Here is a 57,671-nt window from a genome sequence, read left to right as displayed (position 1 = left end):
CGGTCACGTCGCGGGCGTCGGCTTCGACCTGTACGTGCGGCTGGTCGGCGAGGCGGTGGAGGCATACCGGGCCATCGCCGACGGCCGTCCGGTCACCACCGAGGAGGCCACGAAGGAGGTGCGCATCGACCTGCCGGTGGACGCGCACATCCCACCGGATTACGTGACCAGCGACCGGCTCAGGCTCGAGGCGTACCGGAAACTGGCGGCGGCGGCTGACACCGACGCGATCGCCGCGGTCATCGACGAGCTCGTCGACCGCTACGGCCCGCTCCCGGAGGAGGTCCAGCGGCTGGTGTCGGTCGCCCGACTGCGCCTGCTGTGCCGCGAGTACGGCATCGAGGAGGTTTCGGTCGCCGGGACGCAGCTCAAGATCGCGCCCATGCAGCTCCCCGACTCGAAGCAGCTGCGGCTCAAGCGGATCTACCCGAGCGCCCAGTACCGGGCCACCACCGGGATGGTGCAGATGCCGTTGCCGCGCACCGGTTCCGGCGGGATCGGCGCCGACCGGGTGCGGGACGTGGAGCTGCTGCAGTACATCGCGGACTTCCTGCTCGCGATGGACGGCAAGGCCGCGGGCGCCGTCGACGTGAGTGCGTGACGCGATGACGGTGGTGCTGCTCGACCCGCGTCGGCCCGATGTGGTGCCCGCCAAGGCCGTGCCGCTGCTGCGGGGGCCGGTGGAGTACGCGGAGGACGTGCCCGCCGAGGTGCGTGAGGTGCTCCGGCTGCCGCACCAGCCCGGCGCCCTGGTGCTGGTGGCGATGGACCGCGACAGCGCCGCGGTGCGGCACCGGACCGGTTCCGGCGAAGCGGTGGTGGCCGTCGAACCGTCGCCGGGGGAGGGGCTGCTCGAGGCGGTCGAGGTGATGGACCGACTGTGGGGATTCGGCGGCTGGGAGGTCACCCAGACCCACGACTCGCTGCGCCGCTACCTGCTCGAGGAGACCTACGAGCTGCTCGACGCCGTCCAGGAGGAGGACCCGGAAGGGGTCCGGGAGGAACTCGGGGACCTGCTGCTGCAGGTGCTCTTCCACTCGCGTATCGCCGAGGCGGCGGGCCAGTTCACCGTCGACGACGTCGCACGCACCCTGGTCACCAAACTGGCAAGGCGCAGCCCGCACCTGACCAATGGCCACACCGGACCGATCGACGTGGCAGACCAGGAGGCCGCGTGGGAGGTGGCCAAGGCCGCGGAGAAGGCCAGGGCGTCGTGCATCGACGGCATCGCCATGGCGCAGCCCGCGCTCGCGCTGGCGGAGAAGGTGATCGAGCGGGCGACGAAGGCTGGGCTGCCGGCGGACTTGGTGCCCGAGGAGCTTCGTGTGGTGCGGTTGGGCGATAGCGCCGAGGACCGGGTGCGCAAGACGGTGTTGACGTTCGTGGCGCGGATCCGGGCGACGGAAGTTGCCGCGCACGCGGACGGGATCGAGCCGGGGCGGCTCGACACGGACGCGTGGGCGCGATACTGGATCGCAGAGTAGCTTTCCACCGCACAATGTGGGGGTGTCGATGTACGACTACTGCGTCATCGGCGGGGGCATCGTCGGAGTCGCCACCGCCCGGGAGATCCTGCGCCGGCGGCCGGGTGTCCGCCTGCTCCTGCTGGAGAAGGCCGACAGGCTCGGCGCCGCGCAGACCGGGCACAACAGCGGCGTCATCCACTCGGGCATCTACTACCAGCCGGGCAGCCTCAAGGCGGAGCTGAGCAGGCGTGGGGCTCAGTTGACGAAGGAGTTCGCCGCCGAGCACGGCATCGCCTTCGACGTGCGCGGCAAGCTCTTGGTCGCGACCGACGCCGTCGAACACGCGCGAATGCGGGCGCTGTACGAGCGTTCCCAGGCCAACGGGCTGGACGTGGAGGTGCTCGACGGTGCCGAACTGCGGCGTACCGAACCGGCGGTCACCGGCGTCGGCGCGTTGTTCGTGCCCACCACCGGAATTGTCGACTACCGCAGGGTCACCGAGGTCCTGGCGGACATCGTCCGAGCATCTGGCGGCGAGGTCCGCCTCGGTGCCGAGGTTGTCGGCATCGCCGAGTCGGGGGATCGAGTGGTGGTGGACAGCCCGGCGGGTTCGTGGTCGGCCCGGCGCCTGGTGGTGTGCGCGGGCCTGCAGGCGGATCGGATGGCCCGGCTCGCCGGGATCCGCACGGACTTTCAGATCGTGCCCTTCCGGGGCGAGTACTACCAGCTTCCGGCGCACCGCTCGAAGCTGGTGCATCACCTGATCTACCCGATTCCCGATCCCGACCTGCCGTTTCTCGGTGTGCACCTGAGTCCGACGGTCGAGGGCCGGCTCACGGTGGGCCCGAACGCTGTGCTCGGGATGGCCCGCGAGGGGTATCGGAAATTCAGCTTCGACGGAGGGGACGTCTGGGAGTACGCGAGGTTCCCCGGCACCTACCGGGTCGCACGCGCGAACGTTCGTACCGGCCTCGGCGAGCTGCGCGATTCGCTGTTCAAGCGCGGGTACCTCGCCCGGTGCCGAAAGTACTGTCCCGAGCTGACCCTGGCCGATCTGCTGCCGCGCGAGGCGGGGATCAGGGCGCAGGCAGTGCAGCGCGACGGGACGCTGGTGCACGACTTCCTGATCGAGCAGACACCTCGCTCGGTGCACGTGCTCAACGCGCCGTCGCCGGCCGCGACCTCGGCGCTCCCGATCGCGGAACTCATTGCAGGGCAACTGTTGTCGGACAACAGCTAACCATCCTCGACACCAATGCAACGGCGGCGGGCCGTCTCCGGCCTCCGGAAACGTCTACGGTGACGCCACACTTCGCCGAACAGAAACGCGCTGCGACACCGATGATCAGACAGAGGGCGAACAACTCCCAGAGTGCGAACAGGCCGAGATGCTCGAGTGCGATGCGGGTGGCACGGATCTCCCGCCATTCGGTCACGCCAGTACGGCGTCAGCGCCCTCGAACACCTCCGCCGCGCGCGTCGTGTAGTTCAAGGTGGGGAACAGCGCTCGCGAATTGTCCATCGCCCTGGGGTCGTACACGTTCACCGTCGTCGCACCCTGCAGTTGAATCTGCTCCGCCACGTTCAGTGCTGGGGAGTTACGGGCATCGTCGGAATCGGGTTTGAATGCGGCACCGAGGACAGAGCCCCCGTATGGTTGGCTGACCAATCGTGCCGTGTCGCGTATTGAACGACCGACCCGAAGCCTGCAGCGAATGGATACACGTCGCATTCAGGTACGCGCCCTTAGCGCCCTGACGAGGCGCCGCGCCCCCGGTGCGAGGGGCGAGGATTTGATCGCGGCCTCTCCTGCCCTCGCAGCTCGGCGAGTGAGGCTGCGCGTCACGACTCCCTGGCACACCGTGGTCTCTCCGGTCTTTGCCCGCCTTTTGTACTCGTCCTCACCGCGACCCAGATCGATCCGCCTCACCCCCAGACTTGGGGCAGCAATCACCAACTCGCGCAGTAACATCCAGCCTGGAGCCAGTTGTGCGAACGTCGGGTCGTAGACCGGAAACCACCAGTGCAGCACCCTGTCAGATCGCAAGCCGAAATGCGCTGCGATCAGATGCGGCCCCGCGTACAACGTCGACAGCACTCCGCCGAAGTTGGGGTCGCGCGTGTGCAGCAGCCGTGACATCAGATCGACCCGCGCAGGCTTCCCGAAGTAGTCGCGCGCGCCCGTCGCCGCGTACTGTCCCCGCTTGAGTTCGATCAAGCGAGCCAGCGCCGCCGGGTCCGGGTCGTCCGCTGTGAACGTCACCCGCCCGTAGGTGCGCTCGGTCCTGGCCAGGTGCCGCCGCGCCTGTCCCATATTCTCCCTGCCCCCCCGCGAGGCGCGCCCTAGGTAGTCGTCCAGCCCACCCGACACATCGAGATACGGCGAAGTGCGGCAACTCTCGATCCATGGGGCGAAGTCAGCCAACCCGGTGACCAGGTGATCGAAGGTGAACGTCTTCACCCCGCCCGTCAACAGCCCCCGAACCGGAAAGCTCGCCCCTCCCACCAACAAAGGACCCTGGAAATCGGCAGCGGGCCATCCCACGGGCGCCAACGTCGATCGGTGTCGGTGCACAGGCAACAAGCCGCTGACCTCCCCGTCGAGACCCTTCATCACCGCGACGTGCACGGTCCGGCCGGTGGCGTGCACCGCCCCGGCGAAACCCGGATGAAAGTACGGGCTGTCTAGTTCTGCGACCGCGTTCCGAATGCGGTGCCACGCCTCGAAATCGACCCGCTCGTACGGAACCAGACCGATTGTCCCGACCCGCAGCTCCCGCCGGTGGGTCATCCACCGGCCAAACTGGTGAGGCGCTGGGAGGGACGGACCAACGCGATGAACGCGGCTCGCGAGCACGGGCGCCCGGCCAGAGCCCGGACTCCTTCACCTGCGGTCACAGCGAGTGCATAGGCAATTGTTGCAAGGAGCCGACGCCTGCGTCGAAACAAGCGAATCTTGTTGACAGCGATCAGGCCGGCCAGTGCGGGGCTGAATCCGGAGGCGGCGCCGAGGTGTTCGACCACGGCGGCAGGCTCGTACCAGAGCGCCCAGCCCTGGTCCGCGGCCCGGAGGATGAAGTCGGTCTCCTCGCTGTAGAGGAGGAACGACTCATCCCATTCACCGGTGGTGCGCAGCGCCTCGACAGACATCAGGAGGGCGGCCCCCGTGGCCCAGGCGGCGGGGCCGGGTGTGGCGTGCGGTTCCGGGGCTTTGATCAGTTCTCCGAATCGTCCGGCCCGGCTGCCGCCGACCACCGCCTCCACGACGGCCCGATGGACTGCGGGCATCCTGCGCAGAGTCGGTTGCAGGGTTCCGTCGGGGTTGACGAGCCGCGGGGCTGCGATACCGTAGCCAGGACGCTGCACGGCATCAGCAAGTGCGGCGAGGGCTCCGGGGCGCAGTCGGCAGTCCGGGTTCAGGACGCAGACTGCGTCCAGCGCATCGAGATCGAGGACGGCAACACCAGCGTTGAATCCGGCGGCGTAGCCCGCGTTGCGCCCCATCCGGACCGTGGTCACTCGAGATGCTTCGGCGACAGCCACCGAATTGTCGACGGAGGCGTTGTCGACGACCACCGTCGCGGCGAGTTCGACCCCGCGTTGCCCCTGGACGAGCGAGTTCAGGCAGCCCGGCAGTACGTCGGCACTGTCGTAGGTGACGATCACGATACCGATTCGGGGCTCAGTCATGGACTCTCACAACCGTCCGAGATCTGGTTGGCCGCACATTCGCTGAGCTTAGTCCTCGTTTCGAGGATTGCGACAGGGTATTTTCGAAGCCCTGGTCGCGCATGTGCCGGCCGCTCCGAGGCCCGCGCCACGCACCGCAACGAAGACCGTGTCGACGACCAGCGGCGATGTCGAGTTGAAGATCGGCGAAGCTGCGTTCGGGGTCGTTCTTCCTGTCCCTGCTCGAACGTCGCCACCGGATGGGCAAGGCCCCTGGATCAGGGAGGTGGACGTGCCGGGGCGCGCACGCGGTCTCCCAGGCTCTGGTGGTGGCGGCCGGGGTGTCGATCGACGGGACCCGTGAGGCTCTCGGCACCGCAGTCGGGGACAGTGGGTCGTTCGAGTTCTGGCGGGAGTTCCTGATCGGACTGCGTGGCCGCGGCCTGCTGGGGTGCGCCTGGTCGTCTCCGACGCCCGTGCGGTTTTGAAAGATGCTGTGGTGCAAAAGTTTACCTGGTCGGCCTGGCAACGCCGCCGCGTGCATTTCATGCGCAAACCGGCAGGCCGTGGTGCACTCGAAGCACGTTCTGTCCTCACGCCAGCTACCCCTACCGGCGCGAGATCTGGCTCAAACGTGTTGCGGGATGGGATCGATCGGTCGCCTGCGCCCCCGAAGCTCGTCTCGCCGTCAACAACCTGTTTGCGCGACTGCCTTCAGGTACCCCGCGGTCTGGTACACGTACTCGGAGACCCATCTCGGAGCGGATATGTCGCCCGGGCTCGCCACCATGGTCAGGTCTCCGTCGAAGCAGCGTTGCAGGATGAACCTGGCGCGGGAAATGTGCGGCGTGAAGGTCACGACGATGAGGTGGCGCCAGCCGTACTGCTCGGCTCGGCGGCGCAGTTCGCGAGCCTCGCCTCGGGTTGTGGGTGGATCCGGAACGAAGCAGTCCAAGTCGATCCCAGGGGGTGGCACCTTGCAGGCGTGCGTCAACCAGCGGTTGTCTTCCCCCACCGGATTCGATACAACCACGTGGGGCGCCCAGCCTTCCAGCCCAAGCCCGATGCCGAACGGGTATCGGCTCGTGTCGGCCCCGCCCAAGATGAAGATCGCGTCGGCGGGTCGCAGCGGATCGATCTGCGGTCGGACGTAGACGGGCACGCCGCCTGCCATGGCTGTGCAGAGCAGAAGGCAGACCGCCGCTGCAGTTCTTCGCAGGCTGCGGCGCCGGCGCCCGCTCACCAATGTCATGGCGCGTCGCAGAACGCGGCCACGAACGCGTGGTATGTGGCTGGCGCAGCCGACTTCGGCGGGGGCTCGTGCTCGCCCCGGGCGTGGGTCATTGCCCGTCCGAGCGGAGCTCCACACCACAGGTGAGACCGCTCGACGGTGCGCAGATCGATCGCATCGACCGTTCGCAGCCGGTGCGGCCGGACCCGAACTGCGTCGCGCCCGGCGACCGTCGGCGGCTCGTCGAGGCGGACCTGCCGGCGGCGTGTGGCGGATGGGACGTACGAGCCCCATGAGAAGGTGACCAGCAGCGAGCCGAATCGCTCGTCGCGGGCGAGCGCAGACAGCGTCTGGTCTGGTGGCCGGCAGAATTCGCGGCTGGCCGCGTCGTCGACCATCTCGCACGCGAACGGGACAACGACGTCCGCTCGGGGTATGGCCGAATGTGACTGCACGACAACACAGGTTACTCGCTGCTATCTCCTGACGTCACTACATGTGACGTTCCCGGTACCACTCGACTGTCGTGGCGAGGCCGTCGTCCAAGGAGGTTCGCGCCTGCCATCCCAATAGCTCCCGCGTACGCTGAACATCAGCGAGTAGCGAGGTTTCCCGCGGCCTGTCGGGGACCTCTCCGAACTGTGGCTGAGTCGTTCCGTCGACCAGTCGAACGATCCGCTCCACAATCGAGTGAACCGAGACCAGTTCGCCGGATCCGACATCGAGGGATTCCCCCGCGATGTCGTCGGTCGATGCCGCCCCGATGAAGGCTTCCACGACATCGTCGACGTACACCCAATCGAACTCGTGAACACCGCTGGTCAGCTGGGGGACAGCGCCGCGCAGAAGAGACCGAGTCACGTACGGGATGAGTTTCTCGTAGTCGCCCTGTCCAGGCCCGTACACCATCGAAGGTCTGAGATTCACCACCGGAATTCCATAGCAGGCGTGAAACATGCGTGCATATATCGAAATTGCCGCCTTTGAGGCTGCATACGGAGACGTTGGAATCTGGTCGGGCTTGGGCTCTGTTGCCGACCCAGACAGGACCACGCGAGGTCCGCCGATTTCGCACGCCGAAGTCAACAGGTTGACCGTCGACAACAGGTTGTTTCGTGTTGTCGACGGGAACAGGGCCAACTCTCTCGATCCATTGACCTCGCCTGCCAGGTGAAATACGAGATCGGGTCGAACTTCCTCCATCAACTGGTGTGCAGCCGGATACTCGGCGAGGTCGGTCTGCCACCAGCAGGCGCTGTCGCTTGCGCGGTCGTGCCGAGACACGCCGTGTACTTCGGCGCCCAGTTCCTGCAGTCTGGCGCACAGGTGGGATCCAATGAATCCGGCGGCCCCGGTAACGAGCACGCGCTGAGGCGCAAGAGTCGATTGCATGTCGATGCCACCTCAGGTCTATGGCGTGACCACGCTATCAGCTCTGGCCGGTCCTCGGCATGGGGAACATTCGGGACCAAGGCAGAACAACTCGCTAATCGTCCCTTTCGATACCGTCAGCCTTTACGCTCGGTAACTGTGACCGGTCAGCGGATCCGACTCGCCGTCCTCGGGATCAACTATGCACCCGAGTCGACCGGAATTGCGCCGTACACGGCCGGACTCGCGACCGGTCTCGCCGCTCGCGGACACGATGTCCAGGTATTGACCGGGTATCCGCATTATCCGCAGTGGCGGCGCGCGGACGGATACCCGGGCCTGCGGTCCGAGGAGTATCAAGGAACCGTACGGGTCCGCCGGTTCAACCACTCCGTGCCGGCGCGAAACTCCGCCCGAGGTCGTGCCGCGATGGAACTGAGCTTCGGTCTGCAGCTCATTACCGCCGGATGGAATCGGCCTGAGGTGGTGGTTTGTGTGAGCCCCCCGCTTCTCGCCGCTGCGATGGCCACCACTCGCGCACGGTTGACGCGGCGACGGCCGGCAGTCGGATTGCTCATCCATGACGTGTACAGCCGGGCGGTCGTCGAGACGGAGGCGATGTCGGGTGCCCCAGCACGTGCCGTTCGTGCCCTCGAGTCGGCTACCGCACGGGGCGCAGACAGCGTCGTGGTCATTCACAGCGGGTTCACAACTGACCTGGTTGAAAGGCTGGGCGTCGATCGGAGTCGGATTCGCGTGATCCGCAACTGGACCCATATCGCACCGGCGGATCCCCTCGCGAGTGCCGCCTTCCGCACCGCGCGTGGCTGGGGTGACGACGACATCGTGGTACTGCACGCTGGCAACATGGGCGCAAAGCAGGGACTGGAGAACGTGATCGAGGCAGCCCGAATGGCCGGCGACCACCAACGCCGGGTCCGGTTCGTCCTGCTCGGAGATGGCAACCAGCGCGCCAGGCTCCGGGATCAGGCGGTCGGCATCGCGGCACTCGAATTCCTGCCTCCGGTTCCCGAACGCGAGTTCCCGGCTGCCCTCGGCGCTGCGGACGTACTACTGGTCAACGAGCGGCCCGGGGTCGCGCAGATGGCGGTGCCCAGCAAGCTGACCTCGTACTTCACCTCGGGCGTACCCGTACTCGCCGCGACCGATGCCACCGGGTTCACCGCGCACGAGGTCGCCGCTTCGGGCGCGGGGATCTGCGTGCCGGCAGGCCGGCCGGAGCTACTGCTCCGCGAGGCTGTGCGCCTGGGCACCGATCAGGCGGTGGCTCGGCGGCTCGCCGAAGCCGGCCGTCGCTACGTTGCATCCACCCTTTCCGAGGGCACGGCGCTGGACCGATACGAGGAATGGGTCCGGGATCTTGCGGGGGCCCGGCGGGTCCGAATGGGGGAGGGGCACAGATGACCCGGCGTGCGCTCATCACCGGAATCACCGGTCAGGACGGCTCCTACCTGGCGGAGTTACTGCTGAACAAGGGCTACGAGGTGCACGGAATCATTCGTCGTGCCTCGACCTTCAACACCACCCGGATAGACCACCTGTACGTCGACCCGCACACGCCCGGCGCTCGGTTGTTCCTGCACTTCGGGGACCTGGTGGACGGCGCTCGGCTGATCACACTGCTGTCCCGGATCGCGCCCGACGAGGTGTACAACCTGGCGGCACAGTCACACGTTCGGGTCAGCTTCGACGAACCCGAGTACACGGCCGACACCGCGGGTCTGGGCACTGTCCGGCTGCTCGAGGCCGTCCGGCACCTCGACCTGAACTGTCGCTTCTACCAGGCATCCAGTTCGGAGATGTTCGGGTCGTCACCGCCACCGCAGAACGAAGACACCCCGTTTCATCCGCGGTCGCCGTACGGCGTGTCGAAGCTGTTCTCGTACTGGACTGCTCGCAACTACCGGGAGGCCTACGGGCTCTTCACCGTCAACGGCATCCTGTTCAACCACGAGTCGCCGCGGCGCGGCGAAACCTTCGTCACGCGCAAGATCACCCGCGCGGTGGCCCGCATTCATGCCGGTCTCGACCGGCACCTGTACCTCGGGAACGTCGACGTGGTGCGGGACTGGGGCTACGCGCCCGAGTACGTCGAGGGCATGTGGCGGATGATGCACGCCGACGCCCCTGACGACTACGTGCTCGCGACCGGATTTGGCTGTTCGGTGCGTGAGTTCCTCGCATTGGCGTTTGCGCACGTCGGCCTCGACTGGGAGGAGTACGTTCGATTCGACGACCGCTACCTGCGCCCAACGGAGATCGACGCGGTGATCGGCAACTCGTCGAAGGCCCAGTCGGAGCTGGGCTGGAAGGCTCAGGTGCTGGCCCCGGAACTGACAAAGATCATGGTGGCGGCCGATATCCGGGCACTCGAACTCGGCGGTACCCCCTGCATCGACCGGCCTACGCTGCCAGGCTGGGGTGTCGAATCGCGGTGAACCGGAATCCTCAGGTTGGGTGGGCGCCCTGCTGCGCGCGGTACCACTCGTATGTCGCCTGCACGCCCTGGTCGAGCGGGGTGCTCGCCTTCCAGCCAAGCCTGCTCAGCCGCTGCACATCGAGGACCTTGCGTGGCGTGCCATCCGGTTTGTCGGTGTCCCATCGAATCTCGCCGCGATAGCCGACGACCCCGGCGACCAAGTGCGCCAACTCGGCGATCGTCAGGTCTGATCCGGTACCCACATTGATCGGCTGGTCCTCGTCGTAGTTGTCGAGCAGGAAATGGCAGGCCTGCGCCAGGTCGTCCACGTGCAAGAACTCTCGCCTGGCTTTTCCTGTGCCCCAACAGGTCACATGATCAGAGTCTTCGCGTGCAGCCTCGTGAAACCGGCGGATCAGGGCGGGGAGGACGTGACTGTTGTGGAGGTGGAAGTTGTCACCTGGGCCGTAGAGGCTGGCCGGCATCGCGGAGATGTACCGCAGCCCGTGCTGTCTGCGGATGGCCGCAATCTGCGCGATACCGGCGATCTTGGCGATCGCGTAGCCCTCGTTGGTCTCCTCGAGTGCGCCCGTCAACAGCGCATCCTCGCGGATCGGTTGATCGGCATACTTGGGGTAGATGCAACTCGAGCCGAGGAACAGGAACCGCTCGACTCCCGCGGCCACAGCGCAGTCGAGAAGGTTGACCTGGATTCGTAGGTTGTCGGACAGGTACTCCGTCGGCCGATTCGCGTTCGCGGCGATGCCGCCCACCTTGGCGGCCGCAGCAATCACCACGTCCGGTCGCGTCTCGGTGAAGAATGCCGTCGTTGCCACCTGATCACGAAGGTCCAACTCCGTCGACGTCCGCCCGACCAGGTTGTGGAATCCGCAGCCTGCGAAGTGCCGCCACAACGCCGATCCGACGAGCCCCCGGTGACCTGCAATGTAGAGGCGGGCATCTCTCGGTATCGGTTGAAGTGCCATGAATCCATTGTCCCGCCCGCCCCCGCTCGTCAACCCTAGAATCGAGTGATGACCTCCGGCGGTCGACGGGCAGTCCTGATCCGTGCTGCCCGTATTTGGGCCTGTCCGCTGTGGTGGGCCGTCAAACGCTCGGGAATGTCGGCGACTGTCGCTCTGGACGTCGACCGGTGGCTCGACTGCATCGGCAGCCAGGCCCTGTTGGAACTCGACCGCTACGCACGATTCGCCTACCTGGCCGGCGCACTGCCCGAGTTCCGCACCCTCGTCCACTACCGACTCCGTCCAGCCCACCCGGTGCTGCGTTTCGTTCTCCGCACGCTGTACCGGCCGGAGTCGACGCTCACGCTCGACGCCGAGCGGATCGGCCCCGGACTGTTCATCCAGCACGGCGTCGGAACCATCGTCACCGCCGAGTCCATCGGTGAATACTGCTGGATCAACCAACAGGTCACCATCGGGCACGACGCGAGGGGTCGGCCCACGCTCGGCGACCACGTCAGAGTCGGGGCAGGGGCCGTGGTACTGGGTCCGATCACGTTGCACGACAACGCGACCGTGGGCGCGAACGCCACGGTGATTCATGACGTCGCGGCCGGCGTCACCGTCGTCGCCCCGCTCGCTCGGCCACTCGCCGGCAGTCAGGACGAGTAGCCTCCCTCATTGGCTTGCAGGCGCACGGGGTCGCCGGCGAACCAGGGTCGGTACCCACAACAGGTCCGGAAGTACCTGAGCAGCAAGAACTCCCAGCGCCGCTGCACACACCACCCCGACGGCGCCGAACGGTCCGGCGACCACGACGCCGACGCCGAGGCTCGCCGTCGCCATCGCCGCGATCCAGCACGCCTGCCACCTAGCCTCGTTGGGCCTGGTCAGCAGTACGCTCGCGGGGAGGTGCATGGACTGGGCCACCAGGAGGACGCCGAATGCGAGGGCAAGCGCGGCGGACACCTCGATCCGCCCGCCCGAAAGGATCGACGCCACCCACGGCGCGAGTGTCGTCATGCCGACCGCGGCAATCGTGGCGAAGGCCGTAAACGCCGCCGTGAGCCGCCACCAGATTCGGACCGTTGTCTCCGCTGCGCCGCGTCGCTTCACGAAGACCGGCCAGTAGGCCATGCCGGCGGTCGAGAGCACCGACCAGCCGACCCCGTACATCTGAGCCATCAGTGCATACTCGGACAGCTCCGCGGGCGTGGACAGGTGCGAGAGCAGGATCCGACCGGTCTGCAGCCCGACCGGCAGCCCGACCCCCACAAGAAAGAGCCACAGGCTGCCCTCGAGCAGTCGTGTGTGGGCAGAGGAGTCGCTCACCGGCGCGAACGCCGACCAACCCAGGCCGGACAGGCGCAGCGCCGCCGCCGTGCCGATCAGGTGCCCAGCGAGCACCCCGCCCAACGCCGACAGCGCGTACCAGATACCGTCGACGCCGCACGCATACAGCAGCAGCGTCAACATCAGGGAGAATGCGGCACTGCTCATCAACACAAGCGTTGCCAGTTGATTGCGGTCGATTCCGATCAGGATGCGTACGCCCAGTCCCGCCGGAATCGTGAGCGCGAACAAGACAACGGCGACGGTGATCGCCCACCGGTCGTCGGGGCCGCTCGAGAACCCGATGAGCGATCCCCAGCCGTCGACAGCCATCACGGCGAGCGCGACTAAGACCAGCGCCGCGGCCACCACGAACAACACCCGATAGGCCCGACGGATGACGTCGACTTCGTGCGCGTCCCGGCCCGCACCGAGCAGCGATGCGCTGGCGTTGAGGACGACCGCCCCGATCCCGAGGTCGGCGAAGGGGAACAACAGGGTCACCGTGGCGACGAGGGACACCAGGCCGAACACGGCCTCCCCGGTTTCCCGCACAATGACGGCGGTGTTCACCAGGCCGAGGGCCGCCACGACCGGGGTACCGACGATGCGGTACACGGTGCCGCGAACCAGCGCGCGCTTCTCCTCGGGCGCGAGCTGGCTGGCCGGCACTGGTTGCACGGTCACGGGCTTTGTGCCGTCGCCGGGCGCCGTTCCGCTGGCCGGACCGCCGCTCGCGCCCGCAACGTGAGGACCCGCGCCGTGTTCATGGCCGCGTAGCCGAGCGCCCAGGGGCCGGGCCGGCCGTGGCGCAGCGCCGCCGAGATCGAATGTCGCACACCCCTGACTGATCGAGCCGACACAGCGGCGCTGACCGGGCTGGTGCAGAGGTAGTCTCCCCGCACTCGCGGCGATTCGCCGCTCAGATATTGCAGGCCCCAGCCGATGTACGCATCGGTGCGGTCGACAGTGCTGCGCGAGAGCGACTCGCCGTCTACGTGGTAGGTGCTGAGCACATCGGGGAGCTGGACGAAGTGCACGCCGGGCATGGCCGCCTGAACCCGGATCAACCAGCTCGGCTCGTCGTGCGGCGCGCCGGTGTCGGCGTCCCACCGCACCCTGCGAGCGACCTCGGTGGGGAAGCAGAGCGTCGATGTCTGTAGGACCGCGCCGCCGAACGTCAGGTCCGTGAAACGGAAGAGGTACTCCGCCACCGACTGGCCGGGTTCGATGATCCGTCGTGGCCACGTCCGCCGCCGGTCACCGGGACCCTCGACATCCATCCGGCACGAGGCAATCCATTGGTCTCCGGCGCAGGCCGCGACCGCGTCAAGTTGCCGGCGCAGCTTGTCGGGGCGCCACTCGTCGTCGTCGTCCAGTAGCGCGATCACCCTGCCGGTCGCTGCGTTGATACCCAATTGTCGGCACCGTGCCGGGCCTGCGCCCACGCCCGGCCTGAGCTGCACGATCCGCTCATCCGCCGGCAGCGACAGCGGGGCATCGGTGTCCGCCACCACGAGAATTTCTGCGGGGCGGTACGTCTGATCGAGGACGGACCGCACGGCGCGGGCGAGTGATGCCCGCCCCACCGTTGGGATCACGACACTGACCCGCGGTGTCACGGCCGGCCGGGTCATGGTGGACCGGTGTCCCCGACGACGGGACGGACGAAGTGGGCCGCCGAGTAGAACAACGCGATGCATGCGTAGACAGGGAGCGTGTTGTACGTCCACGGCGAGTACACCAGGTCCCAGATGCCCTGCACGGCAATGGTCACCACCAGGGGAGCCCACGCTCCGTACCGCTCGAGGTTCCACACCAGGCCGCAGCAGGCGACCAGCAGCCACAGTGGGAGCAGAGCCGCCAGTACGCCGCCCTCGACCCAAGACCCGAGCACGATCGAGTGCATAGCCGAATAGTCGCGGGGCGGCAGGCGCCAGTAGAGCTCGAAGGGGAAGGTGGGCGCGAAGCCCATCCGGACGGCGAGATGTTCCGCCGCGGTGTACAGATCCGGCGTCAGCTTCTGCGCGCTGCCCCAACCGAGCAGGGGGCGTTCGAGGATGGCGGTGATCGACATCGGCGGCTCGGTTCGAGCGGCGAGCAGCAGTGGCAGATGGGTCGCCTGCTGCTCGAGGGTCTTGTGTTGCAAAGCCGGTCCGAACACTCCCGCGCGGGCGACGATCGGCATTGCGTAGGCAATGGCGATGCCGAATACTGCGATCCCGCCGAACTGCCAACCGCGCGGGATCCGGGATCCGACGATCTGCCGGGTCAGCACGATCGCGGCCGAAACGAGGCAGATCGCCGCATGCGAACGGAAGTTGAGGCCGAGGCTGGCCAGCCCGAGCAGCATGAGTGTTGCAGGGAAGGCGAACCTCGGTAGGCGCGCCTTCCTCGCCATTCCGTACAGGATGAGAATCGTCACGGACTGCGCGATGCCGTACTTCCAGAGGTCCAGGAAGCTCCCGGTCCGGGTCAGCTCGATCCCGCGGATCAGAAAGAAGACCACGCTACCCGCAGCAACCCCTGCGAGGGCCGTGGCGATCGACGCCACCGCCCGGCCGGTGATGACCGTCAGCCCGACGAGATACAGAGAAAATGCCGCTGGCGCAATGGCATTCGGCCACAGCATGCTGACCCCGTTGACCAAGCCGGACACAATGTAGGAGATCCACCCCAGTGCGGCGAGTACCAGCGGTACCAACTCGATCCCGCGATGCTTCATCAGCAGAAATCCGGGCACCAGCAGTAGGCACACCACCGACAACCCGGTGACTGTGAAATTGGCGATCGGTACGAAAGATATGGCGCCGGCGGCGAATACGGCGACCTGTGCCAGTACGGCCCGCCGCGCGCGCTGTAATTCCGCGAACGTCCGGGCCGGTGCGAATCCGATACCGGCCATGAGTCATCCCCTTCACGGCTATGCCGGGGCGTGACTCAAACACTAGTGGCTCCCGACACACGGCGGGCGTAATCTCATAGCCGTTGTCTGCTGAACCAGTCGGTCACCGACCGGGGGAGGTACGCATGGCCAGCACGCGATCGACTCGGTCGTTGGCTGCTCGGCGCGGCCGTCCCTACGACAAGGGTCGTGGATTTCTCGCACAGTGCCTTTGGGTGGCGACATCCACTCTGCTGTTCACGCAGGTGTGGTGTCCCAACCGACTGCGGTGCGCCGCCCTGCGCTGGTTCGGCGCCGAGGTCGGTAAGGGTGTCCTGATCAAGCACCGGGTGAATGTCCAATGGCCGTGGAAGCTGTCGATCGGCAACGATTCCTGGATCGGGACCGGGGCCGACCTCTACAACATCGATCGCATAGTCATCGGCTCCGACGTGTGCATCTCCCAGTACGCCTACCTGTGCACGGGTAGCCATGACCGCAGGTCGCCGACCTTCGAGTTCGACAATGCGCCCATCGTCATCGAGGACGGCGCGTGGCTGTGCGCCAGGTCGATGGTCCTGCGTGGCGTCACTGTCGGCGCGAACTCGGTGGTCGGCGCGATGTCGGTGGTGTCGTCCGATATTCCGCCCGGGTGCTCCGTTCGGCCCCCCCAACCGAGTGTCGCGCCGGGCTGAGTCTCGTGCGAATCCTGCAGGTGGTGACGCTGATCAGCCCAGACGGGGCGTACGGCGGGCCCGCCCGCGTCGCGCTGAACCAGAGTGCGGAGCTGATTCGCCGTGGACACGAGACGATCATCGCGGCAGGCACTCGCGGGTATCCGGTCGTGCCGACCATGCTCGGCGAGGTCCCGGTTCGGCTGTTCCGCGCCCGCACTCTAGTCCCCGGCACCGGGTTCGCGGGCGTCGGTGCGCCCGGGCTTGGACGCTGGTTCCGCAGGCACCGCGCCGAGTTTGACGTGGTCCACATCCACCTCGGCCGCGACCTCGTGGTGCTGCCGCTGGCGGTGGCAGCGCGGCGTTACGGGGCCCCTTACGCACTGCAGACTCACGGCATGGTCGCGCCGTCCGGACATCCGCTCGCCGGCCCGTTGGACGCGGTGTGGACACACAAAGTGCTCCGCGGTGCCGGAACCGTGTTCTACCTGACTCCGACAGAGCGTGAACAACTCGTCGCCGTCGGGGGAGGATCGCTGCGACTGATGGAGCTCGGCAACGGGGTGCCGCACTCGACCCCGAACGCCGTCGACTCCGGCACGCCGGAGGTGCTCTTCGCCGCCCGCATGCATCCGCGAAAGCGTCCGACTGCGTTTGTCGAGATGGCACGACTCCTGCTGGACAGCGGTGTCGATGCGCGATTCACACTGGTCGGGCCCGACGAGGGTGAGGGAACAGCACTGCGCAGGTCGATCGGGGCTGACCCGCGGATCGTCTGGGAGGGCGCGCTCGAGTCGGCCGCAGTCCCATGTCGGATGGCCGCGGCCAGTGTGTACGTCCTTCCGTCTGTCCGCGAGCCGTATCCGATGTCGGTGCTCGAGGCGATGTCCGTCGGGGTTCCCGTGGTCGTCTCGAACGACTGCGGGCTGGCACCAACCGTCAGCCGGACCGGCAGCGGAATCGTCAGCGATCCCACGGCCCCCGCGCTGGCAGCCGCGGTCGGGGCCCTGCTCGGGGACCGCTCCTGGGCCGTGGAGATGGGGCGGCGAGGCCGATCGACGGTGCACCGCGAGTTCGGCATGGACGTCATCGCCGACCGGCTGTTGGCCACGTACACCGACCTGGTCGAGGGTTCGTCGTGACTCGCCGGCGCCGCGCCCTCCCGATCGTGTCGGCCGCTGCAGCAGTGATCCTGGTCGCAGCCCTGGCGACGGCCTCGGCGATCGCGCGAAGGAGCAACGAGGAGGCAGCACCTCCGCGCTCGCTGCGGATCGCAGTCGTCGGAGATGACTACACCGCCGGACGTCAGAACCGGGTGGTGTGGCCCACCCTGTTGGCCCAGCGCACCGGGTGGTCCGTGTCGAACTTCGCGCTTCCCGGCGCCGGCTACCTGGCGGACGGCGCGGGCGGGTACGCGTTCACCTATCAGGTGGACCGGGCCCGAGGCGCCGACCCCGATTTCATCCTGGTGGTCGGCGGCCTGAAGGACACTGGATTCCCCGAGGTGGCCCCGATCAACGCGGGTGCCATCGCCGCGATTCACAAGATCGTTCTCGGCGGCGAGAGACCCCTCTTGATCGGACCGACGTGGTACGAGACCCCGGTGCCGGAGGCGGTGAGCCGGGTGTCCGACGCGGTCCAGAGCGCCGCGAAGTCGACCGGCGTCCCCTACCTCGACGCCCTCGATCCTCCGTGGCTGTCGCCTCGCTTGATGCAGGCCGACCTCGCGTACCCCACGGACGAGGGCCAGTCGCTGCTCGCGGACAGGGTCGCGGCATGGGTCCGAACCGAGGTCGTCCGATGACGAGGCGACGGTGGCCGGACGTTGCCCTGATCGCGCTCGCCGCGGCGGTGCTGATCGGCCTGGCGGTGGTCGTCGCCTCCCCCGACACCGCGACGCCGACGCCGACGCCGGCGGCGGCGCCGGTGACCGGGCAGATCGACCGACCGCACCCCGATCCCGGGGCACCGCCGACCGTCCTGTTCATCGGTGACTCCTACACCGGCGGAAGCGGACCACTGGCGGAGATGTCCTATGCCTGCTTGGCGGCGGCCCGAATGCGGTGGCACTGCGACCTGTCGGCTGTGCCGGGGACCGGATACATCAGCGGCGGCCCCCCGAATCGTTTCGTCGTCAACGAGTACACCGGGGACTCGACGTCTTTCTCCGAACGCGTCCCCAAGCTCGCGGCCGGATACCAGCCCGACATCGTCGTCCTCGACGGTGGCCGGAACGACCTCTTCGCGCCCGGCGAGGACGTTTTCAAGGCAATGGCCTTCACCATCGGCGAGGCCCGCAGAGCTTGGCCCGCCGCGAAGATGGTGTTCCTCAGACCCCGGCTCCTCTCTAGCCCTCGCGACGATCTGGGATTCGACGACGGCTTCATGGCGCGCCTCGAATCCGACCCGGCGGCCGACGGTGTCCTCTTTCTCGACCCCATCGCGGACGCGCCGTTCGCCGACGGCGATACCTCCGCCCTGCTCGCCTCGGACGGGAAGCACCCTGATCCCCGCGGCGACGCGGAACTCGGCACGGCCCTGGTGGCGTCCCTGATCGCCCACGGCGTGGACCCCGCACCATGAGCGCCGTATTGCTCGACTACGGACGGGTCCTCCGGGAGCGATGGCGTTGGGTGGTGTGGGGGGCGCTCCTGGCTGTGGGGGCCGCCGTGGTCGTCCTGCTGCTGGCGCCTCCGCTCTACCGGTCGACGGCGACCGTCTTCATCCGGACACCCGGGGACGTCAGCCGTGCGGTCGACGGCGGTGACTCGTACGCCCAGCACCGTGCCGGAAACTACGTCGAGCTGGCCGACAGCACCGACCTCGCAGCACGGGTGGTGGGGGATCTCGGCATCGATCTGGCGCCCGAGACTCTCGCCGGGCGGACCACGGCGACCAACAGGCCGGGCACCGTGCTGATCGATGTCGCCGTCGACGCCCCGACGGCAGGAGAGGCCCAGCGGACCCTCACCGTGTTCCTGCCCGAGTATGCGGCGGCAGTACACGCGCTCGAAACTGTGACCGGTTCAGTGGTGCCCCGCGCGGAACTCGTCGTCGTCAACGACCCGAGTCTGCCCACCCGGGTCAGCTTCTGGGGAACGCCGCCGCTGGCGGTGTTGCTCGGGGCGTGCCTGGTCGGGATGCTCCTCGGGGCGACCGGTGCGGTGCTGCGTTCGATCTTCGACCGCTCGGTCCGTGATCCGCGCGACGCCGCCCGTATCACCGGCAGGCCGGTGCTCGGCACGATCGGCGATTGGCACGCCGGGACGACCATCGAGAATGCCCGTCTCATTCGGCGTCGCCTGCTCTCGGTGATGGGCGATCCCGACCGAGGCGTCATCGCGGTCGCCGAGCCCGCAGCCAGGTCGGCGACTGCCGCGGCAGCCGTCGTGCTGGCCGACGCGCTGCGTGTCCAGGGCGACTCTGTGATCCTGGTCGATCTCGATCAGGACTCCTGGGAGTTGACGAAACTCTTTGGTGTTCAAGGGCTTCCGGGCATCACAGACGTCCTTCTCGGCCATGCCGTTGTGCTGGAGGCAGTGCAGGCCTCGGGGAACGGACCACTGCTGGGGGCCGGCAGCGCAACCGACTATCCGAGGGACCCGATCGACCTGAACGCGGTACTCGACATCGTGGTGGAGCTCCGCGAGCACTACGACTGGGTGGTGCTCGCCTGCCCGTCGGCCGTGGTGGCAGACGCGATCGTCGGCGCGGTGGGCACGATTGTTCTGGTCGTTCGGCACGGTGTGACCACGGAGGACGAATTGCTCGACACGTCCGCGTCCCTGCCGGCGGCGACGACGGTGGCCGTGATTGTCGACCAGGTGCCCGAGCCGAGTGCCGTCAAGGTGTTTCGGTCCGGGGAAAGGACGAGTGCAAGATGAATGTGAGAACCTTCCTCGCCGCGGTCCGGCTGCACTGGAAGTTGTTTCTGACTGTCCTGCTCGCGTGCGTCGTCGTCGGTGTGGGCGGCGCGCTACTCGCACCGGGAAAGTACGCCTCGACCACCCAACTGCTGGTGTCGATCCAGGGGTCCGCGACGGCCACCGCGTACGAGAACGATCAGGTGGTGTGGGGGCGCGTCAATTCCTACGTCGAACTGCTGACCACCGAGGCTGTGAACCAGCGTGTCGTCGACAAATTGGGGCTGTCGCAGTCGGCGCGGGAACTCGCTGACAATGTCAGCGCCACGATCGTGCCGCCGAGGACCACGGTCATCGACCTCGCCGTGGCAGACGCGTCACCGGACCAGGCGCGACTGCTTGCCAACACGCTTGCCGGCGAGTTCATCGCGTACACCGGCGCACTCGAGACACCCACCGGTATGGACGGCCAGAAGGTGCACACCACCGTCGTCACCTCGGCGAGCACGCCGCACCGGCGGCTTCCTGGACCACTGACGTTCGGAGCCCTCGGCGCGCTGGTGGGCTTGGTGCTGGGCGCGGTCGCCGTGTGGGTGCGGTCCCGGATGGACCCCGTCGTGCGGACCGCGGAGCGAGCTGCCGCGGTCTCCGGGCTGCCGGTGCTCGGATCGGTCTCGTCTGCGCAGGTGGCGGATGCGGAGTCTCTCGACGGGTATCGCCGGCTGCGCACGCGACTACTGTCCGGATGGTCGGGCGAGGTCGCCGATCCTGCCCTGGTGTGGGTGGTGACCTGTGCGGCTGCGGAAACGAGCACTGTGCGACTGGCGTCGAACCTGGGCAGCGCCCTGGCGTCGAGCGGAGGCCGGGTGATCATCGTCGACACCGACCCGACGGGAGAGATCGGCGATTGGGAGGTCGAATCCCACCCGGGGTTGTTCGATGTGCTAGCGGGGTCGGCGTCGGTGGACCAGGCGATCCGTTCCCGGTTCGACCGGCTACCGGACGTCCTGGCCGCGGGCTTCTGGGAGGGGGATCCCGCCGACCGTTTGGCGACGAGCACCATGCGGACGCTGGTACACCGCCTCCGCACGGACTACACGCACGTGGTCATCGCGGCGCCGCCCGTGCTGTCGACGGTTGCCGCCTCCACCGTGAGTGAGTACGCCGACGGCGTTCTGCTCGTCGTGGTCCTGGGGGCCACCCGGCGACGGGACCTCGTGCGCGCCGCTGAGGACCTGCGGATGACGGGTGCGCCTGTTGCCGGGATCGTGATCTGTACGGAGCAGGGGGAAGCGCCGGAGCCCGATGTTGAGTCGACGGGCCGATCAGGTCCGGACGTAGCCGACGAAACCCGTCCGTGGGTGATCTCAGATCGGTAATCTGAGAGCACTCGAAGCTTCCGAGGTCGGCCGTGCAGCGGCGACGGCCATCTCGGAGCGCACGGATGAGGCATTCTCATACGATGGCGAGGGGGGACGAAGGACGTGGACCTCTTCGACGTCGTGAAGGCCTGCTTCAGGCGCTGGTATGTCGTACTTCCGCTGCTACTCGTAACCGCGTGGTTCAGCTACCAGTCCTACAGTTCGGTCACGCCCGTCTACTACTCGAATACAGTAATAGGCCTCGCGCAGCCTAGTTCTCGGGTGGAACACGTTGACGCAGGGGTCCCGCTACCGCGAAACGGGCTCCTCGACATCGGCGGAGCACAACTGATCACCAATATGGCGGCGCTCGGATTGGAACAGCAGTCGGTAGTCGACCGGGTCGTGGCGGCCGGCGGCCTGCCCCATTACGTCGCCAAGATGTTCCCGGTGCCCAGCACCCTCCCGCAGCCGCCACTCATTCTGATCGAGGTCACCGACGCGGACCCGGACGCAGTCTCCAGGACGCTCGGACTCGTGATCGCGCAGACTGAGATCACCCTCAGGACGTTGCAGGAACAGGCCCGAGTGCCAAACGACCAGATGGTCGCAATGTTCGTGGTGTTACCGCCGACAGCCCCAGTCGCAGGCATGCCGAGCCGATTGAAGTCGACACTAGCGATCTTTATTGTCGGCGCCGGGCTGTCGGTTCTGGTGACCGTGCTAATCGACGTCTTGTTGACACGCCGCAGATCACGCGCCCAGCAGCGACGGCAGCCACAGTCCGAGGCCGCCACGCGACCCGATTCCGATCAACTGCCCGACGGAGTTCCCCGGCCGATCGACGCCACTCCGGCACCCAAGGGTTCCACGGAAGCCACATGACGACCAAGCCGCTCGGCGCGGCATCCAGCTCGACCGACGGCCCGCGACCCGTCGACGCAGGCGAACCCCGCGAACGGACACCATGGCTGCTCGGGTTCCTCTGCCTGTTGATTCCAATTCTGCCGAGCTTTTCGGTTCTGCCGGGACCTCTGAAAAGCAATGGCTCGCCAGCAAAATTGATTGCGGTTCTGTTGTTCGGCCTGGTCATGCTCGGCTTCGTGTTTGTCCGGCGAACCGCGTCAAGCCGATCAATTCGCCCTGGTGTCGTCATCATGCTGCTCTACCTACTGCTCCAACTCGCGATCTACGGAGTCGGACTCCATCGTGTCGACAACGCGGTCGTTCAAGGCAGCATGACCCGCGCGCTGATAAATCTGGTCGCGAACGTCGGCGTGGCACTATACATCATCGTGCGGGTCCGGACCGCGCGGGGGCGCAACTTTGTTCTTGGCTGCCTCGCAACAGGACTCGCCTTCGCCTGTCTGGTCGGACTTCTGCAATCCGTGGCGAATATCGACTTGCGGTTCCTCTTCCAGCCACCTGGATTCGTGACCAACTCGGATGAGCTCGAGATGGGCGAGCGCTGGGGCGCAAAGCGCGTCGTGGGCACCTCGCAACACGCTATCGAGTTCTCAGTACTAGCCGCAGTAGCGGTGCCCTTGGCCATATATTTTGCCCGCAATGCGGCGAAACGGCAGGTCCGGTGGGCTGCCGTGGCGGCATGCGGGTTGGCGTTGGTGTCGATGCCGGCGGCGGTCTCGAGAACGGGCATTATTGCACTCGCCACGGCTTTCCTTGTGTACATGTGGAATTTCAACGTCCGTCAGCTCGCTATTGGGCTCGCGGTCGGATGTACGGTTCTCGCCGTATACATCGCGACATTTCCTGACATCGCAATTGCGTTGTGGAACACTACCGTCGCATCGGAGACGGACCCGAGTGTACTCTCCAGGACTTCAGACTACGCCATGGTGTCGCAGACCTTTCGTGAGCATCCGGTGTTCGGCCTCGGCCTCGGTGCCACGCCACCAACCGTGTACGGGTATCTGGACAATGAATTTCTACAGGCAGTTGTGCAGGGCGGTATCGTCGGCGTCGCGGCGATAATGGTGCTGGCGGCCGGAGGCATCTTCGGCATTGCTGCCGCACTGCGAGGCGCCACAACTACACGAGAACGAGAGCAGGCATACTCACTTGGATCGATCTTCATCGCTATTATCGTCTGCGCTTCCACTTTCGACCTTTTTAACTTCCAGCAAGTAACCCGCATACTTTTTGTCATCTTCGGTCTGCTGTGGTCCAATTTTGCCGTCCCATTGCAAGAATCCGAAACGGCACCGGCGGATTCCCATTCTGATCATTAGTGTGAGTCACATATCCAGGCTGGCATTATTCGAAGATGGATCCGCGTTCAATGACTGGCGTATGTGTCGTCCCAGTTGCTTGTACTTCATGGGTCGAATCTCGGCCGGCGCCAGCTGTGCGCGCACTCCCTTCTTCAGTACGGAAATGATCCATTGCCGCCGGGCCTTGATTCTGATTCGGCGCTCCAAATCGCGATTGCGAGCCAGCCCGGACAAGGTCCAAAGCCGGTCCAGCCAAGCCTCGTCGTTCTTGGCGAAGAGCGCCGTCAAAGTTCCTTCATTCTGGACTCTCACGGACAATTCTGAGTCGACCCAAGCCGCGTCGGATCGCGCGAGTATCCGAAGCCATAATTCGATGTCAGCCGAGTATCGCAGTTCGGAACTAAACCCCCCAACCTCCATAAGTGTCGACCGTCGGACCATTACAGAGGTTGGCTCGCCAATCCAGTTGCCGTTCGATCCTTTGTTCACGTACTTCCGGATGATGTTCGTTCCGTCATTGACGTACTCGAGGGGTTCGAGTTGAGTATGGAGTGTTCCGAAGAGCTCTATCCATTTTTCGTCGGAGGATTCAATTCGCCTGCGCGCAAACGCCAAGCCGACCCTGGGATCGTCGAAGGCAGGGACCAGGCGACTGAGGCAATCAGGCAGAAGCCGATCGTCACTGTGGAGGAACTGGATCAAGTCGCCGCTCGCGTGCTGGATGCAACGATTATGGTTTGCGCTGGGGCCGATGTTTTCCGCGTTTCTTAGGGCGCGAATCCGGGGATCCTTGTAGGCCATCACGCGATCAAATGTTGAGTCTGTGGATGCGTTATCGATAACGAGGCATTCGAAATCGCTATAAGACTGTTGAAGCGCGCTCGCCAGGCACGTATCTATTGTCCGCTCGCAGTTGTAGGCGGGGACGCAGACTGTCACTCTAGGCATAGCGCGTAGTCCTTCGCATCTCTCTTAGTTGTTCCGGCCCGGTCACGAGCGCCAAGGAGGCGCATCGACTCCGGCCTGCCGTAGCCGTTTGGCCGCCATCAATGGCCATGTCGTGGCAAGGACAAGAATTCGTTTATCGGCCAGCCTTCCGGGGAACAATTGCAGCAACTGCGGGCCGACGACCGCGACATATACGACCAACCCAACCAGCCCGCCGACCGCAAGTTTCGCCAGCGGATTGGTCAACCCCTCGGTGGCAACAAGCGCGACACCGGCAGCTGCGACTGCTGCCAGCGCCGGTCTCGAGAGAGCACGCAGGATCACACCGATGCCGGCGCCTGTAGCCCGTCTTATTGCGACCGCGTACGCAGGCATGGTTACGAGGAGGATGGCGAGAATGTGTCCGACCCCGACGCCGACCAGTCCGCCAACGCGGACGCCCACAATCAGGATCGGGACGAGCACAACCAGAACGGTCGCCTGCACAACGAACATTGTTATGGTTTTTCCCGACGCAATCATGATGTTGTCGAACAGCTTCCCGAGAACGTATAGCACCCCATACGCTGCGAGCACACTCAGGACAGGCGCCGCAGTGAGCCATTTTCCCCCGTAGACGGTTTCGATTAGCGGATGTGCGAAGGCAAACGTGAATCCACCAATAGGGCACGCCACGAGTGCCACGGTTCGAACAGCCCGCGAGACAGTCGAACGTAGGTCTCCATCATCGCGGCGCACGGCCGAGAATGCGGGCAACACGACTTGGTCCATGACTGCACCAAGGGCGGCAGTAGGCCATAAACAGATGTTGAATGCGAGCATGTAATAGCCCAAGTCGGCCGTAGACATTGCACGGCCGATTATCAGGATATCGACGTTCAGCACCAGTTGGGACAGCAGTGAACCCACCGCCGCCGGAACTCCGAAGCGGAGCAGCGGTCCGACAAACTGAGCCTCCCAACCCGGACGATATCGTGTATCCAGTGACAGCACCATCGTCAAACCGATCGCGAGACCCGCAGCAACCCGAGACCAAGCGAACGCCTCCGCGCCGTGAATCATGGTTGCGAGTGGCAGCAAGGTTGCACTACCGAAAACGAACCCGATCACATTCGCGCGAAATGCCACCTCCTGTCGAAACGCCCGCTGGATCTGCGCGGCAGGAACTGCAGACATCACTTGAATTACGACGACGACTGCAAGGATTCGAATTGGCCTCACTGCCTCAGGCGCTTGGAATGCTGAGGCGATGGGCCCGGCTGCGAGGGCCATCGAGGCAGCGACTACGCAACTGCTACAAAGCGTTACTGTGGTGACAGTTGGTCCGAGCCTGTCCGCATCGAGATCCAAGCGTCCAATGGCTGACGTGACTCCCCACGCGGCGAAACAGGCAACGAATCCATGAACAGCGAGTGCCAGCGCGTACACGCCCAGCTCTTCTGGGGCAATGATTCGGGCCGCAATGGCCATGACAAGGATATTGCTGAACCGGACGACGATCGCGCTTGCCCCGGTCCATAATGCGGCTCGTAGCGCGCGATGAGCGAGAGAGGCACCTGCTCGCTGCGGGTCAGATTGGACTCCCGGCAGCGCCGCGCGTTCGTGTGTCATCGCATCCGATCGCTCCCTACCGTCTGAGCACTCCCTGCGTTTCGCCAGCGCCGATTTCGCCCCGCCCGAGCGGCAGCTGCGACGACGACATCAGGCCGCATCGTTCTGAACGATCAGGCCGCATCTTTCTGAACGGTCGTGGCCGGTTGCATAATAGGCAAGTATCTCATCTCTACTGCACTTGTGCGAGGGTCTCCGGTAGATGAAAGGTGTGGATCGGACATGCAACCCATGGGTGGTCCGACGGATCCCGATAGCACCACGAAACCGCGCCCAGTGGAAGGGCATTCGGGGCGACTCCAGCGAGGTGCCGTGATCGTCCCCGCGTACAATGAGGAAGCGGTGATCAGACGCACCCTGACTCCGCTGGGGCAGGCCGCGATTGACGGTTTCATCGAGCTGATCGTCGTGTGCAACGGCTGCACCGACAACACCGCCGACGTTGCGCGAAGTATCCTGGGCGTCCGGGTAGTTGAGCTGGTGCAGGGGTCGAAGCCGGCCGCACTCAACGCTGGCGACGAAGCGGCCACGTTATGGCCGCGGCTGTATCTGGACGCTGACATTCAAGTATCCGCTACCGCGGTGCTTGAGGTCCTCGACCGGCTCTGTCAGGGCGACGCCTTGGCGGCCCGTCCCGAATCCGCGTACGACATTGACGGTGCCAGCGCGTTAGTGCGGTGCTATTACCGGGCACGCCAGCGGATTCCGCAGCGCAAGCTTGCGATGTGGGGTGCGGGGGTCTACGGACTCAGCGAAGAGGGTCACCAGCGATTCGGTGTCTTTCCGATGATCACGGGCGATGATCTATTCGTCGACACCCAGTTCGACGCCGACGAGAAGGCCGTGGTTGCCACCGATCCGGTGGTGGTGACAACGCCCGCCGACACCAAGAGCCTGCTCGCGATCCTGCGTCGTAGCCACCGAGGTACTGCCGAGCTGTCGGCTGGCGGGCACGGACAGGCCGCGGGGATGCGGGATACAGGCCTGGACACGGCGGTTGCGGTTGTGCGCACGATCCGCGGTCCTCGATCTGCGATCGATACAGCGGTGTACTTCGGTATGGCCGTTGCCAAACGGTGGACTGGGCGTCAGCTGCAAGTCTGGGAGCGAGACGAGAGTAGTCGGCGGCTCGCGGGGCCACACGATTAGATGCCAGCCCGTGATGCCGCTCCATCGAGCACCGTCTGCGGGGCGCACCCCCCATCGATGCAGGTGGTCGGTACGCATCGACTGCAGTTCGGAAACCCTTGTGCTGGAAGAGGATACTGCGTCGATTGGCGGCATCGGTGACGTATAGAGGCGAGCTACGACGCTGAACACGCACGCTGGAGTCGCATCAGGGCTCAGTGAACCATCATCTTAACGACCTTTGCTGAGATTCGGATGGACGTACAGTTTGTGGGTAGGCGACGATGTGGCGTGCCTGCGGAGCGGTCACGTCAGCAACCCAGCGAAAGCGGTGATTCCTTGTCTGTCGGTTCATCTCGAGGGGCCGCCGTCAGGCCGCGCTCGGTAGTCAACATCACAGTCCATGGGATCGGTCCTCCCGGCCGCGAACTCGACCCGGGCGAGGACCAAACCTGGGTGAGTATCGCGCAGTTCGAGCGACTGCTCGACGCGGTCGCGGGACGGTCTGATGTCCGGATCACTTTCGACGACGGAAACGTCTCCGATGTGGAGGTTGCGCTACCCCGGCTTGTGGAGCGGGGCCTTGTTGCGGAGTTTTTCCTGCTCGCAGGCACATTGGGCGACCGTGGGCGGGTCGACCACACCGACGTCCGCGCGCTGCTGGACGCCGGCATGGCGATCGGGTCGCACGGCTGGGCCCACCGGGACTGGCGGCGGATCAACAACGAGCAGGCGCGCAGGGAGCTGGACGACGCTCACCGGGTGCTCGGTGAGCTCACTGGTCGCCCCGTGTCGCGGGTGGCAATCCCGTTCGGCTCGTACGACCGGCACGTGCTTCGTCGGCTGCGGTCGGCCGGAGTGACCCGGGCGTACTCGAGCGACGGCGGACGTGCCCGGCCAGACACCTGGCTTCAGGCACGGACCAGTCTGCGACACGACATGGACGCCGCCTGGATCGCTCGGTTGCTCGACCCCAACACGTCATTGACCCGACGGGCCCGCGGTTGCGCCGCGCGGGTGATCAAGCGCCTGCGATGATGAGTGTGTCCGGTTGCGGCAGGACAGGCATGGCCGGCCAGATGAGCGTGGCGGCGGTGATCGTGACCTCAAAAACAACCTCTGACCAGGAGGTTTCGCTTCTACATTCTGCATCGGCGACTGTGGTCGCCGCGCACTTCGGCATTCGCGCGTGTTACATTGGTGATTCCCAGTCTTCGATCTCGCGTACGCAAGGCTGTCTCCCAGGCGAGCCCTGCTGCGCGAACTAGTCGATACGACGCAGGGGCTTGGCATCCGTCGGATCGAGGTGATCCGGGACATCGTCACGTGGAGCAGCAACCCGGCGGATTCTGCACCGAGCCCGCTTCACCGTTCGCGATGCCGCCGATGCGTCACCGTTCGCCCCAAGGCTGCGCGGTGCCAGGCGGTCCGCCCTTACTACGTCGGACCAGAAGGAAGTCCGTTCATGAAGGTGAGCGTCTCCGGACTGGGCTGCGTGCCCAGCGAACCACTCAGATGCAGTTGCCCCCGGTGGCACGCGGGGTGCAATCGCGACGAGCATCAACACGACGCTTCCCGGTGAGGTCTGTATGAGAGTCTGGCACAGACCGATCGCCCTCGTTGCCTCGATCCTCGCGCTGGCTGGCGTGCTTCCGGCGTGCGCCGCGCCCGCAGTCGTGAACGTGCAGCGCGCAAACCAGATCTCGCAGTACGGCATTACCTGGAGATTCGACCGCGACTACCCAGTCGGCCAGTTCGTCAACGGCGACTGGTGGGTCGTCGGACCGGCAACGGTGGTCTCGGTGACCCCGGGGCCGAGCACCGCGCCACCGAACGAGGTGAACACGCTCGACGTCAACGAATGGGGCGACACCGGCCTACGGGACGACAAGGAGCGGCGGAATGGCTCAATGGTGGTGATGAGCCTAGGCCCGGCGCAAGGCTACGACTCGCGCGGGATCACCTATGAGCGAAACGTATCCGTCACTTTCCCCTATGTGTTGCCCGCCGACCGCTCCCTCATCTCCTCGATCAGCGAGGTCACGGTCCCGAACACAGTGATGCAGGCGGACCTGATGTGGGAGTCCGAGAAGGAGTCCCCCAACGTGATGAAGGCGGCCGCGGTGCTGACCAGCCTGTCCGAGGCGCCGCCAGCGGACGCCTTCCGTCCCGCCTATGTTGGAGCCAATAAGCAGATCTTCCGCGCCTCGAGCCTGCGCTGGGATCTGCTTCAGAACCTGCCGGTGGACGCCACGCGGTACCCGGTTCCGCCGTTCGACCAGTACGCGCGCTACCTCGAGCGCCCATGGATCGATCACCTCAACGGCGCATGGGAGGGGAATTGGCTCGTGCCTGTCGACAACCAGCCTCCCTATGGGCGAGAAGTTGCTCGTATTGTGGGCACGGCGTCGCTCCTGCTCAACATGAATGCCACTCAGGATGAAAAGCGCCGCCTGCTCTACGGGCTCGTCCAATACGGCATCGACCTGCACGGGATGGTCCAGCTAGGAGCGGTGTTCAACGAAGGCGGCGGTATTACGAGCGGACGCAAGTGGCCCATCGTGTTTGCCGGTCTGATGCTCGACGACCCGTCCTTCGCCCCCTCGGCGCAGAGCTCCGTCTTTCACGAGGACGCCCAGACCTACTACGGCCAGGGCTGGTACGGCCAGAAGGCGCTCTGGCAGATAGTGATGCACCACGGCACACAGCAGCCCTACCAGGAAAAGCCGCCGGGCGCCTGGGACGAGTGGGACAAAACATCCGAGGAGTATCGGACCTGCTGCACCGTGCGCGCTTGGGTCGGCGAGGGACTTGCAGCGATGCTTATGGGCGCCAAGGCCGAGTGGAACCACAACGCCTTCTTCGACAACATCGAAGACTGGATGCGAAAGACCGACCTGTATGCCGACAATCGCAAGGGCTACCCGCGTCCGCCGGAGGAGACCACGACGTTCGACCCGTTCGTCGACGTCTTTTGGACGCTCCATCGAGGTGACGTTCCGGCGCAACCCGACGGGCCATCCGATCGCAAATGGGACGTCAACCAGAGCGGTGACATGAAGTGGAAGTGGGAGAGGTAGGCCAGGGACGAAAATCTGGGGATCGGCCGCATCCCCGTCGCACCGTTGCGGCGTGGGTCAGAAGGCTCATCGTGTCTCTGGTATCGCCCGCTCGATCGATGCCGCCAACTCCTCCAGTTCGCGCCGGCGGCTCTCCATCGCCTTGGTCTCCTTCAGGTCCGCAATGGAGAGAATCTGGCCCCACCGGTGCACATGGTCGTGCCGTCGGAGGGAGTTCACCACGTTGGTATTGCTGATCCGCTCGAGACGGCTGGGATCGGCGTCCAACTCAGCGATGACGTTGGCGACGTCACCAGAATTCAACGGAACAGGGATGACCGAGTCTTGCCAACCGAAGTACTCGTCGAACGAGGCGTTGCGCGGCACATCGCCGACGAGGACTGCCCCGGCGGCGGCGCCTTCGAAATAACGCGAGCCCAACTCCTGCTGGCCACCAGTGCGCTCGATGTCGTGCCATCTCGCGGCGGTCACCAGGAAGAACCGAGAGCGCTTGATCATGTCCCTCAGGCGACTGCGGTGCTCGACGTGGCTGGAGACGCGACAGTTACCCACCGTGTCGTACATGTAGTACCAGTCGCCCGCGTCCGCCATGCGGAGCAGCGCCCTGTGAGTCTCGGGAGGGCGACTACGTCCCATCGCGTAAACGTCGATGACCCGCTTCGGGGCGCCTGGATATGGGCAGAACTGGAGGGTGTCCGTGGAGGGGGCCAGATAGTGGCATGGACGGCCCGTGGCCGAGGCGAGCGGTTCGACCGTGTCGCGAAGGGGAACAAGGATGTGGTCGAAGCGTTTGAGGATCTTCAGGAGGCTCCCCAAACCAGTCACATCGGCTGCATAGAGTTCGTCGATATAGCACATCGAGACGCGGGCCGTCGAGCGCCACATCGCGCATGGACCAAGGTTGTACAGGTCGAGGACTGACTGGGTGCTCACGAAAAGCAGCTCATAGTTGCGCGCGAGGCCGGAAGGACGCCGCCGCAGGTATGTAAGAGCGACCATCCCCTCGAGCTTCACCGACAGCCGCCGAAATAACTTCGCCGCCAGCCGTGCAAGAGTGCGGATGCCGTTCTGCGCGGGTGTGTCAGCGCAGTCGGGATCCGGCGTGTCCGCGGGAGCGATCACGTCCACGGCGTCCATCACACCGATGAGGTCCTCGAATTCGTACCGCAAGCACCGAGAGATGACCGGAGCAATGTCTCGGGTCGATACGCAGAGAACGCGCGGATCCGGTGCTTTCGAACTGAGCCGGTACTTCCTCATCTCATATCGCTTCCTCTTGTCATCGCGCACTTCGTCGGCACCTGATCATGCGAGTTGCGCTGGCGAACTTTCGTCACGGCGGAACCGGCTCGGCATCGACCTCGTCGGGTAGACGATGGTGTGCATCTACGTTAGGCGCGTCGACTGATCTTATTGCGGCACTTCATGAATCGTATGCCGTTGGCGTTGACCCATCATGGCTGCGGACGTAGTGTGGGTAGCGGCCAACTCGCCAGCATGTGCCCGGCTTCCAACGCAAGGGCGCGCTGGGTGAGTACCGCGATGTCGCATGGCTTTGTCCAGCGGCTCGGTAGTTCGGCAACGCCTCGGCGTCGGTATACGACTTGCGAGGGCGGAGGGGAGAGCAACATGAACTATCGGGTCGGCGACTGGGTGGAAGTGCTTGGCCCGGAGGAAATTCTGCAGACATTGGACGACACCGGAGCCCTGGACGCCATGCCGTTCATGCCCGAGATGCTGCAGTTTGCTGGTAAACGCCTCAGAATTTCCGCTTCCGCTCACAAGGCCTGCGACACCATCGATTCATATCGGAACCGTGGAGTCGAAGATTCGGTCCATCTGGGGGTTCGTTGCGACGGCAGCGCTCATGGGGGCTGTCAGGCGGGCTGTCTGCTGTACTGGAAGACAACGTGGCTGAAACCGGCAGCCGGTCCGACGCCCCAGAACGGGCCGGTGACAAGCCGACCGAGCGGGGTCGATACATCGGTTGTCGATCGGGCCACTAGAGCGTTTGGACCCGACCCGAGCGATCGAGAGGTGCGGTATTCCTGCCAGGCGACGCGATTGGTCGAGGCGAGTTCGCCGCTGAGGAGGACTGACGTCCGCCAGTACTGGAAGGACTTCGCCTCCGGCAACGTGTCCCTGTGGGCGATGAGCCGATACCTGCCACTCGCTGTGTACAACACGCTGGTTTCGAAGCTCGGGCACGGCAGGAAGATTCCGTCCGTCAAGGGGCTGGCGGGACAAATAACACCCAGCGAGGTGCTCGATCTGCAGCCCGGTGAGCTCGTGGAAGTGAAGTCCGCGGACGAGATAATGCGGACGCTGAATGCCAAGAGCGGCAACAGGGGCTTGTATTTTGACGAAGAGATGCTGCCGTTTTGCGGAAAGCGATATCGGGTAAAGCAGCGAGTCGACCGGCTCATCGACGAAAGAGCCGGCGTCATGATGACGATGAAGACCCCGGGGATCGTCCTCGAGGACGTGGTGTGCATGGGCTGCTATCATCCAGCGCGCCTTTTTTGCCCACGCGGCATCTACCCATATTGGCGCGAGATCTGGCTCAAACGGGTTGAGGAAGCAGGGCGGCCAGCTTCGAATGATTCGCCGAACTGAATCCTGACCCTTGATTCACCGTCGTTTGATCCACCCGTCGTGGCCTGGGAGTCGGTGGTCAAACTGGTCGTGACTGTCGTTGGGCTGGTGGAACCGTCCCGGGTTTATGCACACTGCGGTTACTTGCGTGCGGCCGGTTGGTCGGCACCGAGTGACGATGCACCAGCCGGCTGGTGTTGATCGTGGTCTCTGCCAACACGTTGTCGTACACGCATCGCCTATCGACCCGATCGAGGGTTGCAGCCCCTGCAGGAACAGCGTTTCCCCGAACCGGATCGCAGTGTATTGGGCGGATTCAACGGGTCGTCGCGAAGAAAGACTTTGCAGCCTTGAGGACTTCGACTGCCTTCTCCAGCTCCGCGTTCTTGCGGCGCAGCCTCCGAAGCTCGACTTCGGCCTCGGACAACCCTGCTGTGGCGGCGCCGTCTCCGGCAGAGGCCTCGGTCCGCCTGATCCAAGCGATCCGGGCGGGGGACGTTGACAGGTGGGTGCGCAGCGTCCCTGCCGGGGCGCGGGCAGGCCTGCCTGAAGCGGCGACGCCGTCCGCGCGGATCTCGCGCGGATCTGCGGGTTCATCCTCGCGTGACGACGCTCGCCGCGTGCCGACGCTCGCCTAAATTGGGATCTGGCGTAATCTCTGTGAAGGAGTTGCGACGTTTGATCCCGTGAAGAAGTTGCGGCGCTTGATCATTCGAGGTGGCACCCCTGGAAATCAACAACTACGGTGCCCTGGAACTACGGCGCACTGGGCGGGGTTCGGAGCTGTTCTGGCGAGACGGCGCCCGATGCCGTCACCTCTTTGTGGGAAAAGACCCACCCCGCCATAGCGAGGAGAGCTAGGCCGACAGAAACATACGTCGTAGTAATAAGCGCCACAACGGGATTACGGCTACCTTCGTTCCACATATGGCCGGCTGGCGACAGCACGGACGTCGGGTGAACGACACCGGGAGAGTATTCGAGCGGCCACGTCAGATACACGGCTACAGGCAGCAGGAGTGCTCCCGCGATCAGCGGGTTCGTCCTGCGTATCTGGAGGGCAACCGCGCCCAGCCAGACCCCTACCGGCACCATCCACACCCAGTGCTCGTGCCAACTGACGGGGGATATCAGCACGCCGGTGATAGCGCATGCCAGCACTCCAGCCAGGGGCTCGCCCACCCGATGCGCTCTAACAGCGACAGCTAGACCGCCGATCCCGATTGCCAGGGCAAGCGCAAACCAAACGATCTTTCCGCTGTCGCCGAAGAACCTCAGAGCGACCCCGTTGACCGACTGATTCGTCACGTCGTCAAGGGAGAATGGACTGATCAGATACTCGGCATTGGCGAATGTCCCGTCAATCCAGTACCTCAGGGAGTCTGACGGCGCAATCAAGAACCCGAGTCCGGTCAGCCCCAGAGCAGTGACGGTCGCCACGAGTGCGGCGCGAAATCGTCGGATCAGCAAGAGGTAGACGATGAATATCGCGGGCGTGAGCTTTACCGCCGTGGCAATGCCGATCAGGATTCCCGCAGGTACGGTTCGCCGCCGTGAGCTCCACGCAGAGTCGGCCAGCACCAAGAGCATCACGAGAATGTTGATCTGGCCTACATTGAGTGTGTCAAAGACAGGTTGCAGCCACATTGCGCAACCCGTTACTCCTAGCGAGACTCCAACGAGTCCGGCGTTTCGCTCGAGACCGATCAGCCGAAGCGTCAGCCAGACGACGGCCCACAACGCGAGGATTCCCACCATCAGGTGGATCACCTGGACGGCGCCGAACGGGAGATGCGAAAGCGGGCCGAATACCAGGAGTGTCACTGGCGGATAGATGAAGCGGGACCCGTCGCCATGCAGTCTCAAATCGTAGACAGGCAGTCCGTGCGCGAAGCCGTCCCCGCCCATCAGGTAACAGGCAAGATCGTATCCGTCGAAGCCGACCACGTGCATGTTCAGGAAGAAGGCCGCAGCTGACACGACGAAGACGGCGATACCTGGCACCACCAATACAGGCGGTAGGGTTCTGGTCAACAGGTTTGCGCGGGATTGCAGCATCTGACAAGCCTCCACCAATCGAATGATGCCCGCTCGACCCCGACGTACCCGCCCCCGTGGTGCGCGCACCAGTACGTGCGACGCCCCCCGAATGTCGGACTGCAGGTTCGATCGAGTTCAGTAGTCGATACCCGGCCATTAACGCGAACCGTGGACATCACTACTGCTGTCGAATCACCGCCGATGGATGCGAAATATATTGGCAGTCTACGGCACCCGCCCTGGGGTGATCAAGATCGCCTCGGTCGCATCGCTGACGGCCTTTAGGGAGTCGGACGGTTCCGCGGTCGTGCAAGTGCTCGACGTACCGCACGCGGTTCACGGCCAACAGTGCCGCCAACGCAGGGGACGTCCCCGATCCGCCACCACGGTGCTGCACGACCGCCGCCGGTTCGAACAACACTCGGTCGCCACCGTCGCGGAGGCTGCGAAGGAACTCAGTCTCCTCCGAATAGAGGAAGTAGTCCTCGTTCCAATCTCCAGCCGCTTCCTCGACGTCCGCACGGATAAGCAGCGCGGCGCCGGTGGGCCAGTCGACAGAATGGGCCGCAAGGTACTTCGATTGGCGTAGCACCGTTTCGGACAGCCTCTTGGGGGCGGCCGACCATGTTCCGCCCCATCAGGGCATCCCTCAATGTCCCGACGGTCGAGGGCTCACCTCGGAGCGTGAGGTCGATGTCGTCGTTCGGCAGAGTCTTTGTCCACCAAGATCATTCGAAGAACAAGCCGTGTCGCGCAACCGCGGAGGTCGGCAGCGAGTCCCGTGATGTCGTGCGAACTGTTGTATGTGACAACCACGACTGACACATCCGCGCGCTCGTCCGCAGAGACGAATTGACCGGTGTCAGCGCGCACGACTCGGCCCGGCCCCGCGGACGCCCGTCACGTCACACATGGGGTTGAGCATAGACCGCAATTTCGCCGGTGGTGGTCCGCATTTTCCGATAGATTGAGCCTCACCAACAGGCGTGATCTTGTGTGCGCGCCAACGGAGGTTCAGGCATGGACACTCGACGTGTTCTCATCATCGTCCAGAACTTGCCGGTGCCCCTCGACCGCCGAGTGTGGTTGGAGTGCAACGCCCTCACCGCCCAGGGATACATTGTGACGGTGATCTGCCCGAAGGGGCCCGGTGACCCTGGGTACGAGGTCGTCGACGGCGTGGCGATCTACAAGTACCCGCCGGCCCCGGAAGCCAGGGGACTGTTCGGATACGCGCTCGAGTTCGTCTGGTCGTGGCTGCGGACGGCGATCCTGTCGGTACGAGTGCGCAGGGAGCGCGGCTTCGACGTCATCCAGGCCTGCAATCCACCCGACACCTACTGGCTGCTCGCGTGGCTGTGGCGCACCCGGTCGGTGCGGTTCGTCTTCGACCATCACGACCTGAATCCCGAGTTGTTCGTCTCGAGGTTCGGCGAACCGCGAACGCTGGCGCAGCGGATGCAGTACCGAGGCCTGTTGTGGCTGGAGCGGATGACCATGCGGGTGGCTGACCAGGTCATCTCCACCAACTGCTCCTACCAGGGCATTGCGGAGTCCCGGGGACATTGCTCTCCGGAGTCGGTGACCGTGGTGCGCAGTGGGCCCGACACCCGCGTGATGCGCCCGATCTACCCGGATCCAGACATCCGAGCCGGGGCCGAGCACCTGCTGGTGTATCTCGGCATCATGGGGCCGCAGGACGGGGTCGAGATCGTGCTCGACGTCGCCGACGAGTTGGTTCGTCGGCGAGGTAGGGAGGGGATCCGGGTGGTGCTCATGGGATTCGGAGACTGCCTGCAGGCTCTCCGCGCGCGGTGCACGGAACTCGGGCTCGACGACGTCGTGCACTTCACCGGCCGAGTCGGTCCACCGACGATCGCGCAATACCTCAGCGCCGCCGACGTCGGCGTCGGACCCGACCAGAAGACTCCGCTCAACGACGTGTCGACGATGAACAAGACGATGGAGTACATGGCGTACGCACTGCCGTCGGTGTCCTTCGACCTCGTCGAGACCCGACGGTCCGCGGGTGATGCGGGTATCCTCGTTCCCTCCGGCGATCTCGACGCCTTCGCGACCGCGGTCGAACGCCTGCTGGACGACGCCCCGCTGCGGACCAGGCTCGGGGCGGCGGCGCGCCGGCGGGCGGTCAGTCAACTGGATTGGCGGCCACAGGCCCAGGCGTACGTCGGCGTCTTCGACGAACTGTTTGGTAGGGACGGCGCGCGCAGGCTGTCCGCATGGCCGTTCACGGCGAGTTCCGACGACGGTGTCGACAGCATCGATTCGCCGCAGTACGTCGATCTCGACGACGAGGCCGAGCTTCGACGGTTCATCGTCGAGCGGACGCGGCGGCCGCGAACCGATGAGCTTCCGTCGAAAAGTTAGGTCACACAACGTACTTGTACTGATTCGTATCGCATCGGAAACGAGGATCCATGCGTATCGCAGTAATCGGGACTGGCTACCTCGGCACGACCCATGCCGCCTGCCTGGCCGAACTCGGGCACGAGGTCCTCGGCCTCGACGTGTCCGCCGACAAGGTCGCCAAACTCGAGTCCGGCGAGGTGCCCTTCTACGAACCGGGTCTCGAGCGGGTTCTGCGGCGCAATCTTGCGGCCGGAACACTGCGATTCACCTCGGACTATGGGGAGGCCGCGCGGTTCGCGCAGACCTACTTCCTCACGGTCGGAACGCCGCAGAAGAAGGGCGAGTACGCCGCCGACCTGGGGTTCGTCGACGCCGCAATCGACACGCTGGCGCCGCTGCTCACCTCTCCCGCCGTCATTTTCGGCAAGTCCACGGTTCCGGTCGGTACCGCTGCGCGACTGGGCACTCGCGCTCGCGCGCTGGCTCCCGCCGGAGACGACGTTGACGTCGCCTGGAACCCGGAGTTCCTGCGCGAGGGATATGCGGTCAACGACACCGTCCACCCCGACCGAATCGTCATCGGTGTGGATCGTGACCGGCCGGGCCGCGCCGTAGCGGTCGCCCGCGAGATCTACGCGGACCCGATCGACCAGGAAATACCGTTCCTGGTGACCGATCTGGCGACTGCCGAGCTTGTCAAGAGTTCCGCCAACGCGTTCCTCGCGACCAAGATCTCGTTCATCAATGCGATAGCCGAAGTCTGCGAGGTGACCGGGGCAGACGTCACGGTGTTGGCCGATGCAATCGGATACGACGCCCGGATCGGCAGGCGCTTCCTGAGTGCGGGCGCCGGTTTCGGGGGCGGATGTCTGCCCAAGGACATTCGGGCGTTCATGGCGCGGGCCGGCGAGCTGGGCGCGAACGAAGCTCTGACCTTCCTGCGTGAGGTCGACAACATCAACATGCGCCGCCGCACCCGGCTGGTGGAGTTGGCGCGGGAGGCCTGCGGTTCGTTCCTCGGCGCGCGGGTCGCGGTGCTGGGAGCCGCGTTCAAGCCCGACTCCGACGACGTCCGCGATTCTCCCGCACTGAACGTCGCAGGCCAGATTCAGCTGCAGGGCGCCGCGGTGAACGTGTACGACCCTAAGGCGATGGACAATTCGCGTGCGTTGTTCCCCACGCTGAGCTACACGACGTCCGCGGCCGAGGCATGCGAGGGTGCCGACGTTGTGCTCCTGTTGACGGAATGGCAGGAGTTCCGCGAACTCGAGCCGAGCGATCTCGGTGCCGTCGTCCGAGGGAAATGGATCATCGACGGACGCAACTGCCTGGACCCTCGACAATGGCGTGATTCCGGCTGGACCTACCGAGGTCTGGGCAGGCCCTGAGGTCCTCGTCCAGCACCCAACGTCCCGCCAGCGTCGGAAATTGACGCCGCACCTCCGGGAGTAGATCGGGGACCGTGAGCAGAACTCGGTCGGGGTCGGCCGCGAGGAGTTGCACGGGGGAGATGATCGGGATGTCGGTTCCCGGCATACGTCGTCCGAGTTTGGACACTGAGGAGTCGGCGACCCCGGGAAGGAGATGGCGGTCGATCTCGGCGCGATGCAGCAGTGCCACCGCGCGGGACGCTGCACCGTATGCGTAGACCCGCTGGTTGCGCCCGGCCATCGATTCGAGCCAGTGGCGTAACGACACGGCATGTCGGTCCGCCGCGCGCTGTAATCGGCCGACCTCCCCGCACACGTCCACTCCCAGGGCGCTCTCGTCGTCGAGGATCCGTCGAAGCGTCGCGGAAGGGCTCGGTCCTGGCCCGTGTCGTGCCGCGACGAGGACGGTGCCCCCGTACAGATCGAATTCCCACGCGTTCGCGACGTGCATTCCCGCGTCCAAGAGGATCCGGCGCAGAGAAGTCAGCGAGTAGTACGCGAAGTGGCCGTGCCGCAGTGCGTTCCACTGGCCGCGTTCGACGATTGTTGCCAGCGAATGGAACTGGAGCAGCAACACGCCTGCGCCCGACGTGGTGCGGGCGCGTAGCCGAAATGCGGACCGCTGGTCCGGGTCGTGCATGATTCCGAAGCAGTCGAGCACCAGCGACGCCGGTTCGTCGCACGTGGGTGGACGGTATCCGCGCTCGGCAAGGAGCGGGAGCCAGCTGCCGCCGTGCGGGCTGCCGAACTCGAGCACTGTGTCACCGCGCAGCCATCCCGCTTCGTCCAGGGTGTGAATCGCCGTGGCTGCTTGGTCTTTCAAGGCCTGTGGCTCGACACCGCGCGGCTCCTGCGTCATCGTGTCGTCCTCGGCCAGTTGGGCGAGACCACAGTCCCGGCACAGTTCCATGGCTAGGGGGTGGCATGCCTCGTCAGGCGCCACGTGCGTGGATGCGAGCGGGAAGTGATCCGCGGCCGGTACTCGACCGAGGTCGAGTACCCGGTCGGTGGCGGTGGATCCGCAGCCTCGGCATTGCATCACGTTCCTCCGATCTCGCCGGATCGGTGGAATCGAGGGCCGTGGGCGAGCAGGATGGGCGTATGCACGTCGAAAAGGCCGAGCTTGCAGACGTCCTGGTGTTTCGCCCTGAGCCGTTCCGGGACGACCGAGGGCTGTTCACTCGCACGTTCGATGCGCGGGTAGGCGAGCAGGTCGGGGTCCAGGCTGCGGCCTTCATTCAGGATTCGCAGTCTCGCTCGATGCTCGGCGTTATCCGTGGAATGCATGGACGGTCGGGGCGTGGTGAGGCCAAGTTGGTGCGCTGCGCGAACGGGGCGGTGCACGACGTGCTGGTGGACATCCGCCGAGAGTCGCCGACCTTCGGCGCGCAGCAGGCCTTCATGCTCGACGACGTCGAGTTCCGGCACCTGTACGTCCCGCCGGGGTTCCTTCACGGTTTCCAAGCACTGACCCCGACCGCGGACGTCTGCTATCGGATTGACCGGCCGCACGACCCCGCCGAGGACGTTGCCGTTGCCTACGACGACCCGGATCTCGGCATCGACTGGCCGCTGCCGGTCACTCTTGTCAGCGGGAGGGACGCCCGTGCCGGTTGTTGGTCGGACCTTCTTGCGACACTTTGACACTGGCACGTCGCTGACCTCAGCCACGGCGAGCGACGCTGACCTCAGCCATGGCGAGCGCCGACGGTCTGGAATCGGAGTGATTGGTCGACAAGCCCTGATGTCCTAAGTTTTTCGAGGTGGGCAAGTCGGACGAATCGCCGGGTGAAGTCTGCTTCGGTCAAGCCGGCGGCCAGGTACTCCCGGCAGAGTTCGGCGGCCCCGTCCGGGATGCTCCACGCCGCCTCGAAGCCCAGCGCGCGGCGGATGGCCGAGAAGTCCACCCGGTACGAACGCAGGTCAGATCCGCTCTCCCCGGTGATCAGCAGTCGTGACCCCGGCACCACGTCGACCACGGCTGCGGCGATCTGCGCGACGGTGAGGTTGTTTGCCTCCGTGCCGACGTTGAACGCCGAGCAGTGCACAGCGTCGACCGGCGCGACCAGCGCTCGGGCAAACGCCGACGCGATGTCGCGCGCGTGCACCAGCGGGCGCCACGGCGTCCCGTCGGAGAGCACCCGAACCTCGCCTGTGAGTACGGCATGCCCGACGAGATTGTTCAGCACGATATCCGCACGCAGTCGTGGTGAGAAGCCGAAAGCGGTTGCGTTGCGCAGGAACACAGGGGAGAAGTCGGAGTCGGCGAAGGTCGCGACGTCGTCCTCGACCCGGACCTTGCTCTCCGCGTACGGCGTCAACGGGCGCAGCGGCGCGCTCTCGGTGACGAGGTCCTCGCCCCCCGCGCCGTACACGGAACAGGTGGACGCGTACAGGAAGCGCCGGACGCCGGCATGTTTGGCGAGTCGGGCGAGGCGAACGGACGCATGGTGGTTGATGTCGTAGGTGATCCGGGGCGCGAGGGCCCCGAGCGGATCGTTCGACAGCGCCGCCAGGTGGATCACGGCGTCGAACCCCGACAGCTGGCTCTCGCTGACATCACGGATGTCGACCTCGATGCCCAGAGGGTCGGCGGGTGCCGACCCGAGAATGCAGTCGGCGAACAGCCCGGAGTCGAGTCCGACCACGTCGTGGCCGGCCGTGCGCAGAACCGGGACCATGACGGTGCCGAGGTAGCCCTGGTGACCGGTGACGAGAACCCTCATGTCACACCCCTCCGAATCGGATCATCGACTTTTCCATCACGAACGCCTCGGCGAGCGTTCGATGGCACTGCACCCCGCGCAGGCGGGCGAGGCCGAGGAAGGCGCTCTCGTCGAACCAGTCGTGCTCGGCCTGTGACGGGTAGTGCTTGAGCAGGACACGGGCCTTCTCCTCCGCGACCTTCTTGGTGAGTGGGTGGAACACCGTCGGCCGGGGTGTGTCCGATTCCCACTTGAGGATCTCGTACCCCAGTACGAGGTGGTCGCGGAAGACCGTCGGTACCAGCTCCGCGAGCAGCCGATGGTCCTGGTGCGCATCACCGCGTTGTGGCGCGAAGACCACATCGGGGGCGACCTCCTTCCGGAACAGTTCGAGCGCACTCTTGATCGGACCCCAGTACTCGGGTGCGTGCCCGTCGGGGACGTCAAGGACGGTGAGTTCGAGATCCGCGTCCGGGCACAACGCCGCAAGTGCGTGGCGCTCCTCGATCTCGCGTCCCGAATCTTCCCCGGACAGCACGAATGCGCGGACCCGTAGGTGCGGGATCGTGGTGGCAAGGGTCAACAGGGTGCCGCCGACACCGATGGCGATGTCGTCGCAGTGGGCCCCGAGGACGGCCACCTCGACGATGCTGGCGGGGTGCAGGTCGATCATGGCTGTGGGACGGGTTGTGAGTGGTCCCAGACCGTCCACGGGTGGTTGCCGTGGGCGTAGCTGTCGTCGAGTTCGGCGCGCTCCTTGAAGGTGTCCGCGGGTTTCCAGAAGCCCTCGTGCCGGTAGCCGAACAACCGGCCCTGACCGGCGAGGGGTTGGCACACGTCCGCCACCAGATCGCCGCCCGGCGGCAGCAGGTCGAAGATCTCCTGGCTGAGCACGAAGTATCCGCCGTTCTCCCAGATCGGGAACTGGCTGATCGGGGTGATCTCCTTGATCTCGCCGTTGTCGGCGACGTCGACGCAGTGGAACGAGGACTGCGGCGGGACGACCAGGATCGACGCCGCGGCACCCGATTCGTGGAACTTCTCGACGACTCGATCGAGCGGGGCGTCGGTGAGGACGTCCGCGTAGTTGGCGAGGAAATATGGGTCCCCGTTCAGATGCCGGCGGACCCGGCGCAACCGTTCGCCGATGGCGGATTCGAGGCCGGTGTCGACGAATGTGATCGACCAGTCGCTGATGTCGGTGTGCAGCAACTCGACTCGGTCGTTGTGGAGCACGAAGTCGTTGGACTGCTCCTCGTGGTAGTCGAGGAAGAACTCCTTGATCTTGGCGGCTCCGTACCCGAGGCACAGGATGAACTCGGTGTGGCCGAAATGGGCGTAGTACCGCATGATGTGCCACAGCAGCGGGCGGGGACCGACCATTTGCATGGGTTTGGGTATTTCGTCACTGCGGTCGTTGCGCATGCGCATCCCGTATCCGCCGCAGAACAGAACGACTTTCATGCTGGTCCCCTCCCGGTGAGCTCGTGGATGTCGGCGGTCGCGTCGGCTACAGCGCGGCCGGGTGCAGGCGAGGGAGCGGGAACATGAGCTCGCCGCCCCACTCGGTGATGAATCGGAGCTGTTCAGTGAGTTCCGGCTCGAGGTTCCACGGCAGCGCGAGTACGACGTCCGGGCGGTCCTTGGCGATCTGTTCGGGTTCGAGGATCGGGATCCGCGTACCCGGGGTGAATCGGCCGTGCTTGTAGGGGTTCCGGTCCACCGTGTACCCGAGCAGGTCGGTGCGGATTCCGCAGTAGTTCAGCAGGGTGTTGCCCTTGCCCGGCGCCCCGTACCCGACCACGGTCTTGCCGTGGGATCGGCACTCGAGGAGGAATCTCAAGAGGTCGTGGCGGACGGACTCCGCCAGCGGCGCGAGCCGGAGGTAGCCGTCGACATCGTGCAACCCAGCCTGCTGCTCGGCTCGGAGAACCTCGCGTACCCGAGCGCTCGGCGCAGCACCGAACGAATCGGGCCGAGCCCAGATCCTGATCGACCCCCCGTGCGTCAGGAGCAATTCGACGTCGACGACCGCAAGTCCGGCGGTGGCGAGGGCCCGAGCGGCGGAAAGCAATGTGTAGTACTGGAAGTGCTCGTGATACACGGTGTCGAACTGGCCGAGATCGACCAGGTTCAGCGCGTGGTGGACCTCGATGCTGAGCCAGCCGTCGTCGGCCAGCAGGGCGCGGAGCGACTGGGTGAAGCCGAGGAGATCCGGGATGTGTGCGTACACGTTGTTCGCCACCACGAGATCGGCCGGCCCGTGTTCGGCACGGATCGCGACCGCCAGGTCCTGGTCGAGAAACGCGGTCCGGGTCGGCACCCGCCGGTCGCGGGCCGCCGCCCCGACGTTCACTGACGGTTCGATCCCCAGGCAGGGGATTCCGGCCTGGACGACATGCTGGAGCAGGTACCCGTCGTTGCTGGCCACCTCCACCACGAGGGAGTTGCTGTCGAGGGACAGTCGGCGTACTGCTTCGTCCACGAATTGGCGAGCGTGCTCGACCCAGGTGTCCGAGTAGGACGAGAAGTATGCGTACTCGGTGAAGGTGTCTTCCGGTGTGATCAGCGCCGGAATCTGCAACAGCAGGCAGTCCGTGCAGAGGCGCAGGTGCAGCGGGTATGTGGGCTCGGGGTCGTCGAGCTCGGCGGCGGTGAGAAACCGCTCGCACGGCGGCGTCGCGCCGAGGTCGAGGACGCTCAGGAGGCGGTCCGAGTCGCACAGTCTGCACCGCATTGGCCTGTCTTCCCCTCGTCCGAACCTTCGGCTGGTGGGCTCCGTCAAACTAACCACACTTCAGGCCCGCTTTCAAGGTCAATTAAGTACTTGAAGTTTGTTTGACCTGGCCTTTCTGCTGATTGAGTTGGTAACTGAAAGCATTCGGTGGAACCGGGATTTTGGCATTCAGTTATGTCACCCCAGTGGTGCGAATACCCGGTTATGGTGGATCTGCTGTGACCGGATCGGGAGCTGTCGCGAGCCGTGGGGAAACCCGTTCCGGGGAGGGAGCGTGGTTGAAATGCGGTCAGGGGAGATTGAGTTCGTCGAACTCGACGAAACCTTCGTGGGGGGCCTGCCGGTGCGAAGTCCCAAGCGTCCGTTGGGGATGCTGCGGGATCCGAACCTCGAGCGAGCCTGGTCCGCGGTCCTCGGGCAGAACCCGCCGGGACCGCTGGCATCCATCTACACCGATCATGCCGCCGAGGCCGGATCGTTCTACACCCAGGTCGTGGGCTACCGGTGCGAGTCGATCGGGGACGTGATGCGTGGCCATGTCATGGCCAGGGTTCCGGGCGGACGGTACGCGCGGTTCTTTTCGACTGGAGAATTTCCCGACGTCGTGAGCAACCTGTGGCAGCAGGTGCGCGAGGCGGAGGACGCGGGGCAACTCGACCGCGCATTCACCGGCGCCTTCGAGTGCTATCCGCACGCGTACCGCATCGATCTCTACATCGCGGTCGGCTCACTGTCTCGGAGCAATTGTCATGGGCTTTGAGATCGTCAAATGCAGCGTGGTCGACGTCGGAGGACTGGTCTTGCCGAATGTGGATGCAGGATCGGGGGAGCGGTCGGGAGGGCTGATGGAGTTCACCCGTGAACGCATCCTGGAACGGGGTGTGGCGGAGATCGTGACGGTGTACACCCCGAACACGGAGGGCGACTCGATTGCGGTCGTCGGGTACCGGTGCGATGGTCCCGAGCATCTTGCGGAGGGGGACGTGATGGTGCGGGTGCAGGCCGGGTACTTCGCGCGGTTCGTTCCGGACGGACCTGTCGATGATCCGATCGAAGATGTGTGGAAACAGGCGGAGGTCGCGGCACAGGAAGGGAAGATCGACCGTGCCTTCGCCGAGGAAATCGAGATCACCCGCGCGCCGAGCGGGGTCGAACTCTTCATCTCGCTGACCTAGGGCGCACGCTCCGCGGATGGTCGGGTTTCCGGTTCAAGACCGAACTCGAACATTCCGAAGTTGGAGGCAGTGATGACCCGTGCACTTTCAAGTGTGATCTGTGGGGCCGAGGAGAAAATCGAAAAGACCAGCGTGTGGGACCCGCGGTCGGAATACCGATTTGTGGCGGCGCGGCCAGACGAGGAACCCGAACTGTGGTCGGAATACCTGGCCGGGGCGCTCGAGAGTTACACCAAACATGGGGTGCTCGAGGCGCTGCAGTACGAGCAGCTCCGCGACGGCAGGTCGACCACCTTGTTCTTCGTCGCGGTGGGACCGGACGGTTCGGTGAGCGGCGGGATGCGGGCACAGGGGCCGCACGCGCGGGTGGAGCAGGTCCACGCGATCAGCGAATGGGCCGGCAGGCCGGGGGAATCCGAGCTGCGAGCGATGGTCGCCGACCGGCTCCCGTTCGGCGTGGTCGAGATGAAAACTGCATGGGTCGCAGACGGCGCCGCGCACCGCAAGGAGCTCACCCGATCGCTCGCCGATGTCATCGTGTGGGGACTCGAATTGCTCGACGTCCAGTTCGTGTTGGGAACTGCGGCCGATCACGTGCTGAAGTTGTGGTCCTCGTCAGGAGGCGAGGTCAGCAGCCGCATTCCGTCGACCCCGTACCCGGACGAGCGCTATCGCACGCGGGTGATGTGGTGGGATCGGCGCAAGCTGCCCGTCGGCCCGGATGCGCACCGACTCGCGAGGCCGGGGACCGCGGCGCACGCGGGCCGTGACGACCTCGTCGAGTTGGGTCGTTCGGTGTGACTCGGCGAGTCGTGACTGATCCATCGGGACGACACACGGCGACGTTGTTCGACGAGCGACGGGCAGAGGACGCGCAGGCTGTGGCCGAACTTCGAGCTCGTCCGGACTGTCTCGTGTACGACACGATCGACGCGCAGCGGTCCAGCTTGCGTGCGTTGGTGCCGTCGGTGGCGCCGGCCTTGGCCGACGAGGCGCCGAGTTGGGCATACTACCCGTGGCGCCGGGCGCTGGTCCACGTTCTCGGGCCGATGTCGTTCCGGCGGTTGCGGCTCGACCGCAACCGAAACAAGATCACCGACCACGAGCAGCAATGCCTTGCCTCGCTCGAGGTCGGCGTGGTGGGCCTCAGTGTCGGTCACGCAGTGGCCGTGGCACTGGCACTCGAGAGTGCCTGCGGTGCAATGCGTCTTGCCGACTTCGACACCCTCGATCTGTCCAATCTCAACCGGGTTCCGGCCAGCGTGTTCGATCTCGGTGTGAACAAGGCGGTCGTGGCCGCCCACCGGATCTCGGAGATCGACCCGTACCTGAGGGTTTCGGCGTGGCCCGAGGGAGTCACCGAAGACACCATCGGCAGCTTCCTGGAGGGGCTCGATCTCGTTGTCGAGGAGTGTGATTCGCTGGACATGAAGGTGTTGGTGCGAGAGGAGGCGCGCCGCCGGGGAATTCCGGTCTTGATGGAGACCAGCGATCGTGGACTGCTCGACGTCGAGAGGTTCGACCTCGAGCCGGACCGGCCGCTGTTCCACGGGCTTCTCGGTGAGGTCTCCAGTCGATCGTTGGCCGGCCTGACGTCGAAGGAGAAGTTGCCGGCGGTATTGGGGATTCTCGGTGCAGACGAGTTGTCTCCGCGGTTGGGGGCTTCGCTGGTGGAGATCGACACCACGATCTCCACCTGGCCCCAACTCGGCGGCGACGTCCTGCTCGGCGGTGCCAGCGTGGCAACAGCGGTCCGGCGGTTCGGGACCGGTCGGGCGCTGCCGTCCGGTCGAGTGCGCATCGACTTGGAGGCGGCTCTCGACGGTCTGGCATCGCCGGCTCCCCAGGTCGATGTCGACCGCACGGATGAGGTGTCGGTCGGCTGCACTACGCAGAGCGCCGCGAATGCGGTCGTCCGCGCCGCGTATGCGGCGCCGTCGGGAGGCAACGCTCAGCCATGGCGAGTGACTGTAGGCGCGGACGATCTTCGGATCTACCTGGATCCGGACCGCACGTCGGCGATGGACGTCCAGTTCCGCGGCAGTTTCGTCGCGCTCGGAGCGGCGTTCTACAACGCGCGTGTCGCGGCCGCCGCCCACCGCATACTGGGGCCGGTCGAGGTGTTCGGCGACGGTGATCCAGTCTCGGACGGTGCGGTGCCGGTGGTGACGATGACGTTCGGCGCCGGCGCAGACGAAGACCTCGCGAGCCGCTACGAGCGGATGCTCGGCCGCGTCACCAACCGCAGGACGGGTGCGGTGCGGCAGGTCGATCCCGAGACGATCGGGGTGCTCGAGGCCTCGGCACGGGACGAAGGGGCGCGCCTTGCGGTTCTCACCGACCGGGGTGACCTCGCTCGTGCGGCCGAGCTGCTCGCCGCGTCCGATCGCGTTCGATTCCTGACTCCTCGATTGCATCGCGAAATGATGGGCGAGGTGCGCTGGGTTGGCGAGGACGTCAGCACCGGCATCGACGTCCGCTCGCTCGAGTTCGGCGCAACGGATCTCGCGGCGCTGAGCATCGTTCGCAGGGGCGATGTCACCGCGCAGCTTGCCGAGTGGCGGCTGGGTAGCGGTCTCGGGGATGCGACGCGTGATCGAGTCAATTCCAGCTCGGCTCTCGCGGCAGTGGTCATCAGTGGAATCCGGCACATCGACTACTTCCGTGGGGGGGTGGCGCTGGAGAACGTGTGGATCACATCCGAGGACGAGGGATTCGCAGTGCAGCCGGTGTCGCCGGTATTCCTGTACGGCGTACACGAGTGTGATCTCGAGGAGCTGGCTCCACAGCACACCGGTGAGCTGGCCGAATGTCGGCAGGCCTTGCTCGATCTCTTCGGTGTCGCCGACCAGGAGGCTCTCGCGCTCGTCCTGCGTCTGAGCCACGCGCCTCCGCCGTCGGTTCGCAGCCGCCGTCGATCGTTCCGAGTCGAAAGCTGAGGTCTTCCCGTGAAACCACGAACGCTCGAGGAACTCGTCACCTCGGTTGCCTCCCTGCTGACCGCAACTCAGGCAGAGACATGGGTGGCAAGTGCCGAGCAGGTGCTGCACGAGGTCGTCGACTACTTCGGGCTCGATGTCTGCTTCCTGCGTCGAAACGACCACGAGATCGGAGCGACGGTCTTGGTCGCCGAGTGGCCACGACGCGAGAACAAGCCCGATCCAGATCCGCTTGACATCGTATATTTTGCCGATGCCGGCCCGGAGTTCGCGAGCGCGGAAAATCTCAAGGACGTCATCCTCGCCCGTCCGGGAGGAAGCAGCACCGCGTACCAGGATCGCGTTGGGCGGGCATCGGGCGTCCTTGCCGCGTCAATGGTGGCGGTGCCACTGCTCTCCGGCGAGGTGACGACCGGGACACTGGGGTTCGTCAAGTTCGGCGACCGGGAATGGAGCACGGCGGAAATCAACGTGCTCAAGGCAATTGCCGCGCTGCTCACCCAGGTCCAGGAACGGGTGCGCGCGGAAAACAGTCTGCACTACTGGGCCGACCACGACGAGCTGACCGGGCTGGCCAACCGACACTCACTGCTCGACCAGCTCAACGGTCGGATGGCGCCGGGAAGCCCGGGGCCGGTGGCGATTCTGTTCCTCGACCTGGACCGTCTCAAGTCTCTCAACGACTTCCTCGGTCACTCCGCTGGTGACCGGTTCATCGTCGAGATCGGTGCGCGCCTCACCGGTCGATGTGCACCCGACGCTCTGGTGGCACGACTGGGTGGGGACGAATTCGTCGTCGTGCTCGGTGAGGGAGTGGGCTTGGACGATGCTCGCCACGAGGCCGAGCGGATCAGTGAGTTCGTCAACGAATGGGTGTTGCTCGGTAACGTCACCTTCAGCCGCAGTGCGAGTATCGGGATCGCGGTGGGGATGCCCGGTGACTGCACCGCCGCCGACCTGCTGTGGCAGGCGGACCAGGCCGTCATTGGGGCGAAAGCGCAGGGCGGCAATGCGATTGTCGCGTTCACAGAGGACATGCGCGAAGAGATCGAGATCCGGAACATCATCGAGCTCAGTCTCAGGTCGTCGATCACGGACGACTGGCTCCACCTCGTCTACCAACCGGAGGTCGATCTTCGTACCGGTGAGATCCTTGCGGTCGAAGCGCTCGTGCGGTGGGACCACCCGGTCCTGGGGTTACTGCTGCCGCAGTCGTTCATTTCGGTTGCCGAGTCGACCAATCTGGCGGGTGAGCTGGGGGCCTGGGTGTTGGGTAGGGCGTGCCGCGAGTACGCCCAGTGGCGGGCCCGGATCCCCGGGCTGGACGTCACCCTGAGGGTGAACGTGTCGCCCGCACAGTTGGTGGGTCTCGAATTCCTCGACATCGTCGCGCGGATTCTCGAGGAGAACGGGGTCGACGGTGGCCATGTGTGCCTGGAGATCACAGAGAACGTGGTGGTCGGCGACCTGGACCGAACGCGAGTGGTTCTGCAGGGGCTCGCCGACCTCGGTGTGCGGGTGGCGATCGACGACTTCGGGACGGGGTACAGCTCGTTGGCTCAGCTCAAGCAGCTGCGGTTCGACGTGCTCAAGATCGACCGTGAGTTCGTGCGTGATCTCGGGAACAGCCCGAGTGGTCGTGCGATTGTCGAGTCAATTGTCGGACTGGCGAAATCGTTTGACCTCGATCTCGTTGCCGAGGGTGTGGAGACGGAGGTTGCCGCGCGCGCGCTGCTCGAGCTGGGCTGTCACCGAGCGCAGGGTTACCTGTTCAGCCGGCCGGTTTCCGCGGAGCGATGCGGCGAACTTCTCCGTGCGGGTCGAATTCGGGTGGGGGACCCGCAACCCTCGCGGGCATAGCGGCAGGCGAGCGCGGGGTTTGGTAGTGGTGGTCAAATAGGAGTGCGTGCACAGACTTGAGTGATCTAACCAACTTGAGGTATGTTTTTGGTCTGTTCGCCGGGGCGGCGGAATACCAAAAAGTTGGACATTCCAGATGTGCGAATGCGATACGCGAGGCGGTGTAGGGGCAAACGCCGCGCCGATGCAGGATCCGGTACGGGTGGTCTGCCCGGTATGCGGACGGCCGATCGACGCCCCCGCGGAACGGCACGGAGCCTGGGGTGTTCCGATACCGATGCCGGCGCCCCCACGCCCCAGCTGGGAATCTCGTTACGGACGGGTGGCCCTGGGCATCGACATGGCGAGCCTGCTGGCGGCAGACGTCTTCGTGTCGGCCGTCTACCACGACGTTTCCGTACTCGACCTCCGGGCCAATCTCGCTGTTGCGCTGGCAGTTCCGCTGTTGGCGCTGTTTGCCCTTGCGCTCAATCACGCCTGGGACCCGAGGATCCTCGGCTGTGGACCCGAAGAGTTCCGCCGGGTCGCAACTGCCTACGTGACGGTGATCGCCGTGATGGCGGTGGTCGGATACGCCGTCGAGACGGCGGGCGGGCATTCGTGGGTGTTCGGCGCCCTGCCCCTCGCCGCTGCGGGGTCGGTGGTCGGCCGATACCTGCTGCGCAAGTGGCTCCACCGGCGTCGTAGATCGGGTGCGTACCTGCGGTCGGTGGTCGCGGCCGGCGACGAGGCGGCGGTACGGGACCTGATCCACCGAACCAGGGGGGCCTCCCACACGGGGTGGAACGTCGAGGCGGTCTGCCTCGCGGGTGCCGCCCCGTCCGGGGAACTGCCGCTCGACGTCGACGGGGTCCCTATTGTCGGCACCGAACGGGACATCGTCGGGATCGTGGCCCTGCGGGGCTTCGACGCCGTCGCGATCCTCCCGTCGATCGGGTGGTCGCAGTCGCGCACCCAGCGGCTTGCGTGGGATCTCGAGGGTACCGGCGCGGATCTGCTGATCGCGCCCGCGCTCATGGACATCGTCGGTCCGCGACTTCACATCAGCCCGGTGGCCGGCACACCGCTGCTGCAGTTGAGCGCGCCGCGCTTCACCGGACCCGCCTGGGTGGTCAAGTCCGTGCTGGACCGTGTGCTCGCGCTCGCGTTGCTGGTCGCGATGTCGCCGCTGCTGATCGCGGTGGGCTGTGCGGTTCGCCTGACCAGTCCCGGTCCCGCGTTCTACCGGCAGACGCGGGTGGGTCGCGCCGGGACGACGTTCGAGATGATCAAGTTCCGCAGCATGGTTCGCGACGCGGATACCAGGCTGGCCGAATTTTCCTCCGTGAACGAGGGGTCCGGCGTCTTGTTCAAGATCAAGGACGATCCGCGGGTGACGCGCGTGGGTCACTTCATCCGGCGGTACTCGATCGACGAACTGCCGCAGCTGCTGAACGTCGTTGCCGGTCACATGTCGCTGGTCGGCCCCAGGCCGCCGCTGATCGCCGAGGTCGAGAAGTACGACGACGGCGGTGTGCGTCGGCGAATGCTCGTCAAGCCCGGACTGACGGGTCTGTGGCAGATCAGCGGGCGCAGCGACCTCTCCTGGGAGGAGTCGGTACGGATTGACCTGCGTTACGTGGAGAACTGGTCGATGACCCTCGACATCATGATCCTGTGGAAGACCGCGGGGGCCGTGTTGCGCTCCGACGGAGCCTACTGACCGGGAGTCCCCGCTTCGCGGTCGTCCACGGACGGGCCGGCGTCCCCGAACAGCGTCGAGCCCCAGTACCCGGCGTCGCCGACTCCCGGTGGCACCGCGAACACCGCCGACCCGACGTGCTTGATGTACTCGTTCAGCGCGTCGTTGCGGGCCAGGCTCTGCTGCATCGGGACGAACTGGGTCTGCGGGTCCCGGCAGTACGCGATGAAGAACAGCCCCGCGTCCAGGTGGCCGAAGCCGTCCGAGCCGTCGGTGAAGTTGTAGCCCCGGCGCAGGATCTGGATGCCTCCCAGCTCCTCCGCGGACGCCAGCCGCACGTGCGAGTCCGTGTCGATGACCGGCTTGCCGCCGGCGCCCTTGGCCTCGAGCTCGAGCGGGTCGAACTCGTCGCGGCCCCCGAGCGGGGCACCGCTGCCCTTGCTGCGCCCGATCACCCGTTCCTGCTCGTGCAGCACGGTCCGGTCCCACGGCTCGATCAGCATCCGGATCCGCCGGGCCACCAGGTAGGAGCCGCCGGCCATCCAGGCCTGGTCGTCGATCGGGGCCGCCCACACGAACTCGGAGACCGCCGCCGGGTCCTCGGCCTTGATGTTGCGGGTTCCGTCCTTGAACCCGAACAGGTTTCGCGGCGTCGATTGGGAGGTGGAGGTCGAGGAGGTGCGACCGAAGCCGAGTTGCGACCACTTCACCGCGACCGTGCCGAAGCCGACGCGGGCCAGGTTCCGGATGGCATGCACGGCCACCTGCGGGTCGTCCGCGCAGGCCTGGATGCAGATGTCCCCGCCACTGCGCGCCGGGTCGAGGGCGTCGCCAGTGAACTTGGGCAGGTCGGTCAGCCGTTGCGGGCGAAGGCCGGCGATGCCGAAGCGGTCCTTGCCGTCGGCACCGACGAACAGCGACGGGCCGAAGCCGATGGTGAGCGTCAGCCGGCAGGCGTCGAGGTCGAGGGCCTCGCCGGTGTCGTCCGGTGGGCGGTACTCGCCCGCGTCGACGGCGCCGCCCTCGGTGGCCTGCTTGCCGGCCGTCATCCGCTCGGCCATCGCCGTCCACTTCCGCAGCAGCGCCACCAGCTCTTCGCGTGAGTCGGTGGTCACGTCGAAGGCCGCGAAGTGCATGCGGTCCTGAACGGGCGTGACGATGCCCGCCTGGACGGCGCCGCGGAAGGGGACCACGTCGTCGTAACCGGATGTGGGATCGGGTGCGGTCAGCCGCCCGGCCACGGCGCCGGCGCCGACTGCGACAGCGCCGGCCCCGGCGGCGCCGAACAGTCGGCGGCGGGAGATACCTTTTCGCGCAACGGGTTCGGCGTGACCGTTGTCCTGGTTACTGTCCTGCGACGACACCCTGCACCTGGCTCACTTCGGCGGACAATGCGTCGATCTGGTGGGAGAGCGCCTGCCGCTGCGGTTCGGTGACGGTGCCGTAGAGGACGAACCCGTCGCCGAGGCGGTACTGGGCGAGGGCGGCGTCCAGCTCAGCGAAGCGCTGGTCGACCCTGGCCGCGAGTGCGGGGTTGCGCTCGTCGAGGATGGGGCGGACCGAGGCGATCGCGGCCTGCGAGCCGTCCACGTTGGCCTGGAAGTCCCACAGGTCGGTGCCGGAGAAGATGTCCTCCTCGCCCGTGATCTTGGTGCGGGAGATCTCGTCGAGCAGGGTCTGCGCGCCGCCCGCGACCTGGATGGGGTCGACGGTGAAGTCATCGGCACCGATGCCGTCGGAGAGTTCCTTCAGGTCCGTGAGCAGCTGGTCGGCCATCGCATTGGTGTCCGGCTGCAGGCCGCTCACCCACAGGTCCTTCTCCAGGCGGTGGAAGCCGGTCCAGCGCTGGCCGGGCTCGACGTCCACCTCGCGCAGGTCCAGACGCGGGTCGAGGTCGTCGGGGAACGACTCCGCGATCGGTTCGATCCGCTCGTAGTAGGTCCGCGTGGTCGGGTACTGGGCCTTGGCCGCCTCGATGTCCCCCGCCTTGATCGCCGCGACGAAGCCGGCGGCGGTCTCCTGCAGCGCCGCGACCTGGCCGGTGACGTACCGCTTGTAGTTCGCCGCGGCGTCGGCGAGCTGGCCGGTCTCGTCGGTGGGGGTGGTCGAGTCGCCGGTGACGGTGAACTCGGCGCGGATGCCGTCGCCGACCATGCCCGGCTTGCAGGCCGTGTGGTACGTGCCGGCCGAGGCCAGGTTGACGATCAGCCTGCGGGTCAGGCCCGGTCCGACGTTCTCGACCTCGCCCATCACCCGGTCGCCGTCGCCGTAGACGTAGAACTCGGTGACCTTCGAGCCGTTGTTGGTGATCTCGAAGGTGGTGTTGCCGGTCTCGGCGGTGTGCGCGGCGACGTCGCAGGTGGTGTCCGTCGCGGTGACGGCGATCGCGTCGCTGGACCCGGCCTTCGAGGTGCAGGCGGCGAGGGCCAGCGGTGTGAGGGCCAGCAGGGCGAGGGCGATGGTGGAACGACGCACGATCGGTGCCTTTCGGTCAGACGGGAAGTTCGGAGGTCTTGTCGTCGCCGGCGGGGGCCGGGGCCGCGGGCTTGGGCGCGAGTGGCCGCAGGAACAGCGCCAGCACGACCACCACGTAGGTCGCCCAGGCGAGCACCTGCAGCAGGGTCGGGTCGGGGCGGAGGTTGAAGATGCCCTGCAGCGCAACGGCGTACCAGCTGGAGGTGTCGAAGCCGGCGGAGACGTCGAACGCGAGGGTGGACCGGCCGGGCAGCCAGCCGGCGATCTGCAGCGCTCGGACGCCGTAGGCCAGGATGCCGGCGGCGACCACGATCAGGAAGACGCCGGTGTAGCGGAAGAACTTCGTGAAGTTGATGCGCACCGCGCCGACGTAGAGCAGCACCGTCAGCAGGGCGGCCACCGCGATGCCGAGCAGCAACCCGACCAGCGGCCAGGTGCTGCCCGCAGAGTTCTCGGCGTAGCCGACCAGCAGCAGCGCGGTCTCGACGCCCTCGCGCCCGACGGCGAAGAACGCCATCGCGGCGACCGCGAACGGGCCGACGGCGAGGGCCCGGGCGAGGTCCGCCTTCAGGTGCCCGGAGATGGAGGCCGCGGCCTTGCGCATCCACAGCACCATCGCGGTCACGATCACGACGGCGACCAGGGAGGCGATGCCGCTGATCAGTTCGGCGGCCGTGCCGGTGACGGTGGAGGTGCCGAAGTGGATGGCGCCGAACAGGATCACGACCATGGCGACGGCCGCGCCGACGCCGACCCACACCCACTTCAGGGCGTCGCGGCGATCGGACTTGACCAGGAAGGCGACCAGGATCATCACGACGATGCCGGTCTCGAGTCCCTCGCGGACCCCGATCAGGCCGCTGCCGAACAGTTGCGTCGCAATGCCCGGGGTACCGCCGGCGGCGAGGACGTGCACGGCTGCTCCTGGAGGGTGGTGTCGGTCGCGGTGGTAGGCAAGGCGAACCTTAGCTCGCCCGAAAACCCTACACCCCCGCAGAATGGCGAAACTCCGTACTGAACAGCGCTTTTGTTCGTCTTTACCTTGCGTGCGGGGTGGGTGCGCGGGCAGTGGGCCGCCCGGGGTGCCCACGACTGTGGATGATGGAGCGAGTGAACTCACGGAAGAGGCGGGCCGTCGGGTGGGCGGCGCTGGTGACCGTCGCGGGGGTGACACTGGCCGGTTGCGGCGGCGCGCCCCGGGTTGCGATCCCGGAGGGCATCCCGCCCGGACCCGGTGCGGCGCTCCCGGCGATCGACGTCGACGCCCCCGGCCGTGCCGCCGAGCAGCTGCGCGGCTGGGCCGAGGAGCAGCCCGACGCCCTCGGCATCGGCACGCTGGCACTCGAGGCGTACGGGTACGCCGCCGCGGTGATGGCGCAGTCGCGGCCCGACTGCGGGATCGGCTGGACCACCGTCGCCGGTATCGCCGGGGTGGAGAGCCGACACGGCACCTACCGAGGGTCGAGCGTCGCGCCGGACGGGACGGTGAGCCCGCCGATCCGCGGGATCCCGCTCGACGGCGGACCGGGCGTGGCGGAGATCCCGGACACCGACGGCGGGGCCCGCGACGGCGACGCGGTGCACGACCGCGCGATGGGGCCGCTGCAGTTCATCCCCGAGACCTGGCAACGCTGGGGAGTGGACGCCAACGGCGACGGCGTGGTCGACCCCGACAACATCGACGACGCCGCGCTGACCGCGGCCCGGTACCTCTGCGCCCGGGGCGGGGACCTGACCACCGCGGACGGGTGGCAGCGGGCACTGATGGCCTACAACCTGTCCGGCGAGTACCTGTCGGACGTACGCGACCGGGCCGCCGCGTACTCGGTCGGCACCCGCCCGTGACCGCGCGCAACCGCCTGATCCGGCCGGTTGCTGCGGTTAGGCTCAGACCTGGCACTATTGAGCAAAATCGTCAACAACGAAGCCGCCAAAAGGAGACCATCCGTGGCCATCATTGAGCAGGTCGGAGCTCGCGAGATCCTCGATTCCCGGGGCAACCCCACGGTGGAGGTCGAGGTGCTGCTCGACGACGGCAGCTTCGCGCGCGCCGCGGTGCCGTCGGGCGCCTCCACCGGCGAGCACGAGGCCGTCGAGCTGCGCGACGGCGGAGCTCGCTACGGCGGCAAGGGCGTCGAGAAGGCGGTCGAGGCCGTGCTCGGCGAGATTGCGCCCGCCATCATCGGGCTGGACGCCACCGAACAGCGTGTCGTCGACCAGGCCCTGCTGGACCTGGACGGCACCCGGGACAAGTCGCGCCTCGGCGCCAACGCGCTGCTGGGTGCGTCGCTCGCGGTCGCCCGCGCCGGCGCCGAGTCCTCCGGGCTGGACCTGTACCGCTACGTCGGCGGCCCGAACGCGCACATCCTGCCGGTCCCGATGATGAACATCCTCAACGGTGGCGCGCATGCCGACACCGGTGTCGACGTCCAGGAGTTCATGGTCGCGCCGATCGGCGCCGCCACCTTCAAGGAGTCGCTGCGCTGGGGCACCGAGGTGTACCACTCGCTCAAGGCCGTGCTCAAGGCCAAGGGCCTGTCCACCGGCCTCGGTGACGAGGGCGGTTTCGCCCCCGACGTCGCGGGCACCAAGGAAGCGCTCGACCTGATCATCGAGGCCATTGCCAAGACGGGCCTGAACCTGGGCACCGACGTCGCGCTGGCGCTCGACGTCGCGGCCACGGAGTTCTACACCAAGGGCACCGGCTACAAGTTCGAGGGCAAGGTCCGCACCGCCGCCGAGATGTCGGCCTTCTACGCCGAGCTGATCGCCGCATACCCGCTGGTCTCGATCGAGGACCCGCTGGACGAGGACGACTGGGAGGGCTGGGTCGCGCTCACCGAGCAGATCGGCGACAAGGTGCAGCTGGTCGGCGACGACCTGTTCGTCACCAACCCGGAGCGCCTCGAGGACGGCATCGTCAAGGGCGCCGCGAACGCGCTGCTGGTCAAGGTGAACCAGATCGGCACGCTGACCGAGACCCTCGACGCCGTCGACCTCGCGCACCGCAGCGGCTACAAGACGATGATGAGCCACCGTTCCGGCGAGACCGAGGACACCACCATCGCGGACCTCGCGGTCGCCGTCGGCAGCGGCCAGATCAAGACCGGCGCGCCGGCACGTAGCGAGCGCGTCGCGAAGTACAACCAGCTGCTGCGCATCGAGGAGAACCTCGGCGACGCCGCCCGTTACGCGGGCGAGCTGGCGTTCCCGCGCTTCTCCTTCGACGGCTCGGCGAACTGAGCGCAGACGAAGGAATCCGGTTGTGAGCCAACGCGGTAGGTCACGTCCGGGCAACAGCCCGGGTGGTCGGGATCCCCGTCGTGAACGCGACGGGGCGGGGGCGCGGCGTCCGTCGCGCGCCCGCCCGGCGGGACCTGCCGCGTCGGCCGGCCGCGGCGCCGCCGACG

At 66.0% G+C, this 57,671-nt stretch carries 49 protein-coding genes and 2 pseudogenes (1 of these 51 running past the window's edge); 30 read left to right on the top strand and 21 right to left on the bottom strand.

What is annotated here, in order from left to right:
* The 3 genes in view from mfd to lhgD are tightly spaced (at most 28 nt apart) and all read left to right on the top strand, a layout consistent with a single transcriptional unit that may run on beyond the window.
* A protein-coding gene (gene mfd / locus RT2_RS13850; RefSeq protein ID WP_371851168.1) for a transcription-repair coupling factor crosses the window boundary here: on the top strand, nt 1-601 show its 3' portion. 2,969 nt of this gene lie to the left of the window's left edge; only the last 601 of its 3,570 coding nucleotides appear in the window; its start codon lies beyond the left edge, outside the window; it ends in the stop codon at nt 599-601.
* A gap of 4 nt (nt 602-605) precedes the next feature.
* Nucleotides 606-1,484, top strand: coding sequence for a nucleoside triphosphate pyrophosphohydrolase (locus tag RT2_RS13845; protein WP_072845425.1), 879 nt, complete (start codon nt 606-608; stop codon nt 1,482-1,484).
* 28 nt (nt 1,485-1,512) lie between these two features.
* Nucleotides 1,513-2,706, top strand: a complete 1,194-nt coding sequence (gene lhgD, locus RT2_RS13840) for an L-2-hydroxyglutarate dehydrogenase (protein ID WP_072845424.1) — start codon at nt 1,513-1,515, stop codon at nt 2,704-2,706.
* A gap of 172 nt (nt 2,707-2,878) precedes the next feature.
* Here lhgD and RT2_RS13835 read toward each other — a convergent pair.
* The 3 genes and pseudogenes from RT2_RS13835 to RT2_RS13825 all read right to left on the bottom strand — a co-directional run.
* Nucleotides 2,879-3,111: pseudogene (locus tag RT2_RS13835) on the bottom strand (UDP binding domain-containing protein); the annotation flags it as partial.
* 87 nt (nt 3,112-3,198) lie between these two features.
* Nucleotides 3,199-4,257, bottom strand: coding sequence for a GNAT family N-acetyltransferase (locus RT2_RS13830; protein WP_072845368.1), 1,059 nt, complete (start codon nt 4,255-4,257; stop codon nt 3,199-3,201).
* Nucleotides 4,254-5,156 carry a glycosyltransferase family 2 protein gene (locus tag RT2_RS13825; protein ID WP_072845367.1) on the bottom strand — a complete coding sequence of 301 codons (903 nt, stop codon included), beginning with the start codon at nt 5,154-5,156 and terminating at the stop codon, nt 4,254-4,256. Before RT2_RS13825 ends, RT2_RS13830 begins: the two co-directional genes overlap by 4 nt.
* Before the next feature lie 142 nt (nt 5,157-5,298).
* Here RT2_RS13825 and RT2_RS13820 point away from each other — a divergent pair.
* A pseudogene (locus RT2_RS13820) lies at nt 5,299-5,719 on the top strand (transposase); the annotation flags it as partial.
* 104 nt (nt 5,720-5,823) lie between these two features.
* Here the strand turns inward: RT2_RS13820 and RT2_RS13815 are convergent.
* Both RT2_RS13815 and RT2_RS13805 read right to left on the bottom strand, forming a co-directional pair.
* Nucleotides 5,824-6,297, bottom strand: a complete 474-nt coding sequence (locus RT2_RS13815; RefSeq protein ID WP_245709463.1) for a YdcF family protein — start codon at nt 6,295-6,297, stop codon at nt 5,824-5,826.
* A 561-nt stretch (nt 6,298-6,858) separates the two neighbouring features.
* On the bottom strand, nt 6,859-7,758 hold the full coding sequence (locus RT2_RS13805) for an NAD-dependent epimerase/dehydratase family protein (RefSeq protein WP_072845364.1): 900 nt from the start codon (nt 7,756-7,758) through the stop codon (nt 6,859-6,861).
* A gap of 138 nt (nt 7,759-7,896) precedes the next feature.
* On the opposite strand from RT2_RS13805, the gene RT2_RS13800 reads away from it, so the two are divergent.
* The gene (locus RT2_RS13800; RefSeq protein ID WP_245709476.1) at nt 7,897-9,162 is read left to right on the top strand and encodes a glycosyltransferase family 4 protein; all 1,266 of its coding nucleotides are present in this window, start codon (nt 7,897-7,899) and stop codon (nt 9,160-9,162) included.
* Entirely contained in the window at nt 9,159-10,196 is a 1,038-nt protein-coding gene (gmd, locus tag RT2_RS13795; protein ID WP_072845363.1) for a GDP-mannose 4,6-dehydratase, read from the top strand. Before RT2_RS13800 ends, gmd begins: the two co-directional genes overlap by 4 nt.
* A 10-nt stretch (nt 10,197-10,206) precedes the next feature.
* On the opposite strand, the gene RT2_RS13790 is transcribed toward gmd, so the two are convergent.
* Nucleotides 10,207-11,163, bottom strand: a complete 957-nt coding sequence (locus RT2_RS13790) for a GDP-L-fucose synthase family protein (protein ID WP_072845362.1) — start codon at nt 11,161-11,163, stop codon at nt 10,207-10,209.
* 135 nt (nt 11,164-11,298) lie between these two features.
* Between RT2_RS13790 and RT2_RS13785 the strand changes: the two genes are divergently transcribed.
* Nucleotides 11,299-11,814, top strand: a complete 516-nt coding sequence (locus RT2_RS13785) for a serine O-acetyltransferase (protein ID WP_092776311.1) — start codon at nt 11,299-11,301, stop codon at nt 11,812-11,814.
* A gap of 6 nt (nt 11,815-11,820) precedes the next feature.
* Here RT2_RS13785 and RT2_RS13780 read toward each other — a convergent pair whose 3' ends face one another.
* The 3 genes from RT2_RS13780 to RT2_RS13770 are packed head-to-tail and all read right to left on the bottom strand — an operon-like array spanning nt 11,821 to nt 15,379.
* On the bottom strand, nt 11,821-13,161 hold the full coding sequence (locus RT2_RS13780; protein ID WP_245709464.1) for a lipopolysaccharide biosynthesis protein: 1,341 nt from the start codon (nt 13,159-13,161) through the stop codon (nt 11,821-11,823).
* Nucleotides 13,158-14,111, bottom strand: a complete 954-nt coding sequence (locus RT2_RS13775; RefSeq protein WP_245709465.1) for a glycosyltransferase family 2 protein — start codon at nt 14,109-14,111, stop codon at nt 13,158-13,160. Before RT2_RS13775 ends, RT2_RS13780 begins: the two co-directional genes overlap by 4 nt.
* Nucleotides 14,108-15,379 (bottom strand): hypothetical protein, encoded by a 1,272-nt coding sequence (locus tag RT2_RS13770; RefSeq protein WP_245709466.1) that lies wholly within the window; start codon nt 15,377-15,379, stop codon nt 14,108-14,110. The genes RT2_RS13775 and RT2_RS13770 overlap by 4 nt, the downstream gene beginning before the upstream one ends.
* Nucleotides 15,380-15,594: 215 nt before the next feature.
* Here RT2_RS13770 and RT2_RS13765 point away from each other — a divergent pair, with 215 nt between their 5' ends.
* From RT2_RS13765 to RT2_RS13730, 8 genes are all read left to right on the top strand, one after another.
* Nucleotides 15,595-16,053, top strand: a complete 459-nt coding sequence (locus tag RT2_RS13765; RefSeq protein ID WP_307718214.1) for an LbetaH domain-containing protein — start codon at nt 15,595-15,597, stop codon at nt 16,051-16,053.
* Between the two features lie 5 nt (nt 16,054-16,058).
* Entirely contained in the window at nt 16,059-17,174 is a 1,116-nt protein-coding gene (locus RT2_RS13760; protein ID WP_072845359.1) for a glycosyltransferase, read from the top strand.
* Nucleotides 17,175-17,200: 26 nt separating this feature from the next.
* The gene (locus RT2_RS13755) at nt 17,201-17,836 is read left to right on the top strand and encodes an SGNH/GDSL hydrolase family protein (protein ID WP_245709467.1); all 636 of its coding nucleotides are present in this window, start codon (nt 17,201-17,203) and stop codon (nt 17,834-17,836) included.
* Complete coding sequence (locus tag RT2_RS13750; protein WP_072845358.1) at nt 17,833-18,615, top strand: SGNH/GDSL hydrolase family protein; 783 nt, start codon at nt 17,833-17,835, stop codon at nt 18,613-18,615. The genes RT2_RS13755 and RT2_RS13750 overlap by 4 nt, the downstream gene beginning before the upstream one ends.
* Complete coding sequence (locus tag RT2_RS13745; protein ID WP_072845357.1) at nt 18,612-19,916, top strand: Wzz/FepE/Etk N-terminal domain-containing protein; 1,305 nt, start codon at nt 18,612-18,614, stop codon at nt 19,914-19,916. The genes RT2_RS13750 and RT2_RS13745 overlap by 4 nt, the downstream gene beginning before the upstream one ends.
* The gene (locus tag RT2_RS13740; RefSeq protein ID WP_083577374.1) at nt 19,913-21,274 is read left to right on the top strand and encodes a Wzz/FepE/Etk N-terminal domain-containing protein; all 1,362 of its coding nucleotides are present in this window, start codon (nt 19,913-19,915) and stop codon (nt 21,272-21,274) included. The genes RT2_RS13745 and RT2_RS13740 overlap by 4 nt, the downstream gene beginning before the upstream one ends.
* A gap of 105 nt (nt 21,275-21,379) precedes the next feature.
* On the top strand, nt 21,380-22,141 hold the full coding sequence (locus RT2_RS13735) for a YveK family protein (protein ID WP_072845355.1): 762 nt from the start codon (nt 21,380-21,382) through the stop codon (nt 22,139-22,141).
* The gene (locus RT2_RS13730) at nt 22,138-23,505 is read left to right on the top strand and encodes an O-antigen ligase family protein (protein WP_083577373.1); all 1,368 of its coding nucleotides are present in this window, start codon (nt 22,138-22,140) and stop codon (nt 23,503-23,505) included. Before RT2_RS13735 ends, RT2_RS13730 begins: the two co-directional genes overlap by 4 nt.
* Before the next feature lie 6 nt (nt 23,506-23,511).
* Here RT2_RS13730 and RT2_RS13725 read toward each other — a convergent pair whose 3' ends face one another.
* Nucleotides 23,512-24,435 carry a glycosyltransferase family 2 protein gene (locus RT2_RS13725; RefSeq protein WP_072845354.1) on the bottom strand — a complete coding sequence of 308 codons (924 nt, stop codon included), beginning with the start codon at nt 24,433-24,435 and terminating at the stop codon, nt 23,512-23,514.
* A gap of 42 nt (nt 24,436-24,477) precedes the next feature.
* The gene (locus tag RT2_RS13720) at nt 24,478-26,046 is read right to left on the bottom strand and encodes an oligosaccharide flippase family protein (RefSeq protein WP_072845353.1); all 1,569 of its coding nucleotides are present in this window, start codon (nt 26,044-26,046) and stop codon (nt 24,478-24,480) included.
* A gap of 312 nt (nt 26,047-26,358) precedes the next feature.
* Here RT2_RS13720 and RT2_RS13715 point away from each other — a divergent pair, with 312 nt between their 5' ends.
* The 3 genes from RT2_RS13715 to RT2_RS13705 all read left to right on the top strand — a co-directional run bounded on the left by RT2_RS13715 (nt 26,359) and on the right by RT2_RS13705 (nt 30,254).
* Nucleotides 26,359-27,195, top strand: coding sequence for a glycosyltransferase (locus tag RT2_RS13715; RefSeq protein ID WP_245709468.1), 837 nt, complete (start codon nt 26,359-26,361; stop codon nt 27,193-27,195).
* Nucleotides 27,196-27,630: 435 nt separating this feature from the next.
* A complete protein-coding gene (locus RT2_RS13710) occupies nt 27,631-28,212 on the top strand; it encodes a polysaccharide deacetylase family protein (protein WP_245709469.1) in 582 nt (193 codons plus the stop codon).
* Between the two features lie 551 nt (nt 28,213-28,763).
* On the top strand, nt 28,764-30,254 hold the full coding sequence (locus RT2_RS13705; RefSeq protein ID WP_072845351.1) for a hypothetical protein: 1,491 nt from the start codon (nt 28,764-28,766) through the stop codon (nt 30,252-30,254).
* A gap of 66 nt (nt 30,255-30,320) precedes the next feature.
* Here the strand turns inward: RT2_RS13705 and RT2_RS13700 are convergent, their stop codons facing one another.
* Nucleotides 30,321-31,544, bottom strand: a complete 1,224-nt coding sequence (locus RT2_RS13700) for a glycosyltransferase family protein (protein ID WP_245709470.1) — start codon at nt 31,542-31,544, stop codon at nt 30,321-30,323.
* A gap of 339 nt (nt 31,545-31,883) precedes the next feature.
* Between RT2_RS13700 and RT2_RS13695 the strand changes: the two genes are divergently transcribed.
* Nucleotides 31,884-32,870 (top strand): hypothetical protein, encoded by a 987-nt coding sequence (locus RT2_RS13695; RefSeq protein WP_072845349.1) that lies wholly within the window; start codon nt 31,884-31,886, stop codon nt 32,868-32,870.
* Nucleotides 32,871-33,605: 735 nt separating this feature from the next.
* Here the strand turns inward: RT2_RS13695 and RT2_RS13690 are convergent.
* Nucleotides 33,606-34,907: a glycosyltransferase 87 family protein gene (locus RT2_RS13690; RefSeq protein WP_083577371.1), complete on the bottom strand. Its 1,302-nt coding sequence runs from the start codon at nt 34,905-34,907 to the stop codon at nt 33,606-33,608.
* Nucleotides 34,908-35,909: 1,002 nt separating this feature from the next.
* Here RT2_RS13690 and RT2_RS13680 point away from each other — a divergent pair.
* Together RT2_RS13680 and RT2_RS13675 are read left to right on the top strand one after the other, a co-directional pair.
* Nucleotides 35,910-37,277: a glycosyltransferase family 4 protein gene (locus RT2_RS13680; RefSeq protein WP_072845346.1), complete on the top strand. Its 1,368-nt coding sequence runs from the start codon at nt 35,910-35,912 to the stop codon at nt 37,275-37,277.
* 50 nt (nt 37,278-37,327) lie between these two features.
* Nucleotides 37,328-38,647 carry a UDP-glucose dehydrogenase family protein gene (locus tag RT2_RS13675; RefSeq protein ID WP_072845345.1) on the top strand — a complete coding sequence of 440 codons (1,320 nt, stop codon included), beginning with the start codon at nt 37,328-37,330 and terminating at the stop codon, nt 38,645-38,647.
* On the opposite strand, the gene RT2_RS13670 is transcribed toward RT2_RS13675, so the two are convergent.
* Nucleotides 38,568-39,731 carry a class I SAM-dependent methyltransferase gene (locus RT2_RS13670; protein ID WP_092776314.1) on the bottom strand — a complete coding sequence of 388 codons (1,164 nt, stop codon included), beginning with the start codon at nt 39,729-39,731 and terminating at the stop codon, nt 38,568-38,570. The genes RT2_RS13675 and RT2_RS13670 overlap by 80 nt on opposite strands.
* Nucleotides 39,732-39,790: 59 nt before the next feature.
* Here RT2_RS13670 and rfbC point away from each other — a divergent pair, with 59 nt between their 5' ends.
* Nucleotides 39,791-40,333: a dTDP-4-dehydrorhamnose 3,5-epimerase gene (gene rfbC / locus RT2_RS13665; RefSeq protein WP_072845416.1), complete on the top strand. Its 543-nt coding sequence runs from the start codon at nt 39,791-39,793 to the stop codon at nt 40,331-40,333.
* Nucleotides 40,334-40,377: 44 nt separating this feature from the next.
* Here rfbC and RT2_RS13660 read toward each other — a convergent pair whose 3' ends face one another.
* From RT2_RS13660 to RT2_RS13645, 4 genes are read right to left on the bottom strand one after another with little or no spacing between them, the layout of a single operon-like run.
* Entirely contained in the window at nt 40,378-41,415 is a 1,038-nt protein-coding gene (locus tag RT2_RS13660) for an NAD-dependent epimerase/dehydratase family protein (RefSeq protein ID WP_072845343.1), read from the bottom strand.
* A gap of 1 nt (nt 41,416) precedes the next feature.
* The gene (locus RT2_RS13655; protein ID WP_072845342.1) at nt 41,417-42,067 is read right to left on the bottom strand and encodes a PIG-L deacetylase family protein; all 651 of its coding nucleotides are present in this window, start codon (nt 42,065-42,067) and stop codon (nt 41,417-41,419) included.
* Nucleotides 42,064-42,858 (bottom strand): glycosyltransferase family protein, encoded by a 795-nt coding sequence (locus RT2_RS13650; RefSeq protein WP_072845341.1) that lies wholly within the window; start codon nt 42,856-42,858, stop codon nt 42,064-42,066. The genes RT2_RS13655 and RT2_RS13650 overlap by 4 nt, the downstream gene beginning before the upstream one ends.
* Nucleotides 42,859-42,904: 46 nt before the next feature.
* Nucleotides 42,905-44,131 carry a class I SAM-dependent methyltransferase gene (locus RT2_RS13645; RefSeq protein WP_072845340.1) on the bottom strand — a complete coding sequence of 409 codons (1,227 nt, stop codon included), beginning with the start codon at nt 44,129-44,131 and terminating at the stop codon, nt 42,905-42,907.
* A 283-nt stretch (nt 44,132-44,414) separates the two neighbouring features.
* On the opposite strand from RT2_RS13645, the gene RT2_RS13640 reads away from it, so the two are divergent.
* From RT2_RS13640 to RT2_RS13615, 6 genes are all read left to right on the top strand, one after another.
* A complete protein-coding gene (locus RT2_RS13640) occupies nt 44,415-44,891 on the top strand; it encodes a GyrI-like domain-containing protein (RefSeq protein WP_072845339.1) in 477 nt (158 codons plus the stop codon).
* An 85-nt stretch (nt 44,892-44,976) separates the two neighbouring features.
* Nucleotides 44,977-45,306: a hypothetical protein gene (locus tag RT2_RS13635; RefSeq protein WP_245709471.1), complete on the top strand. Its 330-nt coding sequence runs from the start codon at nt 44,977-44,979 to the stop codon at nt 45,304-45,306.
* A 162-nt stretch (nt 45,307-45,468) separates the two neighbouring features.
* The gene (locus tag RT2_RS13630) at nt 45,469-46,107 is read left to right on the top strand and encodes a hypothetical protein (RefSeq protein WP_139191245.1); all 639 of its coding nucleotides are present in this window, start codon (nt 45,469-45,471) and stop codon (nt 46,105-46,107) included.
* An 11-nt stretch (nt 46,108-46,118) separates the two neighbouring features.
* Nucleotides 46,119-48,245 (top strand): Rv1355c family protein, encoded by a 2,127-nt coding sequence (locus RT2_RS13625; RefSeq protein ID WP_072845337.1) that lies wholly within the window; start codon nt 46,119-46,121, stop codon nt 48,243-48,245.
* A gap of 9 nt (nt 48,246-48,254) precedes the next feature.
* Nucleotides 48,255-50,105, top strand: a complete 1,851-nt coding sequence (locus RT2_RS13620) for a putative bifunctional diguanylate cyclase/phosphodiesterase (RefSeq protein WP_072845336.1) — start codon at nt 48,255-48,257, stop codon at nt 50,103-50,105.
* 277 nt (nt 50,106-50,382) lie between these two features.
* On the top strand, nt 50,383-51,807 hold the full coding sequence (locus RT2_RS13615) for a sugar transferase (RefSeq protein ID WP_072845335.1): 1,425 nt from the start codon (nt 50,383-50,385) through the stop codon (nt 51,805-51,807).
* Here RT2_RS13615 and efeB read toward each other — a convergent pair.
* From efeB to efeU, 3 genes are read right to left on the bottom strand one after another with little or no spacing between them, the layout of a single operon-like run.
* Nucleotides 51,801-53,150: an iron uptake transporter deferrochelatase/peroxidase subunit gene (efeB, locus tag RT2_RS13610; protein ID WP_072845334.1), complete on the bottom strand. Its 1,350-nt coding sequence runs from the start codon at nt 53,148-53,150 to the stop codon at nt 51,801-51,803. The two genes, RT2_RS13615 and efeB, sit on opposite strands and share 7 nt — an antisense overlap.
* Nucleotides 53,131-54,261 (bottom strand): iron uptake system protein EfeO, encoded by a 1,131-nt coding sequence (gene efeO / locus RT2_RS13605; protein WP_072845333.1) that lies wholly within the window; start codon nt 54,259-54,261, stop codon nt 53,131-53,133. Before efeO ends, efeB begins: the two co-directional genes overlap by 20 nt.
* 16 nt (nt 54,262-54,277) lie before the next feature.
* Complete coding sequence (efeU, locus tag RT2_RS13600) at nt 54,278-55,177, bottom strand: iron uptake transporter permease EfeU (RefSeq protein WP_072845332.1); 900 nt, start codon at nt 55,175-55,177, stop codon at nt 54,278-54,280.
* Nucleotides 55,178-55,362: 185 nt separating this feature from the next.
* Here efeU and RT2_RS13595 point away from each other — a divergent pair, with 185 nt between their 5' ends.
* Entirely contained in the window at nt 55,363-56,106 is a 744-nt protein-coding gene (locus RT2_RS13595) for a lytic transglycosylase domain-containing protein (RefSeq protein WP_245709477.1), read from the top strand.
* A 102-nt stretch (nt 56,107-56,208) separates the two neighbouring features.
* Entirely contained in the window at nt 56,209-57,504 is a 1,296-nt protein-coding gene (gene eno / locus RT2_RS13590) for a phosphopyruvate hydratase (RefSeq protein ID WP_072845330.1), read from the top strand.
* Nucleotides 57,505-57,671: the final 167 nt, after the last annotated feature.

Origin of the sequence: Rhodococcus tukisamuensis NBRC 100609 (genome assembly GCF_001894985.1) — a bacterium.
Classification (GTDB): Bacteria; Actinomycetota; Actinomycetes; order Mycobacteriales; family Mycobacteriaceae; genus Rhodococcus_G; species Rhodococcus_G tukisamuensis.
The sequence above is the reverse complement of the archived record's forward strand: the minus strand, read 5'-3'. Positions and strand labels throughout refer to the sequence as shown.

Excerpts from the sequence above, each read along its gene's own strand:
- RT2_RS13845 (WP_072845425.1), top strand. The coding sequence starts at position 606 with ATGACGGTGGTGCTGCTCGACCCGCGTCGGCCCGATGTGGTGCCCGCC.
- lhgD (WP_072845424.1), top strand. The coding sequence starts at position 1,513 with ATGTACGACTACTGCGTCATCGGCGGGGGCATCGTCGGAGTCGCCACC.
- RT2_RS13830 (WP_072845368.1), bottom strand. The coding sequence starts at position 4,257 with ATGACCCACCGGCGGGAGCTGCGGGTCGGGACAATCGGTCTGGTTCCG.
- RT2_RS13825 (WP_072845367.1), bottom strand. The coding sequence starts at position 5,156 with ATGACTGAGCCCCGAATCGGTATCGTGATCGTCACCTACGACAGTGCC.
- RT2_RS13805 (WP_072845364.1), bottom strand. The coding sequence starts at position 7,758 with ATGCAATCGACTCTTGCGCCTCAGCGCGTGCTCGTTACCGGGGCCGCC.
- gmd (WP_072845363.1), top strand. The coding sequence starts at position 9,159 with ATGACCCGGCGTGCGCTCATCACCGGAATCACCGGTCAGGACGGCTCC.
- RT2_RS13790 (WP_072845362.1), bottom strand. The coding sequence starts at position 11,163 with ATGGCACTTCAACCGATACCGAGAGATGCCCGCCTCTACATTGCAGGT.
- RT2_RS13785 (WP_092776311.1), top strand. The coding sequence starts at position 11,299 with ATGTCGGCGACTGTCGCTCTGGACGTCGACCGGTGGCTCGACTGCATC.
- RT2_RS13775 (WP_245709465.1), bottom strand. The coding sequence starts at position 14,111 with ATGACCCGGCCGGCCGTGACACCGCGGGTCAGTGTCGTGATCCCAACG.
- RT2_RS13770 (WP_245709466.1), bottom strand. The coding sequence starts at position 15,379 with ATGGCCGGTATCGGATTCGCACCGGCCCGGACGTTCGCGGAATTACAG.
- RT2_RS13750 (WP_072845358.1), top strand. The coding sequence starts at position 17,833 with ATGACGAGGCGACGGTGGCCGGACGTTGCCCTGATCGCGCTCGCCGCG.
- RT2_RS13745 (WP_072845357.1), top strand. The coding sequence starts at position 18,612 with ATGAGCGCCGTATTGCTCGACTACGGACGGGTCCTCCGGGAGCGATGG.
- RT2_RS13740 (WP_083577374.1), top strand. The coding sequence starts at position 19,913 with ATGAATGTGAGAACCTTCCTCGCCGCGGTCCGGCTGCACTGGAAGTTG.
- RT2_RS13730 (WP_083577373.1), top strand. The coding sequence starts at position 22,138 with ATGACGACCAAGCCGCTCGGCGCGGCATCCAGCTCGACCGACGGCCCG.
- RT2_RS13725 (WP_072845354.1), bottom strand. The coding sequence starts at position 24,435 with ATGCCTAGAGTGACAGTCTGCGTCCCCGCCTACAACTGCGAGCGGACA.
- RT2_RS13720 (WP_072845353.1), bottom strand. The coding sequence starts at position 26,046 with ATGACACACGAACGCGCGGCGCTGCCGGGAGTCCAATCTGACCCGCAG.
- RT2_RS13705 (WP_072845351.1), top strand. The coding sequence starts at position 28,764 with ATGAGAGTCTGGCACAGACCGATCGCCCTCGTTGCCTCGATCCTCGCG.
- RT2_RS13695 (WP_072845349.1), top strand. The coding sequence starts at position 31,884 with ATGAACTATCGGGTCGGCGACTGGGTGGAAGTGCTTGGCCCGGAGGAA.
- RT2_RS13690 (WP_083577371.1), bottom strand. The coding sequence starts at position 34,907 with ATGCTGCAATCCCGCGCAAACCTGTTGACCAGAACCCTACCGCCTGTA.
- RT2_RS13680 (WP_072845346.1), top strand. The coding sequence starts at position 35,910 with ATGGACACTCGACGTGTTCTCATCATCGTCCAGAACTTGCCGGTGCCC.
- RT2_RS13675 (WP_072845345.1), top strand. The coding sequence starts at position 37,328 with ATGCGTATCGCAGTAATCGGGACTGGCTACCTCGGCACGACCCATGCC.
- rfbC (WP_072845416.1), top strand. The coding sequence starts at position 39,791 with ATGCACGTCGAAAAGGCCGAGCTTGCAGACGTCCTGGTGTTTCGCCCT.
- RT2_RS13660 (WP_072845343.1), bottom strand. The coding sequence starts at position 41,415 with ATGAGGGTTCTCGTCACCGGTCACCAGGGCTACCTCGGCACCGTCATG.
- RT2_RS13655 (WP_072845342.1), bottom strand. The coding sequence starts at position 42,067 with ATGATCGACCTGCACCCCGCCAGCATCGTCGAGGTGGCCGTCCTCGGG.
- RT2_RS13650 (WP_072845341.1), bottom strand. The coding sequence starts at position 42,858 with ATGAAAGTCGTTCTGTTCTGCGGCGGATACGGGATGCGCATGCGCAAC.
- RT2_RS13645 (WP_072845340.1), bottom strand. The coding sequence starts at position 44,131 with ATGCGGTGCAGACTGTGCGACTCGGACCGCCTCCTGAGCGTCCTCGAC.
- RT2_RS13640 (WP_072845339.1), top strand. The coding sequence starts at position 44,415 with ATGCGGTCAGGGGAGATTGAGTTCGTCGAACTCGACGAAACCTTCGTG.
- RT2_RS13635 (WP_245709471.1), top strand. The coding sequence starts at position 44,977 with ATGGAGTTCACCCGTGAACGCATCCTGGAACGGGGTGTGGCGGAGATC.
- RT2_RS13615 (WP_072845335.1), top strand. The coding sequence starts at position 50,383 with ATGCCGGCGCCCCCACGCCCCAGCTGGGAATCTCGTTACGGACGGGTG.
- RT2_RS13595 (WP_245709477.1), top strand. The coding sequence starts at position 55,363 with ATGGAGCGAGTGAACTCACGGAAGAGGCGGGCCGTCGGGTGGGCGGCG.